The following is a 56380-nucleotide window of genomic DNA, read 5'->3' as shown; positions in this document are numbered from 1 at the left end:
GCCCCCGCGCCACAACCGCAGCGCGAGCACGAGCACGGCCAGCAGTACGTCGTCCACCCCCGCGCGGTACGCGGCGGGCAGGGCGGTGAGCAAGGCGGCGGTCGTATCGGCCGAGGCCACGTCGGTGGTCTCGATGGCCGTGGCCACGGTGTCGAGGCGCTGGTCCAGCCCGCGCCCGCCGAGGTGCGCCTGGCGCAGCGCGGTCCGCCAGTGCGGCAGCTCGCCGCGCCGGGTGCCCGCCGTGCCCTGTTCGGCCAGCCGTAGCGCGTGGGCCCGCCACGAGGTGGTGACCCGGGTCGGCGGCTCACCTGCGCACGCCGTGCGAAGGTCCGGCAGCAGCACCCGCCACGAGACGCCGTCGATCGCCAGGTGGTGCACCACGACCAGCAATCGGCCGCGCAGCCTGGCCACCCGGACCAGGTCGCCCGCGACCGGGTCGAGCTCGCCCGCCAGCCGGCGCGCGACGACGTCCGCCGGTTCGCCGGCCGAGGCGGCCTCGGTGACGACCGCGGCGACGGAGCCGGGCGGCGGCACGGTCAGTGGGTCGATCCGCAGGCGAAGCGCGTCATGGTGGTCGAGCAGGGTCTGCACGGCCGCGCGAAGCCGGTCCAGCGGCACGTCCTGGTCCGGCTCGACCACGGTCCACTGCGCGTACCCGGCGATGGCCGCGCGGTCCGGGTTGCCGTCCAGCAGCGCCCGCACGATCGGCGGTGCCGGGACGTCGCCGAGCGGCTCGTCGGGCTCGCCGGTCCCCTGGCCGGCGCGCAGCGGCCGGACCATGGCCGCGAGGGACGCGAAGTCGCGGCGGGCCAGCAGGTCGCGCGGGCGCAGGTCGAAGCCGTGTTCGCGCAGCCTGCCGCTCACCCCGATCGCGGTGATGCTGTCGCCGCCGAGGACGAAGAAGTCGTCGTCCACGCCGACCTCGGGCACGTCCAGCACCTCGCCGATCACCGCGCACAGCACTTTCTCCGGCTCCGTGGCCGGTGACCGGCCGCTGCCGGTGCGGGAAGGCTCGGGCAACGCCCCGCGGTCCAGCTTGCCGTTCGGGGTGACGGGCAGCGACGCCAGCACCGCCACCGCCGAGGGCACCAGGTGCTCGGGCAACCGCTCGGCGAGCCATGACCTCGCCGCGTCGCCGTCGACGTCGCCGACCACGTAACCGACCAACCGGGTGCCGCGCACCGCCGCCGCGGCCGCGCGGGCACCGGGGACCGCGCCGAGTGCCGCCTCCACCTCGCCCAGCTCGATCCGGTGGCCGCGCACCTTCACCTGGTCGTCGCGCCTGCCGAGGTATTCCAGTTCCCGCTGCCAGCGGACCAGGTCGCCGGTGCGGTACATGCGGTCGCCTGGGGCGCCGAACGGGTCCGCGACGAACCGCTCCGCGGTGAGGCCGGTCCGGCCGAGGTAGCCGAGCGCCAGGTGCGGTCCGGCCAGGTAGAGTTCGCCGGTCGCGCCCGGCGGCACCGGGCGCAACGCGTCGTCCAGCACGTAGGCACGGGTGCCGGGCACCGCGGTCCCGATCACCGGCGCCGGTCCCGTGACCGGTGCGCTCGCGGCGTCCACCGTGGCCTCGGTCGGGCCGTACATGTTGACGGCGGGCACCCCCGAGTCGCGCACCCGCCGCCACAGCGCGGGCGGGGTCGCCTCGCCGCCGAGGACCAGCAGGACCGGGCGCCGTGCGCCGTCGAGGAGGCCGCGGTCCGCCAGCGGAGCGGCCATGGACGGCGTGGTGTCCACGACGTCGATGCGGTCCCGCGCGAACGCGGCCAGCAGGGCGTCGGCGTCACGTGCGGTGTCGCTGTCGTAGAGGTGCAGTTCGTGCCCGCACAGCAGCCATGTGAGCTGGTCGAGCGCGGAGTCGAAGGCGAACGGGTACGTGTGCGCGACACGCAGCCGCCGGCCGGCCGCGCGCTCGGCTCCGGCGATCGTGGTCGCCCGCTGCCGGTGGACCAGTTCGGCGAGCGCGTGCGCGGGGACCAGCACCCCTTTGGGCCGCCCGGTCGACCCGGACGTGAAGATCAGGTAACCGCCGTCGCCCGGCCGTCGATCCGGGACGGGTTCCGGAGCCGATCCGGGGCGGTCCTCGGCGAGGTCGTCGGGGGTCAGGACGAGCGCGGCGCCGGACTCGGCCACCAGCTCGCGGGTCCGCCGCGCCGGCTGGACCACGTCCAAGGGCAGGAACACCGCCCCGGCGTCGAGCACCGCGAGCAGCGCCACCACGAACTCCACCGAACGCGGCAGCTCCAGCGCGACCACGTCGCTCGCGCCGACTCCCCGCGCGCGCAGACGCCGCGCCAGCCGATGCACCCGGTCGGCGAGCTCCCCCGCGGTGACCCGCCGCTCCCCGTGCACCAGCACCGTCCGTCCGCCGGGCAGGGCGTCGAGCAGGTCCGGTACCGGAGCCGGCCGCCCGGGGACCGCCGGGGTCGTCCAGCTGCCGAGCAGCGCAGCCCGCGCGTCGGCGGGCACCAGGTCCGCGGTGCCGACGGTCGGCTCGTCCGGCCCGGTCAGCGCGTCGAGCAGCGTCAGCAACCCGGTGAGCCGCGCGTCGACCCCCGCCTGGTCGTGGGTCCGGGCGTCCACCTCGAACCCCAGGGAGAGTCCTCCGCCCGCGGTCGGGAGCACGCTCAGCCCCAGGTCCTCCGGCGGGCCACCGGCGATGTTGCGCATGTCGCCGGAGCTTCCGGCGAAGTCCAGCGTGAGGTCGAACGCCTTCAGGTTGACGCCCCGGCCGTGCAGCAACGCCCCGGCGCCCGGCACCGCGAGGTCCCGCGGCAGGTTCTCGCCCCGGTAGCGCTGGTGCGCCCGCATTTCCCGCAACGCCTCGGCCACCCGCGTGGTCAGCTCCGGGAGCGTGTCGGTCTTGTGCACTCGCACCCGCAGCGGCAGCACGTTCACTGTCATGGCCGGGGTGCGCAGTGCCCTGCCGAACCGGCACATCAACGGCATCGCGAGCACCATGTCGTCGTGGCCGAGCACCCGGTGCAGGAACGCGGTGTAACCCGCGATCAGCACTTCACCCCAGGTCGACCCGATCCGCTCGGCGTAGGTCTTCAGCTCGGCCAGCCGCTCCGCGGGCAGCACCGTGCCGGCCGCCACGGTCCGCTCCGGTGTGCCCGAGGCGTGGCCGGTGTCGCCGAGGTCGGGCAGCGGAGTGAACCGGTCCGTCCAGTACGCCCGGTCCTCGGTGAGCTGGTCGCTCACCTGGTAGTCGGCGTCCGCGGCGACTAAGTCGGCGAACGCGGCGAACGGGCACGGCGGCACCGGTTCACCGCGTACCAGGGCCGTGTAGTGCGCGGCGATACGGCGGTTCAGCATGGCCGCGGTGTAGCCGTCGATCACCAGGTGGTGGCTGAGCTGGACGTACCAGACCTCTGTGTCGGACAGGCGGAGCACGGTGTGGCCGGACAGCCGCCGGTCCACCATCCCCCGGCACTCGTCGGCCGCCTGCCAGCGCAACTCGTCGATGCGCGCCCGCGCCGCGGCGGGTGGGTCCGCCTCGGCGCGCAGGTCCATCACCCGGGGCGCGGGCACCGGATCGGCGGACACCGTCTGGCGCGGACCGTCCGGGGTGTCGCGGACCCGCAGCCGCAGGCTCTCCGCCTCCTCGGTGGTCGCCCGGATCGCCTCGGTCAGCGCGGCCACGTGGACGGGCCCGCGGCCGGTGATCTCCACCACGTCACCGACCACGTAGTACGGCGAGTCCGGTTCCAGCCGCTGAGCGTGCCAGATGCCCAGCTGCGCGCCGGTCAGGGGCAGGTCGGTCATGCGTTGCTCCCTCGATCCACGGTGGGAACGACCATCGGCGTGCCGGTCACCGGGTCCGGCACGACCAGGCACGGCAGGTCGAACACCTCTTTGATCAGCGCGGCGTCCACGATGTCGGCGGGTGCGCCCTCGGCGACCACCGCGCCGTTCCTCATGGCGATCACGTGGTCGGCGAACCGGCACGCCTGGTTGACGTCGTGCAGCACCGCGATCACCGTGCGGCCCTCGTCGCGCAGCCGGCTCAGGAGCGCCAGCAGCTGGTACTGGTGCGTGATGTCCAGGAACGAGGTCGGTTCGTCCAGCAGCAGGTACGGGGTCCGTTGGGCGAGCACCATGGCCACCCAGACGCGCTGCCGCTGCCCACCGGACAGCTCTTGCACGAGCCGCTCGGCGAGGTCGGTGATCCCGGCCGCGGCCATCGCCCCGGTCACCGCCTCCTGGTCCGCCTCGGACCACCCGCTGAACAGCGACTGGTGCGGGAACCGGCCCCGCGCGACGAGCTGGCGCACCCGGATGTCCTCGGGCGCCGAGGGCTCCTGCGGCAGGAACGCCACCGACCGGGCGAACCGCTTGGCCGCGATGGTGCCGATGTCGGTGCCGTCGAAGGTCACCGTGCCCTCCGCGGGCCGCAGCAGCCGCACGAGCGCGCGCAGCATGGTCGACTTTCCGCACGCGTTCGGGCCGACGACCGCGGTGAGCGCGCCGTCCGGGACGTCGACCGAGAGCCGGGTGGACACCACCCGGTCGCCGTAGCGGAGGGCCAGGTCCCGTGCGGTGAGGCGGCTGGTCATCCGCTCCGCACCTCCTTGCTGAGAAGCCAGATCAGATAGCACCCGCCGATGGCGGTGGTGACGACGCCGACCGGCAGTGATACCGGCGAGAGCAGCAGCTGGGCGATCAGGTCGGCCGACTGCAGCAGCACCGCCCCGGTCAGCGCCGCCGGCAGCAGGCCGATGCCGGAGGTGCGGGCGAGGCGCCGCCCGATCTGCGGCGCGGCCAGCGCGACGAACACGATCGGCCCGGCGGCGGCGGTCACGGTGGCCGTGCAGCCGACCCCGATCACCACCAGCTGCACCTGCAGCGACTCCGTCCGCACCCCCGTTCCGACCGCGACCTCGGTGCCCAGCGCCGCCTGGTGCAGCGCCGGCGCCCGGGTCACCAGCGCGGCGAGGAGCACCGCGATGACGCAGAACGGGATGCGCACCTGCTCCCAGCCGAGCCCGTTGAGCGAGCCCGCGCTCCAGCCGACGGCGGCGATCGCCACCTCGAGTTCGGCGCGCAGCACGATCCACGAGTTGACCGCGGTGAGCATGGCGTTGACCGCGATGCCGATCACGATCAGCCGCAGCCCGGAGACCCCGCCGCGCATCGCGAGCAGGTACACCAGGGCCGCGGCGGCGAGGCCGCCCAGCACGGAACCGGCGGTCAGCCGGGCGGGCGTGCCGGACAGGACGGTGATGGCGACCAGCGCGCCCGTGTAGGCGCCCGCGTCGAGGCCGATCACGTCCGGGCTGCCCAGCGGGTTGCGGGTGACGTTCTGGAAGACGGCGCCCGCGGTGCCGAGCGCCGCGCCGAACACCACGGAGGCGAGCACCCTCGGCAGCTGCCACTCGCGGATCATCACGTTCGGGCCGCCGCGCTGCCCGCCCAGCGCGGCGAACACCCGCGCGGGACTGGTCCAGCCGTCGCCGTAGCACAGCGCGGTGAACCCGAGCGCGAGCAGCAGCACCAGCATCACGGCCGTGAACACCAGCGTCCGGCGTTCCACCAGGGCTGAGAAGCGGCCCCGGCGCAGCACCAGGGCGGTTCCGGTCGCGCTCACGGTCGTGCCACCCCATACCGCCGTACCGCCCAGATCAGGGCGGGTCCGCCGAGGAAGGCCGTGATGATGGCCACCGGCACCTCACCGGTGGTCAGCAGCACCCGGGCGGCGGTGTCGGCGGCCAGCAGCAGGACCGGGCCGAGGACGGCGGCGAACCCGATCAGCCACGGCACCGAGCCGTCCGCGGCCCGGCGCACCAGGTGCGGCACGATCAGGCCGACGAACAGGATGGGACCGGCGATCGCGGTCGCCGCCCCCGCCAAGGCGGTGATCAGCACCAACGTGACCAGCCGGACCCGCGTCACGTTCACGCCGAGGGTGTGCGCCACCTCCTCGCCCAGTGCGACGGCGGCCAGCTGACGGCTCAGCAGCAGCGCCGCGGCCACCGCGACCGCGATCACCAGCAGCGGCAACGTGTTCGGCGCCTGCTCCCGGCCGGCCAGCGAACCGATCGACCAGAACCGGTACTTGTCGAACACGGTCGGCGAGATCAGCCGCATGCCCAGCGTGAGACCGGTCAGCACGGAGCTGAGAGCCATTCCGGCCAGCAGCATGCGCAGCGGTGAACCCCGGCCCACCGCGGCGACCACCGCGGCCGCCGCCACCGCGCCGGCCACGGCCGCCAGCAGTTCGCCGAGCGCGTTCACGGTGAGCCCGAGGCCGGACCCGAGGCTGATCGCGAACCCGGCGCCCGAGGTGACGCCCAGCACCCCCGGTTCGCCGAGCGGGTTGCGCGACAGCACCTGCACCAGCACCCCGGACACGGCGAGCGCGGCACCGACCCCGATGGCCAGCACCCCTCTCGGCAGCCGGATGTCGCGGACCAGGGCGACGTCGTTCGGGTCCCCGCTCCCGGACAGCGCGTGCAGTGCCGTGGCCGGCCCGATGAAGCGCGCGCCCACTCCCACGCTGACCACCATGACCGTGGCCAGCGCGACGAGCCCGGCGAGCAGCAGAAGCGGCCGCCGCGCACCCCACGTTGACCCGGTGCTGTCGGCAGCAGTCGCCGTGGCGGTCATTTCAGCAGGGGCGCGAAGGCCTTGTCGGCGGCGTCGAGCGTCATCTCCGCCTCCCTGTAGGTCGCGGCTTCGGTGTATCGCAGCGGGAAGACCTTGCCCGCCTTGACCGCGGGCAGGTTCTTCCACAGCGGCGAGTCCAGGACGGACTGCACCGGGGGCGGCACCGAGCCGTCCGCCTTGAGCGAATAGGTGATCGCGTCGGCCTCCGCGAAAGCGTCGGGCAGCTCCTCGATCGACGGGTACTCGCTGACGGACCTGGAGCCCTTGCCCTCGACCTTGACCGCGCCGTAGTAGCTGGCGCCCATGTCCTGCGCCACGTTGGTGCCCCACGAACCGTGGAACTCGCGCTGGAAGGTGCCCTTGGCGACCTCACCGTAGGCGCCGACGTGCCCGAGCTTCAGCCTGGGCAGTACGGACTTGTACTTCTCGGCCAGCTGCTTGGCCTTCAGCTCGTACGCGGTCCGGGTGGCGTCGAAGCCCTTGAGCGCGCCCGCCGCGTCGGCCTGCCTGCGGGACAGTTCCCGCCACGCCTTGGGCACCGACGGGCCGAGCGTCACCACCGGTGCGATGGACTCCAGGCGCTTCATGTTGATGTCGACGAGCGCCGGCTTCGGCACCCCGATGACGATCAGATCAGGGTCCGCCTTCGCGATCGCGTTGTAGTTGGTCTCCGCGGCGGACTCACCGGCGACCTTGGAGATCTCGTCGTACCGCTCGCGTTCCGCGGCGCCCATCATCGGCAGGCCGCGTTGCCAGGTGGAGATGCCCACCAGCGGGGCGCCCGAGTCGAGCAGCGCGGGCACCGCGTAACCGGTGGCCACCACCCGCTTCGGCTTCGCCGGGATGGTGACGGTGCCGTTGTCGGCGACGAACTTCCTGGTGGGTCCGGCGTCGCCGCCGGTGCCGGCGTCACTGGAGCCGCAACCGGCGGCCAGCGCGGCCGCGAGCGCCAGGGTGCCGACGATACGGAACCGGGCGGAGGGGCTCCGGGTGGAGACGGGCATGGTTTTTCCTTGGTAGTGGGGGGCGGGGTCAATGGCGGGGTTCGTGCTCATGGGTCCTCGTCGAAGTCGGCGACGCCGCGCTTCCAGTAGCCCGTGATGTCGTAGTCGGCCCCGGCCAGCCGCAGTTCGTCGCGGACCCAGCGGCGCAGCGGCTTGAGCACCCCGGCTTCACCGGCGAGCCACACGTACACCCGTTCGCCCGGCGGGACCTCGACCCGCCGCACCGCGTCGGCGAGCAGGCCGGTGGTGCCGGGCGCGGCGGCGCCGCGATGCAGCCAGCACACCTCGACCCCTTCCGGCGGGTCCAGCCCGATCTCCTCCCGGGCGTCGGCGACCTCGATGAACGCCCAGCCGCGGGCCGTACGGGGCAGTTCCTCCACCCGCCGCGCGATCGCGGGCAGCGCGGTGATGTCGCCGCCGAGCAGGTAGCGGTCGTAGGGCGGCACGATCAGGCCGCCGGGCGGGCCCGCGACGTGGATGATCTCACCCGGGCGCACCGACCGCGCCCACGCGGCGCCGAGCCCTCCGGCGCCGTGCAGCGCGATGTCGATGTCGAGTTCCCGGTTGACCGGGTCGTAGCGGCGCACCGTGTACTCGCGCGACGTCGGCACCGGCCGCGGCCAGCGCAGCAGGTCGCCGTCGGGCTCGGGCAGCCGCAGGCTGCCGTCGTCCTCGGGGAAGATCAGCTTGACGTGCTCGTCCGGCGCGTGCGACTCGAACCCGTCGACGCCCGGCCCGCCCAGCGTGACCCGCACCAGGCCCGCACCGACCACGCCGGTGCGAAGCACCTCGGCCGCGCGGACGCGGATCGGGTAGCGGACCTTCGCGGGCACGGCGCCGGCCCGCACCTCGGCGATCCTGGCCAGGTGCCCGGTCACTGCTCCGCCCCCGTCCGGGCGGGTACGGACAGCGCGGAGAGCGCGTCGGCGGTGGTGGTGACCACGCCGCAGCGCTGCGCCACGTACTCGCAGGCCCTGTCGTGCCAGGCGCGGGAGAAGTCGGCGACCGCGTCGGCGACGAAGAAGGGGCGTATGTCGCGCATGAACGCCTCGACGGCCGTGGCCTGGCAGCCGATGTGCGCGTACACGCCGGTGATCAGCAGCTGATCGCACCCCCGCGCGGTGAGCGCTTCGTGGAACGTGCTGCGCTGGAACGCGCTGTAGCGCCACTTCACCAGCACCGTGTCCACGGGTTCCGGTACGAGGTCGGTCACGATGTCGGCGGCGCGCGGGTCGTCGTCGATGACGGCGCCGATGCCCGGTCCCCAGAACTCGGTGAGCAGCCCGCGGTCGGCGTCGGCCTGGCGGCCCGGCTGCGCGGTGTAGAACACCGGCACCCCGGCCGTGCGCGCCGCGGCGAGCAGCAGTGCGGTATTGGCCGTCAGTTCGGGGATCGGCGACCCGGCATAGGGGGCGAGGAAGTAGCGCTGGGCGTCGTGGACCAGTAGAGCCGCCCGCGCCGGTTCAAGTGGCCAGCGCACCCGGCCGTCGGGCAGTTCGGCCGCCGCCGGCAGCGGGTACGGCGCGATCTTCGGCAAGGACATCGGTCACCCTTCCTTCTCCTGGGCGGCCAGCGCCGCCCGCAGTTCCCGCTTGCTGGTCTTGCCGACCCCGGTGACCGGGAACGCGTCCACCACGCGCACCAGGTCGGGCACCTTGAACGCGGCCACCCCGCGCTCGCGCACGAACCTGCGCAGCTGAACCCCGGTCGGCGCCGCACCGTCCGCAGGCACCACGTAGGCGCAGGTGCGCTCACCGAGGTAGGCGTCGGGGACCGCGACGACGGCCGCGTCGAGCACGTCCGGATGCGCCATCAGGTGGTTCTCCACCTCTTCGGCGGCGACCTTCTCACCGCCCCGGTTGATCTGCTCCTTGACCCGGCCGACCACTTCCAGGTGCCCGGTCGCGGTGCGCCGCACCAGGTCCCCGGTGCGGTAGAAGCCGTCCGGGGTGAACGCGACCTCGTTGTGCCCGCCCGCGCGGTAGTAGCCGCGGATGGTGTAGGGGCCCCTGGTGAGCAGCGCGCCGACCGCGCCGTCGGGCACCACGTCGGTGGACGCGGCCAGCGGGTCGTCCGGGTCGACCACGCGGATCTCGTCGTCCGGCGATATCGGCCGGCCCTGGGTGCCCAGCACGATCTCGTCCGGGTCGTCCAGGCGGGTGTAGCAGACCAGCCCTTCGGCCATGCCGAACACCTGCTGCAACCGGCAGCCCAGCGCGGGCCCGATCCGTTCGGCCAGCTCCCGCCCGCACTTGGCGCCGCCGACCAGCAGCACGTCCAAGGAGGACAGGTCGCGGCCGGTGCGTCCCGCCGCCTGCACCCAGGCCGCGGCCAGCGGCGGCACCACGCCGGTGATCGTCACCCGTTCCGCCTCGATCAACGGGAACACGGTGTCGGCGTCCGGACGCGGTGCCAGCACGACCTTGGCGCCGGCGTGCAGCGCGCCGAGCACCCCCGGCGAGCTGAGCGGGTAGTTGTGCGCGGCCGGCAACGCGGCGAGGTACACGCTGTCCGGGGCCAGCGCGCAGATCCGCATGCTTTCCCGCACGCTGTAGAGGTAGTCGTCGTGAGTGCGCGGGATCAGCTTCGGCAGGCCGGTGGTGCCCCCGGACAGTTGCAGGAACGCCACTCCGGCCGGGTCCGGGTCGGGCAGCTCGCGGGGCCGCGCGGCGGACAGGTCGCCGAACTCCGCCGAGCCGACCACGTGAACCGCCCGCAACGACGGCACCGCTCCGGCCACCGCGCGCGCGGTGGCCGCGTGGTCGTGCCGCTCGTGCTCGCCGACCGTGATCATCGCGACCGCCTCCGCCTGTCCGGCGATGTGCCGCAGTTCGCTGTCGCGGTGCGCGGGTAACGCGAACACCGGCCATGCGCCCAGCCGCCACAGCCCGAACACCACGGGCAGGAATTCCGGCACATTCGGCAGTTGCACCAGGACGCGGTCCCCTGCCCGGACCCCGGACTCGGCGAGGCCGGCGGCGATGCGGTGTGCGCGTTCGTCCAGTTCGGCGTAGGTCCACCGGGTCTCGCCGCCGACCACCGCCGTCCGCTCGGCATGGGCCGCCGCCAGCGCGGTGAGCAGCGCTCCGAAGGTCTGGCCGCGCCAGTGGCCGGCCGCGCGGTAGCGGGCGGCGGTCTCCGGAGGCCACGCGACGACGTCCGCGCTCACGACCGCGTCCCCTCTCCGAGCGCCCGCAGCAGGGTCTGGAACTTCGCCGTCGTCTCGTCGAGCTCCCTTTCCGGGTCGGAGCCGGAGACGATGCCCGCGCCCGCGTGCAGCCGCACGATCCGCTCGGACACCTCGGCGCTGCGGATGGTGACGACCCACTCCCCGTCCCCGGAGACGTCGGTCCAGCCGGCCAGTCCCGCGTAGTAGCCGCGGTCCGCCGGTTCCAGCGCCGCGATGGCGTCCCGCGCCGCGGCCGGCGGCACCCCGCAGACCGCGGGGGTCGGATGCAGCGCCTCGGCCAGGCCCAGCGCGGAGGAGGTGGGGGCGGCGGGGGCCGCGAGCGTACCGGTGATCTTCGTGGACAGATGCCACATGGTCGGTGTCCCGATGACCGACGGCTCGGCGGGCACGTCCAGGTCCACGCAGAACCGGCCGAGCACGTCGGCGACCCCGGCCGCCGTGTGCGCGTGTTCCGCTCTTTCCTTCTCGGACGCCAGCAGGGCGGCGACGCGGCGCCGGTTCTCCGCGTCGTCGGCGCACCGGGGCAGCGACCCGGCGAGCGGGTTGGCCACGACCTGGTCACCGCGACGGGACACCAGCAGTTCGGGGCTCGCGCCGACCAGGGTGCGCGGCGCGGGGTCGCCGGGTGCGCTGACGTCGATGGCGAACGCGTGCGCGGCGGGGTCCGCGCGCACCAGGCGGGTCAGCAGCGCGGGCACCGAGACCGGTCCGTCCGCGGCCAGTTCGAGGCCGCGGGCCAGCACCACCTTGCTCAGCTCGCCGCCGTCTATCAACGCCAGCGCACGGCGCACGGCGTCGGTGTAGCAGCCGGGCTCCGGCCGGGGCTTGATCGACCAGCGCCGCGCGGGCGCGTCGGGCACCGGAGCGTCGACGGGCGCGCCCGCGCGCCGGACCACTGACGGGACGACCAGTGTGGCCGACGCCTCCGGGCGGAACCCGAGCGCGCCGATCACCACCGGACCCGCCGCCCCGCCGGCGGTCGCCACCTCGGCGAGCGCCGCCGCGGCCGCGGTCGCCCGGTTCCCGGGGGTGCCGCCGACCACGGCGTCCACCCCGTCGGCGAGCAGGGTGCCACGAGTCGAGGAGAAGTAGTACGAGCCGGGCAGATACGCGGCCAGCAGGTCGGCGGCGCGGTACACGGGGCGGGGGCGCGTCAGCGCGGGTACTGACACAGGAGGTTCCTTTCCGTTAATTTCAGGTTGGCTGACCTGAAATCGACGATTGGCGGGGATTCCGGTCACGCCCGCAGAGTGGCGCCACCGTCGACGTAGATGTTCTGCATGGTGATGTGCCGGGCGTGGTCGGAGGCCAGGAACAGCACCGCGTCCGCGATGTCCGCCGGTTCGGCGACCCGACCGAGCGGGATGCCCACCCGGAAACTGTCCGGGTCGCCGTGCAGCACCCGGCTCTCCGCGTCCTCGTCCGTCCACAGCAGGCGCAGCATGGCGGTGTCGGTGGATCCTGGGGAGACCGCGTTGCAGCGCACACCCGCACCCGCCACTTCGAGCCCCAGGCACCGGGTCAGCATGGTCGCCGCCGCCTTGGACGCGGCGTAGGCGGCCATCCCGGTACGGGGTACGCCCGCCGCGTTGGAGCCGACGGTGACCAGCGCGCCGCGCCGTCGCCCGGTCATCCGCCGGGCCAGTTCCCGCAGCACCGTGAACACGCCGGTGACGTTCACCGCGAAGGTCGCCGCCCAGTCCTCGTCAGAGGTCTCGCAGACCGTTGCCGGGCGCAGGATCCCGGCGACCGACACACCGATGTCCACCGGGCCCAGCCGATCCTCGGCCGCTGCGATCGTCGCGTCGACCGCCGCCACATCCGTTACGTCGGCGGGGAACGGCATCACCCGATCGGCGCACCGGGCGGCCAGCCGGGTCAAGCCCTCGGTGTCGACGTCGACGGCGGCCACGGTGGCACCCGCGTCGGCTAACGCACTTGCCACGGCCGCGCCGATGCCACGGCCCGCACCCGTGACCAGCGCGTTCTTCCCGGCCACGCCTGGCCAGCTCTCCGGCAGCGCCACTCGATTCTCCTCTAGATTAGGTTAGGCTCGCCTAAGGTAGCGAGACCTCAAGCGGGCGTACAGACCTAATTGGGCCCAATCGAGCGATGTGCCCCAAACCGCACCATGTTCGCCCTGATGCGAAGGCGGCCACGGTGGATGGGCGCAGTGGCGCCCGAGTTGGGAGTCATCAGAGCTCAGCCAGTTCGGGGAGCCGGCGCCCAGATCGAGGCCTTCGCTGCCGAGATCATGCGGATCGCCCTAGTCGACAGAACGGCAAGGGCGGTGACCACTTTGCCCTCTTGATAGAAAGGTTAGGCTAACCTAACATCATCTCATGTCACAGCTCGCCACCAAATCGGCATAGATGGCAAATCCGTTGCCGTGCACGCGTCGAAGACGACTGAAGAGATGGCATCAAGGCACCGAGCCGATGATGAACCCGGCCGAGCACGTGAAATCGGAGAAACCCGGCATGGGCTCGGACATGTTCGTCGAGCGCTCCGCCGCACACGGCTTTCGCGGTCGGCGGTAGAGCACCGGCCGCCGCATTGTCCACATCAGACTGATTGGGAGGCCGGCATGGCCGAGGAGAAGGCAGGATCGGCATTGGACGCGGATCGGCTGCGCGCAGACGTCGCGAAACTGCTCGGCGAAGCGCCCGAGAACATCGATTCCTCGGCCAACCTGCTGGACCACGGCCTGGACTCGATCCGCATCATGAGCCTGGTCGAGCGGTGGCGTGAAGAGGGCGCCGAGATCACGCCCCTGGAGCTCGCCGAAGCGCCGACGCTGGCCAGCTGGATCGAGCTGATCGGGCGGAATTCGGCGGCGGGATGAGTGCCCAGACCATGGCGTGGTGGTCGTCGGCGGAGGTCCAGGCGGCTCGACCACGGCCACGCGGGCCGCTTGCCGAGGCCACCGGGTGGTGCTGCTCGTAACCGGGTGGTGCTGCTCGTTAAGGAGACCTACGACGGCGCACTGCAAGACCCGTGCGATATGGCCAAAGCTGAATTGCCTGAATCCTGATCCCCAGCGAGGATGTACCAGCCGTCCCGCCACCGCCGCGGTCAGACCTCCGTCGCCTAGGCTCTCAATTCATTTGTTCAGGTCGATGCCAAGGGCGTGCAGCATGGTGGGGAACTTGGCGGAGGTCTCCGCGAGCTCGCCGTCCGCGGTGGAGTCGGCGACGACATCGGCTCCGGCGTAGATGCGGATCGCCGATGGCGTGACCTCGGCACACCTGAATGTGATGGCCCATTCGCCGTCGCCTGAGACATCGCACCAGCCGACGGCTCCGCTGTAGAAGCCGCGGTTGAGCTTCTCGATCCGCCCTATCAGAGCGTGGGCCTCCGTTGTCGGAGTGCCGCAGACGGCCGGGCTCGGATGCAGCGCAGCGAACAGGTGCAAGGAGGAGATCTCGGGGGAGGCGAGCCTTCCGGTTATCTGTGTGCCGAGGTGCCACCTCGTGGCGGTCTTCACCAATGCAGGCCTGTCCTGAATCGTCAGCTCCGCGCAGTAGGGACTCAGCTCGCCCGCGACCGCATCGACCACTCCGGCGTGTTCGCGCAGATCCTTGTGTGAGACGAGCAGTGCCTGGCCGGACTCGGTGTCCCGGACCGGATCCGAATGGCGGGGCGCCCATCCCGCAAGCGGGCGAGCCGAGACCACCGCGCCGGACCGCCGGACGAGCAGTTCGGGGCCGCCCCCGATCAGCACCCGCCCGGCCGGTAGGTCCACGGCGAAGACATAGGCGTCGGGATCGTTGTGCGCTAGATGCCGCAGTAGCGTTCCGGGGTCAGCGCCGATCACGTTGTTCAGCCGTACCGAGCGTGCCAGCATCACCTTTTCCAGGTGCCCGCTGCGCAGTTCTTCCAAGGCTGCGGTAACAGCCTGCTTGTATTCGTGGGGTGAAGGAATCTGGTCGATGTTGGAGAAGGACGGTGTCACCGGGCGGGTGACCGGCGACACGCTGCCCGATCGCGTCCACTGGACCGCGGAGGGAACGGTCAGCCGTGCCGGGACGTCTGCGCGGAAGGGGATCGCGCCCACCAGAATCGGTCGCGGGTGGTCGTCGGCCACCCGATCCAGCGTGGTGCGCATCCGCATCAGCATGGTTGCGGGGTCGCGGGCGTTGCAGGTCGGTAGTGTCTCCAGCACGCCCTGAGCGAGCAGAGTGTGCCGGGGCGAGCGAAAGTAGAACGAATGGCCCGGCCGGTACCCGTCCAGCGGGTCGATGTCATGAGACGCCTGCGTCACGCTGCTCAAATGCTCGTCCGTTCCGTGAGCGAGTCGGGGTCGCAACGCCGCTGCTGTCGAGACGATCGTGCTTGGCTGCGGCTGGCTATGGCAGCCTGTCAGTTCCACTCTCGACAGTGGGACAGGGCGAGTGCGATGAGGGTCCGGGTGGTGGTGGCGACCTCGGAGAGGGCCACGCACTCGTCGGGGGTGTGCATGCGGGCGATGTCACCTGGGCCGTACTGGACTGTTGCAATACGGCCGAGACCGGTGAGAAGGCGTAGGTCGCTGCCGTATGGGGCGCCCCAGACGGCCGGGGCGGCGCCGGTGACGGTGGCGTGTGCCTCGGTGAGCCGGTTCAGCAGGTCGCCGTCCGCAGCGGGAAGGCGCCCGGAGGCGAACCGGCCGCCCCACCACTCGACCTCCACAGGATGGCGACGCAGCCATTCGTCGGAGGCGCAGACGTTGGCCACCGTTTGCTCCAGCGCTCGCCGTGCGGCCTGCTCGGGCTCGTCCAGGGCGACGCCGATGCGGCCCTCGGCGACCAGGTCCCCGGGGACCGTGGACGACCAGTCGCCCGCGTGGACGGTTCCGATCTCGATCGCGTACGGGAGGTCCCACCGTTCCATCAGAGCGTCGACGCTCGTGTTTCGGCGGCGTTCCAGCGCTCGCAGCGCGGCGAAGACCGGCAAGAATTTCTCTATTGCGCTTACCCCGTCGTAACGCCGGGCGGCGTGGGCTGCGCGACCGCGTATCCGGAGGCGGAACGTCAGCGAGCCCGCGTTGGCGGGGACGACGTCCAGCCCGGTGGGCTCAGGGATGACACAGGCGTCAGCCCGCCAGCCACGCTTGAGGAGGGCATAGGTCCCCATGCCACCGTCCTCCTCACCGGGCACACAGGCGATGAGGACGTCTCCGCGTAGCCGCCGACGGCGCAGCGCGCGCATCGCGAACAGCGAGGCGACCAGGCCACCCTTCATGTCGCAGGCGCCGCGTCCGTACAGCAGGTCGCCGTTGACACGGCCGCTGAAGGGGTCGTCGCTCCAGGCGGACGGGTCACCGGCCGGGACGACATCGACGTGGCAGTTCAGCATGAGGGAGGGGCCGCCACCGGTGCCGGGCAGGCGGCCGACGAGCCCCCAGGCCTGGGTTCTCGCGACCTCCATGCCGGGGAAGTCGGTCTCGGCGGTGACCTGGTTCAGGGGGATGGGCCAGTGGTCGACTTCCAGGCCCTCGGCCCGCAGCCACGTGGCGAGTCGGTCCTGGATCTGTGCTTCGGCGGCTGAGCCGCCGATGCTGGGGATGCGGACCAACTCTGCGAGAAGTTCGGCCATGCCCGCGGCATCATCTCGCGTGACGCCGGTGGCGATGGTCACGGGCGGTCAGTGAGGTAGCCGCCCATGGTCTGGAAGAACTCGGTGGCGGGCAGGTCGATGTCGTCGTCGGTGCGGACTCTCTCGATGACGAGGCCGTGGTTGCGTCCGCGGTGAGCGTCCGCTCCGGCGACGATCACCACGCCGTCGCCTTCGCGAATGAAGACACGTCCCGGCGTGCCTCCGTAGACGCCCTTGGAGACCGATGCCTTCAGCACTCGGACGCGCTGCCCCTTGTAGTGGGTGAAGGCGTTGGGGTAGGGGTCGGACTGCGCGCGGACCAGGCGTTCGGTGTCTTCGGCGGGCCAGGCCCAGTCGATGCGGCTGTCCTCGATCGAGCGTTTGTGGAAGAAGCTGGCCCTGGTTCGGTCCTGCGGGGTGAAGTCGGTACGACCGGAGGCGAGCAGGTCGAGCGCTTCGGTGACGATCGGGCCGAGCAGGTCGACGGTGCGGTGGAACAGGTCGGTGGCGGTGTCGGCGGGGCCGACCGGGACCGCGCGCTGGACGACGATGTCGCCGGCGTCCAGTTCGTCGTTCATCATGTGCGCTGTGACCCCGACCTGCTTCTCGCCGTTGATGAGCGCCCAGACGATCGGGGAGAAGCCTGCATAGGCGGGGAGCAGCGAGTCGTGGATGTTGAGGGTCCCGCGCGCTGGAAGGTTGAAGATCTGCGGCGGGATCCAGGTCCGCCAGTTGTTGGCGACGATGAGGTCGGGGGCGGCGGCTTTGAGCCGGCCCATCAGTTCTTCGTCGTCGGGACGGTTGCGCAGCAGTGTCGGCACGCCGTGCTCGGCGGCCAGGTCGGCGACCGAGTCGTCCCAGATCTTCTCGTAGGCGTGGTCGCTCTTCGGGTGCGTCACGACAAGTAAGACCTCGTGTCCGGACTCCAGCAGCGCCTGGAGCGTCCGGTGTCCCCATGTCTGGTAGCCGAACATCACGACCCGCATGCGGCCTCCTTGTGCGGACATTCCGAGGAGGTTAGTCTCACCTCCGTTAGGTGAGCCTAACCTAATCGAAATGTAGCACTGTGGGAAGCCTGTAGATGTGCGCGATGGGCCCAGGACGCGTCGCTTATACCGGTCTCGCCCTGCCCGGAACCCATGACTCCCGAAAAGCTGTCCGCCCCCTGGAAAGGCTCTTCCATGCCCCCCTCGGACATGCACGTTTACGATCTCATCGGCATCGGCTTCGGACCGTCCAACCTCGCCCTGGCCATCGCGCTGCGGGAACGGCGGGCGCAGACCGGCGATGCGGTGGACGCGGTGTTCCTCGAGAAGCAACCGGCGTTCGGCTGGCACCGCGGAATGCTCATCGAGGGCACGACCATGCAGGTGTCCTTCCTGAAGGATCTGGTCACGATGCGCAACCCAGCGAGTGGCTTCGGTTTTCTCAGCTACCTGCACGACCGTGGTCGGATGGCCGACTTCATCAACCACAAGACGATGTTCCCCTCGCGGGCGGAGTTCCACGATTACCTGGAATGGGCCGCGGTCGCGTTCGACGAGCAGGTCGAGTACGGCTCGGAGGTCGTCGGCGTGACCCCGGTCGTCGTCGACGGCGTCGTCGAGTACGTCGACGTCGTGGTGCGGCAGGGCGGCTGCTCCGACGAGCTGACCACGCGGCGCGCTCGGAACCTGGTGATCGCCGCGGGGCTGGAGCCGGTCCTGCCCGACGGGATCGCCGAGAGCGAGCGGATCTGGCACACCGAGGAACTGCTCGACCGCGTGACCGGCCTGCGCGACCCGCGGCGGCTGCTGGTGGTGGGTGCCGGTCAGAGCGCCGCCGAGGCCACCGACTACCTGCACCGCACTTACACCGACGCCGAGGTCTGCGCGGTCTTCACCAAGTACGGCTACACGCCCGCCGACGACAGCTCGTTCGCCAACCGTGTCTTCGACCCGGAGGCGGTCGACCACTTCTACACGGCGTCCGACGAGGTAAAACGGATGCTGATGGACTACCACCGATCCACCAACTACTCGGTGGTCGATCTGGAGCTCATCGACGAGCTCTACCGGCGGCACTACCAGGAGAAGGTGGCGGGCGAGGAGCGGCTGCGCATCCTCAACGCCTCGCGCATCGTCGACGTCGCGTCCGATGGCGCGGGGGTGCGGTCCACGGTGGAGTTCCTGCCGACCGGCGAACGCACCACGCTGGACGCCGACGTCCTCGTCTACGCGACCGGCTACCGGCCGTGCAACCCGCTGAACCTTCTCGGCGGGGTGGGAGAGTACTGCTTGCGGCACACCGACGGCGCCGTGCGCGTGGAGCGTGACTACCGCATCGCCACCAGCGGGGCGATGAGCTGCGGCATCTACCTTCAGGGCGCCACCGAGCACACGCACGGCATCGGCTCCACGCTGCTGTCCAACACCGCCGTCCGCGCCGGTGAGATCGCCGATTCGATCGGCGAACGCCTCGGTTCCCTCGACCGGAACCCGTACGCCGTCCGCTGACCTGTCGGCGAACCTCCGCCGTCCGGGCCAGGCGTTTTTCCTGCAGAGCCCGGCCCCGCGCCGGGCTTCGCGGCGCGGGGCGGTGCGGCGGGATGCCCCGGGGTTAAGGGGCGGTGCCTTTGTCGTGCGGCCGTCCGTGGTGGCGTCCCGGGGCCCCTCGGCCACGATCGCGCCCGACTTCATCACGATGACGTGGTCGGCGTACCAGCACGCCTGGTTCACGGTTCAATCGCCGCCCACGCAGCCTCGGTCAACTCACCACGACCGACCACACACCCCATCAAAACAAAACACCGCCGCACAGCGGCGGTGTTTTGTCAGACACGGCCTAGCCCTCCTTCCCCGGGCCGCCGCGCGGGGTGAGCGGGGCGTTCGGCAGCAGCAGCGCCGCCGCGAGGCCCACCGAGAGGACGGGCAGCCCGGTGAGGAACAGGTCGGAGAAGGCGGCCGCGAAGGCCTCGGCTACCCCGTCCCGCACCGGCCCGGGGAGGGTGCCGAGGACGTCGGGACGGACGGCGTCGCCGAACGCGGGGACGTGCCCGTCCGGGACGCGCCGCCCGACCTCCTCGGCGAACCGGCTCGACACGATCGCGCCGAACACCGCCATCCCGGCGGCGGTGCCGAGCATCCGGGTCGCGAACACGCCTGAGCTGGCCGCGCCGAGGTCGCGGCGCGGCGCGGCGTTCTGCGCGATGAGCATGACGACCTGCTGGGACAGCCCGGCGCCGAACCCGAGGACCGCCATGTAGCAGCAGGCGGCGACCAGGCCGGTGCCGGTGTCCATGGTCGCCAGCAGCGCGACGCCGAGCGCGCTGACCGCCATGCTCGCGGCGGGCAGCCGGTGGTAGCGGCCGGTGCGGGCGATGTACCGTCCGGCGCCCATGGACGCGACGAGCAGGCCGAGCATCATCGGCAGCAGCAACAGCCCCGATTCCGTGGCCCCCGCTCCCCCGACGACCTGGAAGAACATCGGCAGGTAGACGGCGAGCCCGAACCCGGTCGCGCCGCCCACGGCCGCGACGGCGCAGGCCACGGCGAACGACCGGTCGCGGAACAGCCGAGGCGGGATCACCGGTTCGGCGGCCGTCCGCTCGGCGAGGAGCCACACCGCGAACAGCGCCGCCGAGCCCGCGGCCAGCGCGAGGACGACGGGCGAGTCCCAGGCGTGGCGCGTCCCGGCCCAGCTGGTGAACAGCGTGAAGCAGGTGACCGCCGCGCCGAGCAGGACGATCCCGAGGTAGTCGACCCGCGGCCTGCCCTCCGGCTTCGGCAGCCGCAGGAACAGCGCCGTGGTGGCGACGGCGGCGAGGCCGAGCGGCAGGTTGACGTAGAACACCCACCGCCAGGACGCGTGGTCGGTGAGGAACCCGCCGAGCAGCGGCCCGGCGACGCTGGACACCGCGAAGATCAGCGCCGAGTAGCCCTGGTACTTCGCGCGCTCCCGCGGCTCGAACAGGTCGCCGGTCAGCGCGAACATCGAGCTCATCAGGCAGCCGGCGGCGGCGCCCTGCACGACGCGGAACGCGATCAGCCAGTCCATGGACGGCGCCGCCCCGCACGCCGCCGACCCGGCCAGGAACCCGGCGAGCCCGATCAGCAGGATCGGGCGGCGGCCGAACAGGTCGCCGAGGCGTCCCGACAGCGGCACGGTGACGCTGGAGGCCAGCACGTACGCGGTGGACACCCAGGCCAGCCGGTCGAGCCCGCCGAGGTCCCCGACAATCGTCGGCAGCGCGGTGCCGAGCACCGTCGCGTCCAGGGAGGACATGAGCCCGGCGAGCATCAGCCCCCCGAACACCAGCAGCCGGTGCCGGCGGCTCATCTCCGTCATCGTCGCAACCATGTGCACCTCTCATTCGTATGCTTTAAGCAACTAGATGCTATTCACACGCATATGAGCTGCGCAACCTAGCTAGACTGGGCCGCATGAGCGAGGAGGCACTGGACGCCGTCGAGCGGAGCATGGTCAAGCTGCGGCGCGGCATGTCGCGGCAGCGGCTGGGCAGGGCCGCGATCCGGGAGCACAACCTCCCCGTGGACGTCCAGGTCCTGCACGTCGTGGACGCCGTCGACGAGGGCCCCGACCACCCGGGCGAGGAGATGAGCGTCGGCCTGGTCGCCGCCCGCCTCGGCGTCGACGCCTCGCGCGGCAGCCGCATCGTCGCCGAGGCCGTCAAGTCCGGCTACGTCCGCCGCGTCGCGTCCCAGGAGGACGGCCGCCGCATCCACCTGGAGCTGACCCCCGAGGGCCGGAAGGTCGTCGACGCCACCCGCCGCACCCGCCAGGAGCACTTCGCCAAGGCCATGGGCGACTGGACCGGCGAGGAGCGCGCCGAGTTCGCCCGCCTCCTCGCCCGCTTCGTCAACGGCTACGACGGCTGACTCCGCCGCCCGGCGCGGCCGCCGCGACCGGCTAGGCTCCGTGTGTGGACGAGTCCGAGCTCCTGACCAGGGCACGCGCCGGCGACACGGCCGCGTTCGACGGCCTGGTGGCCCGCTACCGGGGCGAGCTGAAGGCGCACTGCTACCGCATGCTCGGCTCCCCGCAGGACGCCGAGGACGGGCTGCAGGAGACGCTGCTCGCCGCCTGGCGCGGCCTCCCCGGCTTCGAGGGACGCAGTTCCCTGCGGACCTGGCTCTACCGGATCAGCACCAACGCCTGCCTGCGGCTCGCGTCGAAGCGTCCGCGGCGCGTGCTGTCCCCCGACCACGGGCCGCCGCGCGGCGACGTCCACGACCTCGGCGACTGGGTCCGGGGCCCGGTCTTCCTGGAGCCGTGGCCGGACGACGCCGCCGCCGGCCCCTCCGCGAGCGAGGCCGACCCGGCCGCGTCGTTCGCCCGCCGCGAGAACGTGGAGCTGGCGTTCGTCGCCGCGCTGCAGCACCTGCCCGCGACGCAGCGCGCGGTGCTGATCCTGCGGGAGGTGCTGGAGTTCTCCGCCGCCGAGGTGGCCTCGTTCCTGGACCTCACACCGGTCGCCGTGAACAGCGCCCTGCAGCGCGCGCGGAAGGCCGTCCAGGAGCGCGTGCCGCCGGCCACCCAGCAGACCGAGCTCTCGGCCCTGGGCCCGGACGGCCGGCGCGACCTGATCGACGCCTTCGTCGCCGCCTGGGAACGGTCCGACGTGGACGCCCTGGTCACGCTCCTCGCCGACGACGTCCGGTTCACCATGCCGCCGCTGCCCGCCTGGTTCGACGGCCGCGACGACGTCGTCCGGTTCCTCACCAAGCGGGTCTTCCAGACGCCGTGGCGGCTCAGGCCCGTCCAGGCCAACGGGCAGCCCGCGTTCGCCTGCTACCAGCGGAACCCCGACGGGCGCTTCCTGATCGGCTCGATCACCGTGCTCAGCGTCCGCGACGGCCGGATCACCCGGCTGTCCTCGTTCCTCGACCCCGCGCTGTACCCGCTGTTCGGCCTGCCGGAGGAATTCCCGCCTGACCGATGAGTCGGCGGCCCGCCGTGTCTCTCCCCCTGTGAACCGCGAAAACACGAGGAGAAACCGATGCGCAAGCTGATCGTCGCCAACATCATTTCGCTGGACGGCTACTACGAGGGCCCCGGCAACGACGTCATGGCCCTTCCGTACCACGACGCGTTCGACGATTACAACGCCGGACGCCTCCGCGCCGCCGGCACCCTCCTGCTGGGACGCGGCACCTACGAGCTCTTCCAGGGCTACTGGCCGTCCATCGCCGACGACCCGTCCAAGGCGCCCGTCGAGCGCGAGATCTCCCGGCTCCTCAACGCCATCGACAAGGTCGTCGTGTCCGACACGCTCACCCAGGCCCGGACGGCGCCCTGGCCCAACACCGAGATCGTCAGCCGGGCCGACGCCCACGCCCGCGTCGCCAAGCTCAAGGACGCCCCGGGCAAGGAGATCCTGACGTTCGGCAGCCGCACGCTGTGGCACGATCTGCTGTCCGCCGGGCTGGTCGACGAGCTGCACCTCATGATCGGCCCGGCCTTCCTCGCCGGCGGGACCCCGGTGTCCGCGGACGGGTCGCCCGTCCGGCTCCGGCTTCTGGAGTCGCGTCCGCTGCCCGGCCGGCATCTCGTCCTCACCCGCTACGCCCCGGCCTGATCGCCGGGACGGCCCGCCGACCGCCCGGGGACGAGAGCGCCGGCGGCGATCGCGGCGACGCCCAGCACCGCGAAGACCGTGAACCCGAGCGTGTAGCCGGACTCGTCCGGCAGCGGGCCGCCCGCGGGCGTCCGCGCCTCCAGCAGGACGGCCGCGAGCTGCGCGCCGATCGCCGCGGCCACGGTGCGCACGATCGTGTTGATCCCGGTGGCGACGCCGGTCTGGTGCGCCGGGGCGCTCTGCACGATGAGGAGGCCCATCGCGGCGAACGCCAGGCCGTACCCGGCGCCGATCAGCAGCCCGACGAGGTAGAAGTTCACCAGGTGGCCGTGGGCGGCGGCGAGGACGGCGAGGGACACGGCGGCGCACACCGCCCCGGCCAGCAGCGGCGTGCGCCCGCCCCGCCGGTCCCCGAGCCGCGCCGCCGCCGGGCCGGCGACCAGCATGACCAGCGCCATCGGCAGCATGATGAGCCCGGCCTCCGACGGCGAGGAGCCGAACCCGTAGCCGGCGGCGGGCGCCTGCACGAACCGCGGGACGAGCGTGATCGCCCCGAACATCGCCATGGCGACGACGAACGTGGCGAGGTTGGTGGTCGCCTGCCCCCGGCGGCCCATCAGGCGCAGGTCGACCAGCGGGTCGGCGATCCGCGACTCCAGGACGCCGAACGCGGCCAGCAGGACGGCCCCGCCCGCGAACAGCCCGGCGACGGCGGCCGAGCCCCACCCCCAGGGCCTGCCCTGGCTGATCGCCAGCAGCAGGCACACCAGCGCCCCGGACAGCAGGACGGCCCCGCCCAGGTCGAGCCGCCCGCCCCGGGACGGCCGGACGCGGGGCAGCGCGGGCACGGCGGCGAGCGCGGCCCCGCCGAGGACGAGCGTGCCCCAGAACAGCGAGGACGTTCCGAGGACGTCCACGAGCGGCCCCGCCACCACCATCCCGGCCGAGCCGCCGATCCCGAACATGGCGCTGAGCAGCGCGATGATCCCGGGGAGCCGGGCGGGCGGGACGGCGGTCCGCGCGATGCCGAAGGACAGCGGGAACACGCCTCCGGCGACGCCCTGCAGCGCCCGTCCGGCGATCAGCACGCCCAGGGAGCCGCCCGCCAGCGCGCAGACGAGGCTGCCGGCGGTGAAGCAGCACAGGCACCCGACGAGGACCCGGCGGTAGCCGGCGAGGTCGCCCAGCCGTCCGGCGATCGGCGTCGCCACCGCGCTGGACAGCATGAACGCCGTCAGTACCCAGGTCACCTCGGTCGTGGACGCGTCCAGCCCGGCGGCGAACCGCGGCAGCACGGCGAGCACGATCGTCTGCGCGAGGCTGGCTGCCAGCACCGCCATGACCAGCGCGACGACCACCGGTCCCGGCGTCCGGCCCGCGGGCCGCGCCCGCGCCGCCATGAGTCGCTCCTGCGAAGCCACGAAGGCCCCCTCCCACGTCATCGAATTGAGGTTAGGCAAACCTAAGTCTTGCGGACATACGTCCGCAAGTGGGTGGGCTACGGTTTCCCCCTGTGAGCACTTCTTCCGGCCGGACGTCCCGCCGCGCGTGGGGCACCCTCAGCCGCGCGCGGATCGTGGACGCCGCGCTGCGGATCGCCCGCGACGAGGGGATGCGGGCGCTCACGATCCGGCGGCTCGCGTCCGACCTGGGCGCGTCCCGCATGGCGCTGTACCGGCACGTCGCCGACAAGGACGAGCTGGTCGCCCTCGTCCTGGACGCCATCGCCGAGCACGAGGTGGTGCCCCCCGGCATCGGCGAGGGCCCCTGGGACCGGCGGCTGCGCCTCCTCGCGGCCACCATCCGCCGGGAGCTCGCGGCCTTCCCCGGCCTGGCGGAGATCGTCACGACCCGCACCCACCACGGGCCCGGCGCGCTGCGCACGGTCGAGCTGATCCTGGAGGCCCTCGCCGAGGCGGGCCTGGACGACCGCCAGACCGCCCGGTACTACCTGGTCTTCCTCGACCTCGTCCTAGGACGCGTCCAGCGCGAGCTGCACGGCGACGTCGCCGGCATCCACCGGGACGCCAGCCTGGACGCGACCGACCGCCAACCCGGCGACCACCCCCGGCTGGACGCCGCCGAGCCACACCTCCGCGCGATCACCGCCGACGAGATCTTCGACACCGAACTCGACATGCTCGTCCACGCCATAGCCCACGCCGCCCACCGCTGACCCGCCCCTACCCGCCGCGACCAGCGGCGACCAGCGCCTGCCGGACGATCAGCCGAGGCGGGCCCGCAGCAGGCAGAACTCGTTGCCCTCGGGGTCGGCGAGGACGTACCAGCTCTCCTCGCCGGTCTGGCCGACGTCGGCGTGCCGCGCGCCCAGGGCCAGGAGGCGTTCCAGCTCGGCGTCCTGGTCCCGGTCGGTGGCGTTGACGTCGAAGTGCAGCGGCAGCTTGCCGGGCCTGGGATCGTCGCTGCGGCTGAGGACCAGCGTCGGCTGGAGGCCGCCGAAGCCGTCCCGGGGGCCGATCTCGACGTCGCCGTCCTCCCGGACCAGCACCACGAACCCGAGCACCTCGCACCAGAACTCCGCCAGCGCCTCCGGGTCGCGGCAGTCCAGCACCAGCTCACTGATCCGACACGCCACCGCGGGCCTCCCGCTCCGTCACGCAAGATCGACTGTACGGCGCACGCTAACACGCGACGGGATCGTCGGTGGCGGCGTCTAGGGTCGTGATCCATGGATCTTGAGCTTGGAGGGCGGAAGGCGCTGGTCACGGCGAGCAGCGGCGGCATAGGCGCGGCGGTGGCCGCACGGCTGGCCGCCGAGGGCTGCGCGGTGCTGGTGCACGGCCGGGACGCGGAGCGCGCGGGCGCGGTCGCCGCACAGGTGCGGTCGGCGGGCGGCACGGCGGAGGTCGTCCTCGGCGACCTCACCGACGACGACGCGGCCGCCGAGGTCGCCGGGCGAGCCGCCGCGTGGGGCGTGGACGTCCTGGTCAACAACGCGGGACCGGTCGCCGAGCACGACTGGGACGACGCCGGCCCCGACGCGTGGCTGACGGCGATGGACGGCAACGTCCTGTCGGCCGTCCGCGTGATCCGGGCCGTGCTGCCGGGCATGCGCGAGCGCGGCTGGGGCCGGGTGATCAACCTGGGCAGCCGGGCCGCGACCACTCCCCTGCCCAACCTGGTCGAGTACTCGGCGGCCAAGGCGGCGGTCGTCAACCTGACCACGAGCCTGGCCCGGCACCTCGCGGGCACCGGCGTCACCGCCAACACGGTCAGCCCCGGCGTGATCGTCACCACGGGGATGCGCAAGCTGTTCGAGGACGGCGCGGCCCGGCGCGGCTGGCCCCAGGACTGGAAGGACCTGGAGCCCCTGGTGGCGGCCGAGTACGCGCCCAACCCGACCGGCCGCCTCGGCACGCCCGGCGACATCGCCGCCACGGTGGCCTTCCTGGCCAGCCCGCTGGCCGGCTACATCAACGGGATCGACCTGCGCGTGGACGGCGGGCTCGTCCCCGTCCCCTGAACCGGCCGAGTGGGCACTTGCCCACTATGGTGGGCGCATGCCCACCACACCATCGCAGCACGCGCCCGAAAACGAGCCCCACCGGCACCGGCAGGTCGCGGAGTCGTTCGGCGCGGACGCCGAGCGCTACGACCGCGCCCGCCCCCGCTACCCCGCCGAGCTGATCGAGCGGATCGTCGCCGCCGCCCCCGGCCGGGACGTCCTCGACGTCGGCTGCGGCACCGGGATCGCCGCCCGCCAGCTCCGGGACGCCGGGGCCGCGGTGCTCGGCGTGGAGCCCGACGCGCGGATGGCCGGCCTGGCACGCCGCCACGGGGTCGAGGTCGAGGTGGCGACGTTCGAGGACTGGGACCCGGCGGGCCGGGCGTTCGACGCCGCCGTCGCCGCCCAGGCCTGGCACTGGATCGATCCGGTCGCCGGGGCGGCCAAGGCGGCGCGGGTCCTGCGGCCCGGCGGCCCGCTGTCGGTGTTCTGGAACGCGCACCAGCTCCCGTCCGAGATCGCGGAGGCCCTCGGCGCGGCCTGCCGGCGGGTGATCCCCGACTCGCCGATCGACTTCGGCGCGTTCACGAAGTCCGCTGTGGACGTCTACACCCCCGGCCTGGACAAGGCCGCAGACGGGATGCGCCAGGCGGGCGCCTTCGGCGAACCGGACCGATGGCGCTTCGACTGGGACCGGACCTACACCCGCGACGCGTGGCTCGACCAGCTGCCCACCTTCGGCGTCCTCACCCGGCTCACCCCGGACGAGCTGGCCGAGGTGACGGACATCGTCGGCCCCGCCATCGACCGGCTGGGCGGCGCCTTCACGATGACCTACACCACCCTGGCGATCACCGCGCCCCGGCGCCGTCGAACGTGATCGAGTTCCCCGTCGCGAGCGTCCGCTCCCGGCCGCGCGGCCTGCGCTAGAGGACGCTGCAGAGGGCGTCCAGTGCGGGCCGGTAGGCGGCGGCCAGGGGGGTGCTGTAGCCGATGACGAAGCCCTGAGGACGTCCGGACGGGTTCTGCCAGTGGTCGCGGAGCGGCATCAGGGCGAGGCCGCGGGTCGCGGCGCGTTCCAGGATCGCGGCCTCGCCTGGGCCGCCGTCCGGCAGGAGGACGAGGGCGTGCAGCCCGGCGGCGATGCCCTGCACGCGGACGTGCGGGACGCGGTCGCGCAGCGTCCCGGCCAGGAGGTCGCGGCGGCGGCGGTAGCGGAGCCGGGACGCGCGGACGTGCCGGTCGTAGGCGTGGGTGCCGATGAGGTCGGCGAGGACGAGCTGTCCGAGCGACTGGGTGTGGGCGTCGGCGAGGCGTTTGGCCTCCGCGACGGGTTCGACCAGGTGCGCGGGCAGGACCAGCCAGGCGAGGCGCAGCGCCGGGGCGAGCGTCTTGGACGCGGTCCCGGCGTAGACGACGTGGCCGGGCGCCGTGCCCTGGAGGGCGCCGACCGGGTGGCGGTCGTAGCGGAACTCGCCGTCGTAGTCGTCCTCGATGATCGTCGCGCCGGTGGCGCGGGCCCGGGCGGTGAGGGCGCGGCGGCGGTCCGGGTGGAGGGTCGCGCCGGTCGGGTACTGGTGCGCCGGGGTGAGGACGGCCGCGCCCGCCCGGCCGAGCGGCCCGGCGCGGGCGCCGAGGTCGTCCACGGGCAGCGGGACGATCTTCAGGCAGTGGCGGCGGACGACCTCCCGGTGGAACGGGTGGCCCGGTTCCTCCATCGCGATCGCCGTCGTCCCGGAGCCGGCGAGGACTTCGGCGAGCAGGCCGAGGGACTGCGCGTACCCGGAGGTGATGACGATCCGGTCCGGGTCGGCGTGGACGCCGCGGGCCCGTCCGAGATAGCCGGCCAGCGCCGCGCGCAGTTCGGGACGGCCGCGCGGGTCGCCGAGCGCGTACGCCTCGGGCGGCGCGGCGGCCAGGACGCGGCGGGTGGAGCGCAGCCACGCCCGTGCGGGGAAGGCGCTCAGGTCGGGCCGTCCGGGCAGGAGGTCGTGGACGGGTTCGCCGGTGCCCGGCGGGCTGGGCGGGCCGGTGGGCGCGGGCTGGGCGGTCTCCGCGACGCGCGTGCCCGAGCCGGGGACGGTCGTGAGGTAGCCCTCGGCCGCCAGCTGGTCGTAGGCGGCGGTGACCGTGCCGCGCGAGAGGCGGAGCTGGGCGGCCAGGGCGCGCGTCGAGGGGACGGTGTCGCCGGGGGCGAGCCGTCCGGTCCGGATGGCGGCGCGGAGGGCGCGTTCGAGGCCCGTCCGGCGGCCACCGGCCGTGTCGGGGTCCAGGTGCAGGTCGACTCCGGAACCGGACCAGTCTTTCGGCATGAAACCGGATCTTAACCGTGGTCCGGTGACGGGCTAGATTCGCGGCATGCTCGTTTTCGCCCAGCTCAGCGACACGCATCTGGACGGCGGCAACCGCGCCTTCGAACGGGCGGCGCGGGTGATGGAGCGCGTGAACGCCGTGCCGCTCGACGCCGTCCTCGTCACCGGTGACATCGCCGACCACGGCGCGCCCGCCGAGTACGGGCAGGCGCGCGAGGTGCTGCGATCCCCGCATCCGGTGCTGATGTGCCCTGGCAACCACGACGTACGGGGCCCGTACAGGGACGTCCTCCTGGACGAGCCGCCGACCGACGGGCCGATCAACCGGATGCACAAGGTGGGGGACGCGGTGTTCGCGATGTGCGACTCCACCGTTCCCGGCAAGGACCACGGATTCCTTGACGACGAGACGATCGACTGGCTCGATCGGCGGCTCGCAGCGGAGCCCGACGCTCCGGCGTTCGTCTGCTTCCACCATCCGCCCGTGACGCTGGGCGTCCCGGCCGTGGACGGCATCAGGCAGTTCGGCGAGGAGCGGCTGGCCGAGGTCGTCGCGCGGCGTCCGCAGGTCGTGGCCCTGCTGTGCGGGCACGCGCACACGGCGGCGGCCACGACGTTCGCGGGACGGCCGCTGCTCGTCGCGCCGGGCGTCGTGTCCACGCTGAGGCTGCCGGGCGAGGAGGGCGGCGACGCCGACCACGACGCTCCCCCGGGTCTGGCGTTCCACGTCCTGGACGACGAGGGGCGCCTGAGCACGCACTACCGCACCGTCTAGACGTGCTCCATGAGGAAGATCGCGGACGTGCCGGGCGCCAGGGCCTCGAACACGTGGGGCGCGTCGCCGGGGTAGGTGACGTAGTCGCCGGGGGCGAGTTCGGCCGGGTCGTCCGGCGGGCCGACGAGCGCGCGGCCGGTGGCGAGGACGGCGTGCTCGACGGTGCCCGGCGGATGCGGCTCGGAGACGCGGGGCGGGCCGGGCCCGGCGGTGACGCGGTAGAGGTCGCGGCGGGCGTTCGGCGGGCAGGACGCGAGCAGCGTGGTCGTGTAGTCGGCCAGGTCGGAGCGGGCGGCCGGGCCCTCGCCCGCGCGGATCACCCGGACGCTCGCGCGCGGCGGGTCGACGAGGCGGCTGAACGGGACGTCCAGGGCCGTGCCGAGCGCCCACAGCGTCTCGACGCTCGGGTTGCCCGCGCCCGCCTCCAGCTGCGAGAGCGTCGACTTGGCGAGCCCGGCGCGGCGGGCCAGCTCCGTCTGCGACAGCCCGGCGCGCTCCCGCTCCCGCCGGAGGGACGCGGCGATCAGCCCTTTCAGGTCGGCCTTCCCCATGTGTTCGCTCCAGACGTCCGGGTGTTCGGCTTGACGAACAACCTCCTGCTTGTTCATGCTAATGGACGAATGTTCGCCACACCGAACGGACCGGAGCATGAAGCACCTCGGCATCCTCGCCCACAGCGTGGAAGGCGCCGCGCTGTGCCTGCGCGCCTTCTGCCAGGAGGGTTTCCGCGAACTCGGCCCCGACGACCACCCGGACGTGACGCTCGACCTCATCGCGATGGCGCGGAGCATGCCCGCGTGGGACGCCGGAGATCACGACGCGATCCGGGCGACGCTGGGCGAGAGCGTCCGGCGGCTCGCGGCGGCGGGCGCCGACTTCTTCGCCTGCCCGGACAACACGGCGCACCTGGCGCTCGAACGTCCCGGCGGCGACCTGCCGCTGCCCGGCCTGCACATCGCGCAGGTCGTCGCGGAACAGGCCGCCCGGGACGGACGCGGACGCGTCGGCGTCCTCGGCACCGGCTACACCATGGACGGCCCCGTCTACCCGCGTGAGCTGGCGGCGCGCGGCATCGCCGCCGAGCTCCCGGACGCCGCCGACCGGGAGACCGTGCACAGGATCATCTTCGACGAGCTGGTCAACGGCGTCTTCACCGAGGACTCGCGGCGCGCGTACGCCGGCGTCATCGCGCGGCTCGCCGAACGCGGCTGCGACGCCGTCGCGCTGGTCTGCACCGAGATCCCGCTCCTGGTCACGCCCGAGGCGTCGCCGCTGCCGACGCTCGACTCCACCCGCCTGCTCGCCCGCGCCGCCTTCGAGGTGGCCGTCGGCCGCCGCCCGCTCCCGGCATGGCGCGGCGGCCCCGCGCACACCTCCCCCGGGCCCGCGCACACTTCGCCCGGCCCTTCGAACGCTTCGTCCGGCGGCGAAGCGAACCGATCCTAGATTCGGGGTGGGGAGAGCCCGCCCGGATCGTTTCGATCCCGACCGGCGGGAACGTCCCCACCTGACGTTCGGGAGGAGGTCCGCCGGTGAGCTTCCACGATCTGCACCACGGTGATCGTCCGCTGCTGCTGCCGAACGCGTGGGACTTCGCGAGCGGCGCGGCGCTGGTCAAGGCCGGGTTCCCCGCGATCGGGACGACGAGCCTCGGCGTCGCCGCCGCGGCCGGGAAGACCGACGCGGCGGGCGACACCCGCGACGAGACCATCGCGCTCGCCAGCGTCCTCGCCCGCCTTCCCGTGCCGGTCACCGTCGACATCGAGGGCGGCTTCTCCGCCCGGTCCACCGACGTCGCCGAACTCGTCACCGAGCTGGCCTCGTTCGGGATCGCCGGGATCAACCTGGAGGACGGCCGCGCCGACGGGACGCTCGCGCCGCTCGACCACCAGACCGCCGTCATCGCCGCGGTGAAGCAGGCCGCGCCGCACATGTTCCTCAACGCCCGCACCGACACGTTCTGGCTGGGCGACCCCGACCGGGACGAGACCCTGCGGCGGGCGGGCGCGTACGCGGCGGCGGGCGCGGACGGGATCTTCGTGCCCGGGATCGTGGACGACGCCGACATCCGCGCCGTCCTCGACGTCGCCGACCTGCCGCTGAACGTGCTGTTCATGCCGGGCAAGACCGAATACGAGCGCCTGGCCCGCCTCGGCGTGCACCGGGTGAGCACGGGTTCGCTGCTGTTCCGCAAGGCGCTGCAGGCCGCGGTGTCAGCCGCCCTCGGCGTCACTGGAGACGACCGCGACCATCCCGCGCTGTCGTACGGGGACGTCCAGGAACTCGTCCGGGGCTAGCGCGGCCCTACGGGACGGCGTCGACGATGCGGCGGGACCCGATCCAGCGGGAGCGGTCCGCGGCGTAGTAGGCGGCGCCGTCGGGCCCGGCGGGACCGTCCGGACGGCGGCGCATCCCGAGCTGGAGCGCGATCTCCGCCGACGCGGGATTCGCCATGTCGATCTCGGCCGTGACCCGGTGCACGCCGACCACCCCGAACGCGTAGTCGAGCACCGCGCGGGACGCCTCGGCTGCGAGGCCCTGCCCCCACCGGTCCGGTTCCAGGCTGTAGAGGATCTCCACGTCCACGCCGTGGCCGAGCGGTCCGTCGTGGTGGCTGAGCCCGGCCACGCCGATCAGCGGGTCCCCGGGCGCCGCCTCCGCGCCGCCCATCCCGTCGATCCCGTCGATCCCGCCGGACCAGCGGGCGGGGCGCAGCGCCCACAGCCCGTAGCCCTCGGTGGCGAAGTCCCGCTCGCTGGAGTCGATGATCTCCGAGACCTGGACGGCGGAGATCAGCCGGTCGTGGAAGAGGTGGCGCCGGACGAGCGGGCCCGTCCAGTGCGTCAGCAGCGCGCCGTGGTCGCTCATCGACACCGGGTGCAGGACGAGCCGCACCGTCCGCAGGACCTCACTCATGGCCCGTCCCCCCGGACGGATCGCCACCGGCGGGCCATTCGGGCGCGGGCTCGCCGTCCGGGACGCCGACCCGGAACACGCGCAGCTGCAGCGCCAGCGTCCGGTAGTACCCGACGAGCGTGACCAGCTCGACGAGGGCGGCGCGGCCGAGCGTGGTCGCCGCCTCGGTGAACACGGCGTCGGCGAGGTCGTCCTCGGCGACGAGCTGCCGGGTCGCCTCGTACACGACGCGTTCGCGGACGTCGGCGAGCATCGGCGCGCGGCCAACGCGGAGCGCGTCCGTCTCGCCGTCGGAGAGCCCGGCGCGGCGGCCGAGCCGCTCGTGCGCGTACCACTCGAAGTCGGACCGCAGGTGCGCGGCGACGACCAGCGTCGCGATCTCCCGCTCCCGCTTGGTGAACGCGGTCCGGAACCGCAGCGCGGCGCCGAGATCCTGCAGCGGCAGCCCCACGGACGGGCTGTACAGCATCGCGTTGAACGGCCCGAGGAGGCGTCCGGACTCGTCGACCAGCTCGAACGGCGGGTTCCGGCCGGAGTCGCGCGGGCCGCCGGTCACCGCCTCGTAGACGGTCAGCTGCTCGTCGCTGAGCGAGCCGGGCAGCAGCAGCGGCAGCCGGGTCGTGGACGGACCGCGCGCAGGTCGGTCGTTGACGTGCTCACCGCTCACGGGGTCGATCACTTACCGCACGCTAGGCGGTCGGACCTGGCGGCTCAAGTCCCGTCCGGAATGTGAAACCCCTGCCGCACGATGACATGGCCGTCGCGTGACACCGCGCCGGTACCGGCCGTCCGGGCTGGCAGGATGGCCGGGTGAGCGGCATCTACGACGACCCGTGGGCGTACGAGCTGGCGTGCTCGTTCCGCGACGTTCCCGCCGAGGTGGACGCGCTGCTCGGCTGGTGCGCCGAGCGCGGCGCGAAGCCCGCGTCCGTGCTGGAGCTGGCGGCCGGTCCCGCCGAGCACGCGCGGGAGTTCGCCCGCCGCGGCGTCGCCGCCACGGCGCTCGATCTGAACGCGGAGATGTGCGCCTACGCGGCCCGCGCGGCCGCGCGCGAGGGCGTCGAGGTGACGGTCGTCCACGACGACATGACCCGGTTCGAGCTGGGCCGCCGGTTCGACCTGATCGTGACCATGCTCGACTCGACGTCCCACCTGATGACCCTCGACGCGCTGGTCGCGCACCTGCGCCGGGTCGCCGCGCACCTGTCCCCCGGCGGCCTGTACATCGTGGAGATGTCGCATCCGCGCGACCGCCTCTCCGACGACCCGACCGTCAGCACGGGCTGGACGGTCGAGCGCGGCGGCGTCCGCGCCGGCGTGCGGTGGGGCGAGCCCGGCGACCGGCTCGACCCCGTCACCCAGATCGCCGACGACCACGTCACGATGACCATCACCGGGGACGGCGGCACGCGGGTGCTGCGCGACGTCGTCCCCTACCGCTTCTGGACGGCCACCGAGCTCGACGCCGCGATCCGCCTCGCCGCCGGCCTGGACGTGCTCGCCCAGTACGGCGACTTCGGGGCCGGTCAGGACGCGGTCGCCCTCACCGACCCCGCCGCCTGGCGCATGATCACGATCCTCCGCCGCGCTTAGGCGGCTACGGCGCGGACGTCCAGCCGGGCATCGGGTAGGACGCGAGCAGCTCGCGGATCTGCCCCGCGACCCGCTCCACGACGCTCTCGTCCTGCTTGGACGCGGCCTGCACGACCTCGTCCATCCAGGCCGCGACCTGCGGCATCCGTTCCTCGCCGAGCCCGCGGGTGGTGATCGCGGCGGTGCCGACGCGCAGCCCGGACGGGTCGAACGGCTTGCGCGGGTCGAACGGGACGGCGTTGTAGTTCAGCTCGATCCCGGCGCGGTCGAGGGCCTGCGCGGCGGGCTTGCCGCCGATGCCCTTGTTCGTCAGGTCGATCAGGATGAGGTGGTTGTCGGTGCCGCCGGACGTCAGGTCGTAGCCGCGGTCCAGCAGCGCGGCGGCGAGGGCCTTGGCGTTCGCGACGACCTGCCGCGCGTACACCGCGAACCCGGGCTGCGACGCCTCCTTCAGCGCGACGGCGATGGCCGCGGTCGTGTGGTTGTGCGGGCCGCCCTGCAGCCCGGGGAACACGGCCTTGTCGACCGCCTTCGCGTGCTCCGCCGTCGACATGATCATCGCGCCGCGGGGGCCGCGCAGCGTCTTGTGCGTGGTCGTGGTGATCACGTCGGCGTGCCCGACCGGCGACGGGTGCGCGCCGCCCGCGATCAGGCCCGCGATGTGCGCGATGTCGGCGGCCAGCACCGCGCCCGCCTCGCGGGCGATCTCGGCGAACGCCGGGAAGTCGATCGTCCGCGGGATCGCGGTCCCGCCGCACCAGATCAGCTTCGGCCGCTCCTTCAGCGCCAGGTCGCGCACCTGGTCCAGGTCGACGCGCCCGGTGTCGGCGCGCACCTCGTACCGGACGGGCCGGAACCACTTGCCGGTCGCCGACACCGACCAGCCGTGCGTGAGGTGCCCGCCCATCGGCAGCGACAGCCCCATCACCGGGTCGCCAGGCTCCAGGAACGCCATGTAGACGGCCAGGTTCGCGGGCGACCCCGAATACGGCTGGACGTTGGCGTGCTCGACGCCGAACAGCTCCTTCGCCCGGTCGGCGGCGAGCGTCTCGATCGGGTCGACGAACTGCTGGCCCTCGTAGTACCGCCTGCCCGCGTACCCCTCGGAGTACTTGTTGGTGAGGACGGTCCCGGCGGCCTCCAGGACGGCGGGCGACACGTAGTTCTCCGAGGCGATGAGCCGCAGCTTCTCGTACTGGCGGCGCGCCTCGTCCTCGACCAGCCCGGCGAGCTCCGGGTCCTCGGCGTGCAGGTGGGGAACGGACGGTTCGTGCATGGGATGCCTCCGCGCTGTCCGCGCCGGGGCTCGGGCGCCCCGGCGGATGGGGACCCGTACACCCAGGCGCGCGGTGTGCGGACTACTTTCGCTCCCCGGTGGTCATCTCCACCTTGACTGCGCCAGTCGCGTGCGCGCCATCATACCGAGCCGCGTCCCGGCCGCGCGGCGACCGCGCCGGGACGGACACGACGAACAGCCCGCCGAGCAGCAGCAGCGACCCGGCCGCGACGGGCACGGACATGCGCTCGCCGAGCACGAGGATCGCGAGCGCCGCCGCGACGAGCGGCTCGACGAGGCTGAGCGTCCCCGCGGCCGCCGCCGTCACCCGCCGCAGGCCGGTGACGAAGAACATGTACGCGGCGGCCGTCGCGGCGATCCCGAGCCAGCCGACGAGCAGCGCCGGCCGCGGCGCGGCGAGGGCCGGGAGCCCCGCCAGCGTCCACGGCAGCAGGGCCGACCCGCCGGCGAGGAGGGTCACCGACACGGCCGCGGCCATGCCCACGTCCCGGCCGGACAGGATCTTGGCCGAGACGGTGTAGACGCCGAAGCACGTCCCGCCGAGGAGGCTCAGCGCGATCCCGGCCGGGTCGACGTGGACGGCGGAGCCGAGCACCATCAGCAGCGCGACGCCGCCGATCGCGCAGGCGGTGCCCGTCCACCAGCGGCGGCTCAGCCGGGACCCCAGGACGATCCGCTCGCACAGCCCCGTGGAGACCGGGGCGAGACCGAACACGACGGCGGTCGCGACGGCGGCGCCGGTGAGGTCCACCGCGCTGAAGAACGACGCCTGGAACGTCCCGGTGGCGGCCGACGCCGCCAGCAGCGGCGGCCACGCCCGCCGCGACAGCGTGCCGTAGGCCCGCCGGTTCGTCACCAGCACCAGCGCCGCGAGGAGCACGCCGCCGAAGAGGATCCGGGCGCCGCCGATCGCCACCGGGCTCGCGGACGACCCGGCCAGCACCTGCGCCGGGCCGACCGTCCCCCACAGGACGCCCGCGGCGAGGATCAGCAGCGTCCCGGATGAGTTGTTTCGTCGGTCCATGCGTCCGACGCTAGGAGAAAGCGCGGATTTTCGACCGGTTAGCCGCAGTTCGTTCGGACGGGCTCGCCCAGCCCGTCAATCGTTCGCCGCCACGGCACCGGCCCGGCGATCAGCTGTAGGACGTTCGCTTCTCGCGCCGTTCGGACGACGGAAGTTCGGCCTGCTCCACCGGCTGGACGTAGTCGAACACGACGAGGGTGCGGACGTCCACGAACTCCTTGCGGCGCGCCACCCGGTCCAGGACGAAGTCGCGCAGGTAGGCGGTACTTGGCACGGCCACGTGGACGAACAGGTCCTCGTTGCCCGTCACCACGAAGACCCCCACGGACTCGGGCATCGCGGCCATGCTGTCGCGCGCCGACTCGATCGCCTCGCGGGACTGCGGCCGGATCCGGATCGAGATCAGCGCCTGCACGCCGCGGTCGAGCCGCTCCAGGTCGACCGCCGCGTGGAACCCGGTGATGACGCCGCGGGACCGCAGCGCCCGCGTCCGCTCCAGCGCCGTGGACGGGGCGATCCCGACCGCGTCCGCCAGCTCCCGGTTCGTCTGCCGCCCGTCCCGCTGCAACCGCCGCAGGATCGCCTGATCGACCGCGTCCATGCGCACCCCTCCCGAACCGTCCCCGGACCCGGACGCCGAACTCCCGCGCCCGAAACGCGGCCGCACGCCCGATTCCCCGAAGGATATTCGACCGTGCCCGGAACGGCGCATGCCCGTGCCCCTCGCGGGGCCGGGCCATGCGATGGCGTGCGGGCGCGCTCGATCAGCGCGCGGCAGACTCCAGAGCCTGCTTCACCGCGGCGCGCTTCTGGCGGAGCTTGGCCAGCGCCTCTTCGAGGATGGCCTCGCCGTCCTCGTCGCTGCGGCGCTCCTTCACGTACGCCAGGTGCGTCTTGTACGGCTCGGTCTTCGGCGGTGCCGGCGGGTTCTCCGAGTCCTGCCCGGCGGGGAACCCGCAGCGCGGACAATCCCAGGTCTCGGGGACCGCGACGTCCGTCGCGAAGCTGGGGCGGGTCTCGTGCCGGTTGGCGCAGTAGAAGGTCACCCACACGCGGGGGGCGGCGTCACCGCGTTCCGCCTCTCCCATCGGACCGGCCCCGACACGGCTGCCCCGAATCGCGTTGCCACTACCCACGGAGTACTCCTCGCTTGGTCTTCCGGCGCCGCCCGTGACCTCCTGGGGCGGCGCGGCGCTCGCTTTGGTCGGAACGGGATGCTCAGGCGTCGCCCTTGAACAGGAGCCCCAGGGCCACGATCGAGGCGAACCACAGGACGCCGACGGCGATCGTCAGCCGGTCGAGGTTGCGCTCCACCACGGACGACCCGCCCAGGGACGACGAGATGCCGCCGCCGAACATGTCGGACAGTCCGCCGCCCTTGCCCTTGTGCATGAGGACGAGGACGACCATCAGCAGGCTCGTGACGATGAGCACGATGGACGATGCGATGATCACGATTCTTCAGCGCCTTGTCTGTAGTTCAGGACGGTCTGTAGTTCAGACGTAGGGTCCGGCCGGGCGGTTTACCCGTCAGCTACGAAGGGTACGACGAACATCCCGCTGGTTCGGCAAGAACCCCCAGTTCACGCGGAATTGATCAGTTTTCATCAGACGGGGAGATCCCGGTACCGGCAGATTTTGACGAACTCTCCCGGGTCCAGGCTGGCACCACCGACCAAGGCGCCGTCCACGTCGGCCTGCGCCATGAGCTTGGCGATGTTGCCGCCCTTCACCGAACCGCCGTACAGGATACGCACCTCGTCGGCCACTCCGCCGTCGTACAGCTCGGCGAGCCGCGTCCGGATCGCCGCGCAGACCTCCTGCGCGTCCTGCGGGGTGGCGACCTCGCCGGTGCCGATCGCCCACACGGGCTCGTAGGCGATCACGGTGCGCCGCACCTGGTCGGCGGGGATCTTCTCCAGGCCGCCGTCCAGCTGCTCGACGACGTGCGGGACGTGCCCGCCCGCCTTGCGGATCTCCAGGCCCTCCCCGACGCACATGATCGGGGCGAGGTCGGCGGAGAGCGCGGCCTTGGCCTTGGCGTTGACGAGAGCGTCGTCCTCGCCGTGGTACTGGCGGCGCTCGGAGTGCCCGACGAGCGCGTACGTGCAGCGCAGCCTGGCGAGCATCGCCGCGGAGATGTCGCCGGTGTACGCGCCTGAGGCGTGCGGCGAGACGTCCTGCGCGCCGTACTGGATCGGGTACTTGTCGGCGTCGACGAGGGTCTGCACCGAGCGGATCGCGGTGAACGGCGGGATCACGGCGACGTCGACGGCGTCGTAGTCGGCGTCCTTGAGCGCGAACGCCATCTTCTGGACGAGCGCGATCGCCTCAAGGTGGTTGTTGTTCATCTTCCAGTTGCCCGCCATCAGCGGCTTGCGGGCGTCGTGCTTGCCGGAAGAGGGTGTCGCGGGGGCCATCGTCAGTCCTCCAGGGCCTGCAGGCCGGGCAGCGCCTTGCCTTCGAGGTATTCGAGGCTGGCGCCGCCGCCGGTCGAGATGTGCGAGAAGGCGGCCTCGTCGAAGCCGAGCCGCCGGACGGCCGCGGCGGAGTCGCCGCCGCCGACCACGGTGAACGCGCCGGAGTCGATGAGGCCCTGCGCGACGGCGCGGGTGCCGTTCGCGTAGGGCTCCATCTCGAACACGCCCATGGGGCCGTTCCAGAAGATCGTGCGGGCGTCGGCGAGGCGCGCGGCGAACAGCTTGCCGGACTCCGGGCCGATGTCCAGGCCGATCCGGTCGGACGGGATCGCGTCGGCGGCCACCGCATCGTGGTCGGCGTCGGCGGCGAACGCGGTGGCGGCGACGATGTCGACCGGGAGCACGAACTCCACACCGGCCTCCTCGGCGCGCCGCAGATACTCGCGGACGGTCCCCAGCTGGTCCTCTTCGAGGAGGCTCGCGCCGACCTCGTGGCCCTGGGCCCTGAGGAACGTGAAGACCATGCCGCCGCCGATCAGGATGCGGTCGGCCTTGCCGAGCAGGTTGTCGATCACGCCGAGCTTGTCGGACACCTTGGAGCCGCCGAGGGCCACCGCGTAGGGGCGCTCGACGTCCTCGGTGAGCCGCTTCAGCACCTCGACCTCGGCGGCGATCAGCCCGCCCGCGGCGTGCGGGAGCCGCTTCGGCACGTCGTACACGGACGCGTGCCTGCGGTGCACGGCGCCGAACCCGTCGCCGACGTAGAGCTCGGCGAGGGCGGCGAGGCGGTCGGCGAACGCGCCGCGCTCGGCGTCGTCCTTGCTGGTCTCGCCCGGCTCGAAGCGCAGGTTCTCCAGCAGCGCTACGCCGCCGTCCGCGAGGCCGTCGACGGTGGCGCGGGCGGAGTCGCCGACGACGTCGGACGCGAACGCCACGTCCGCGCCGAGCAGCCCGCCGAGCCGCGCCGCGACGGGGGCCAGCGAGAACTCCGGCTTGACCTCGCCCTTGGGACGGCCGAGGTGGGCGCAGACGACGACCTTGGCGCCCCTCGTCCGCAGCGCCTCGATCGTCGGCAGGCTCGCCCGGATCCGCCCGTCGTCGGTGATCGCGCGCGTCACTGTGGAGGGGCGACCTCCCGGCTCGCCGGGGTCCTCCAGCGGGACGTTCAGGTCGGCCCGGACGAGGACGCGGCGGCCCGCGACGTCGAGGTCGTCAATGGTGCGCATCGGGTGCGATGTCCTTCCCTGCATGACCGCGCCGTGGCCGCACGGTCCGTCGTGCGCGGCCACGGCGCGAAGGGCCCGGGTTACAGCTGCGAGCCGACGAGCTTGACGAGGTCGACGAGCCGGTTGGAGTAGCCCCACTCGTTGTCGTACCAGCCGACGACCTTGACCTGGTCGCCGATGACCTTGGTCAGCCCGGAGTCGAAGATGCAGGACGCCGGGTCGGTGACGATGTCGCTGGACACGATCGGGTCGGCGGTGTAGGTGAGGTAGCCCTTCAGCGGGCCGTCCGCGGCGGCCTTGAACGCCTCGTTGACCTCCTCCACCGTGACCTCGCGGGACAGCGTGACGGTCAGGTCGGTGGCGGAGCCGGTCGGCACCGGGACGCGCAGGGCGTAGCCGTCCAGCCTGCCCTTCAGCTCGGGCAGCACCAGGCCGATGGCCTTGGCGGCGCCGGTCGAGGTCGGGACGACGTTCAGCGCGGCGGCGCGGGCGCGGCGCAGGTCCTTGTGGGGGGCGTCCTGGAGGTTCTGGTCCTGCGTGTAGGCGTGGATCGTCGTCATCAGGCCCTTCTCGATGACGAAGGCGTCGTGCAGGACCTTGGCCAGCGGGGCCAGGCAGTTGGTGGTGCAGGACGCGTTGGAGATCACCGTGTGGTTCGCCGGGTCGTACGCGTCGTCGTTCACGCCGAGCACGAGGGTGACGTCCTCGTTCTTCGCCGGCGCGGAGATGATCACCTTCTTGGCGCCGTTGTCGGCGTGCACCTTGGCCTTGGTGGCGTCGGTGAAGAAGCCGGTCGACTCGACCACGACGTCGGCGCCGACGTCGCTCCACTTCAGGTTCGCCGGGTCGCGCTCCTCGAACGCCTTGATGGCCTTGCCGCCCACGACGATCTCGTTCTCGGTGGCGCGCACCTCCTCGGGGAGGCGGCCGAGGATGCTGTCGTACTTGAGCAACTGGGCGAGCGTGGCGTTGTCGGTCAGGTCGTTGACCGCCACGATCTCGATGTCGGCCCCGGACGCCTTCACGGCCCGGTAGAAGTTCCGGCCGATCCGGCCGAACCCGTTGATGCCTACTCGGATGGTCACGGAACGGCTCCTCGCACATCGAATCGCCCGGAGTCAGCCGGGCTGTCAGCTACGTCGATCCGGGGTTCTCCCCCAGCCCCGACCCTATCCAATGACCCGCGGGTATCCGGACACCGGTCGCGTGGCGGATCGACGGGCGGATCGACGGGCGGATCGACGGGCGGACCGGCGGAACGGGCGCGCTACTCGGTGCTGAACGGGAGGCGTTCGAGCACCTTCCCTTCCGTGTCGAGGACGGTGAACTCACCGTGGACCGGGGCTCCGGCCTTGGGCGGGGTGTACATGCGCGGCTTGGTCGTGAACACCGTGACGCGGCCTTCGACCGTGGCGCGCCGCACGCAGCCGGCCGTCTCGCCGCCGCAGGCGAACCGCATCCGGGTGCCGTCCCTGTAGCGGGCCTCGAAGGCGGCGGCCCCGGGCGCCGTGACGCCGGTCCAGGAGACCTCTCCGCGGCCGCGCTCCCCGCCGTAGTCGACGAACCTCCGGCCGCCGCCCGGGGCGGCCGTGTTCGCCCGGCAGACGAGCCGTCCCTCGACGACCGTGACGGCGACGAGGCGCACGCCGCCCGCGCCGTCGCCGACGGCGACGAGCCAGCCCCCGCCGCCGAACGTCGGCAGCGCACCGGCGCGCGGCAGCAGTCCCAGACGCTCGCGGACGGGCCGGTCTCGGGCGCACAGGCGCGGGAGGGTCTCCGCGACCTGGGCGTCGCCTGGCTCCGCCGTCGCCGCGGCCGCCGCGGCCCGGGGGCGGGCGTCGTCGCCGGTGAACAGGCCGGGGGCCAGGAAGGACGCGGCGATGCCGATCGCCGCTGCCGCCGCGGCAACGGGCACGGCGGCGATGCGCACGGCCCGGCGGCGCGCTCGCCGGGCGGCGGCGCGGGATTGGACGCGGGCCCAGGCGTCCGGGCTCACCGGGTACGCCTCGCCCCGCGCGCGCAGGGCGTCCCGCAGGGCCTTCTCGGTCTCGGTCATTCCGGTGCACCTCCCAGGGCGCGCTGCAGGGCGATCAGGCCGCGCCGGATGTGGGTCTTGGCCGAGCCGGGCGCGATGCCCATCGCCTCGGCCACCTCATGGTCGGACAGGTCGAGCCAGTACCGCAGGACGATCGCCTCGCGCTGGCGGCGGGACAGCCCGTCCAGCGCGGCGATCAGCTCGTGGTCGCCCTCCCGGTCGAGGACGACCGTCTCGGCGGCGCTGGCCGGCTCGGGCGGCGGCGGCTGCCGGAGCCGGACGATCCGCAGGTGGCGGCGCCGGTTCCGGACGAGGTTGCAGACGGTGGCGCGCAGGTAGGCCGCGGCGGTCTCGGGGCGCCGCAGCGTCCTGCCGCGGTCCTGCAGCCGGGCGAACGCCTCCTGGGCGATGTCCTCGGGGTCGTCCGAGCCCAGCAGGCCGGCGAGCCCGACCAGCCGCCGGTAGTGCGCGGCGAACAGGCCCTCCAGGACGTCGCCGGCGAGCGCCGGGGGCTCGCGCGAGCCGAGTTCTTCGACGGAGATCACGTCGTTTAGACACTCGCGGGGCGTTTTCGATGACATCGGGCGGGCCGCTCGCCCCGTCGTCGCCCAGTGTTCACCGTCCCGTCACCCGGGGCCGTCAGCCGGAACGGCGCGTGGCGTGTCTCTGAATACGTGATCACTCGATCTTGGAAAGGCGCCCGCCGGGCGGGGAGCGCAGTCCTGGTGCTGTCGCTGGCGGCGGGCTGCGAGCGGGCCGCCGCGCCGGCCGAGCCGCCGACGGTCCAGCTGACGGCGAAGGCGGCCGCGGACAGGTCCGTCTGCCTCGGCTACAACGGGCTCGACAGGCTGAACCCGGCGGCGGAGGTCCGCGCGGGCCGGTTCAGGGTGCCGGGCGCCGCCCCGGTGCACGTCGCCACCGGGACGGACGTCGACTGGGGCCTCGACCCCTACGACAACCGGACCTGGGAGCTCTGGCTCCACTCCCTCGAATGGCTCGGCGGCCCGATCAAGGAGTACGCGCGGACGGGCGACCGCGCCGCGCTCGGCACGGCCGCCGGGATCGCCCGCGACTGGCTCGCCGACAACGACGATCCCGGGCGGTTCGGCGACCACCGGCGGGAGGCGATCGCCGAAGGCACCAAGTTCCGCCTCGCCACCCTGGTCTGCCTGCGGCAGCACCAGACCGGACGCTGGCTGGACGACGCGATCGCCGAGCACGCGCGGTGGCTCGCCGACCCGAAGCACTACTCGGGGCCCTGGAACCACGGCACCGACGAGTCGATGATCCTGATGACGGCGGGCTGCGGCATCGGCCGCGACGACCTCGCCGAACTCGGCCACCGGCGGCTGCGCGACGCGATCCTCGACCCGCCCGGCGGCGCGCGGCCCGCCATCGACGCCGAAGGCGCCGACAACGAGCAGTCGACGTACTACTCCGTCTACAACCGGAGCCGGTGGCGGCTCGCGTTCGACGTGATGCGCAAATGCGGGCGTCCCGTCCCTGCCGAGTTCGTCCGGCGGCACCGGCTGATGGACGAGTTCATCGCGTTCCAGACGACGCCCGGCGGGGACCTCGTCCAGATCGGCGAGTCGCAGGCGGCCAGGACGTCCGAGATCGGCTCCGCCGGGAACGGCCCGGTCAGGTACGTGGCGACGCGGGGCCGCCAGGGCGCGCCGCCCGCGCGGCGGGCCCGCGTCTACCAGGCCGGATACGTGCTGGGACGCTCCGGATGGGGCCGCGACGGCCGCGCGTTCGCCGCCGAGACGTCCTACACGGCGCGCTTCGGGCCGTCCCGGTTCGCGCACGGCCAGAACGACCACATGGCGCTGACGTTCCACGCGCTCGGCCGCGACGTCCTCGTCCCGAGCGGCCACATCGGCTACAGCGACGACGACTGGCAGGCGTGGCTGCGCTCGCCCGACGCCCACAACACGGTCGTGGTGCGGGGCGTCCCGTTCCGCCAGGGCGCGGCGACGGCGCTGACCGGGCACCGGTTCAGCCCGGGCGCGGACACGTTCCGGTTCACCGACTCCGCCTTCGCCGGGACGACCCGGTCGCGTTCGGTGCTCGCCGCGTCCGATCCCGACGCCCTCGTGGTGCTGGACGACGTGCGCTCGCCCGTCCCGCGTCTCGTGGAGCAGCTCTGGCACCTGCCCGCCGCGTTCAGCGCCGTCCCGCAGGGGACGGGCGCCGTCGCCGGCGCCGGGCGGGTCCGCGTCCACTTCCTGCGGATTCCGCTGCCCGGCGTCGCGGCGTCACCGGCCCGTGTCGTCCGCGGGTCGCTGAACCCACGGCAGGGGTGGATCGCGCCAGGTCATCGCAGGAAGACGCCCGCGCCGGTCGTCTCGCTCCCGGCCCGGGGTTCGCAGGTGCGGACGCTGACGCTGATCGCCCCCGTCCGCGGCGCGGAGCGCCCCGACGTGCGCACCCGCCCGCTGCCGGGCGGCGGCGTCCGCGTGGACGCGTCGTTCTCCGGTCACCGGCTGGCGTTCGTGGCCGGGGCCGACGGCGCCCTCCGCCGCGTCCGCTGATCCGCCGCGTCCGCTGATCCGCCGGATCGCGTGGGTCCGGCGGGTCCGGCGGGAGGTCAGGGGGCGAGCATGTCGGCGGTCAGGTTGGCCTCCGTGCCGGGGATGCCCTGGTCCCCGGCGCGCTTGTCGGCCATGGCGAGCAGGCGGCGGATGCGGCCCGCGATGGCGTCCTTGGTGAGCGGCGGGTCGGCGAGCTGGCCGAGCTCCTCCAGGGACGCCTGCTTGTGCTCAAGCCGCAGCTGCCCGGCCTTGACCAGGTGCTCGGGCGCGTCGTCGCCGAGGATCTCCAGCGCGCGGGCGACGCGGGCGCCCGCGGCGACGGCGGCGCGGGCGGAGCGGCGCAGGTTCGCGTCGTCGAAGTTCGCGAACCGGCTCGCGGTGGCGCGGACCTCGCGGCGCATCCGCCGCTCCTCCCAGGACAGGACGCTGTCGTGCGCGCCGAGCCGGGTGAGCAGCGCGCTGATCGCGTCGCCGTCGCGGACGACGACCCGGTCGACGCCGCGGACCTCCCGCGCCTTCGCGTGGATCTTCAGGCGGCGGGCCGCGCCGACCAGCGCGAGCGCCGCCTCCGGGCCCGGGCACGTCACCTCCAGCGACATCGACCGGCCCGGCTCGGTCAGCGAGCCGTGCGCGAGGAACGCGCCCCGCCACGCCGACTCCGCGTCGCAGGCCGCGCCCGCGACGACGTGCCGCGGCAGGCCCCGGACGGGCCGCCCGTTGTTGTCGATCAGCCCGGTCTGCCGGGCGAGCGACTCGCCGTCCCGGAACACGCGGACGACGTAGCGGTTGCCTTTACGGAGCCCGCTGGGCGCGAGCACGACGACCTCGGAGGTGTGCCCGAACACCTCCGCGATGTCCTTGATCAGGCGCCGTGCCGCGACTCCGGTGTCGATCTCGGCCTCGATCACGATACGGCCGCTGACCAGGTGCAAGCCGCCCGCGAAGCGCAGCAGCGTCGAGACCTCGGCCTTGCGGCAGCACGGCTTCATGATCGTCAGCCGGCTCAGCTCGTCCTTGACCACACCGGTCATCGCCATGAGTTGGACCCCTCCCCCTATCGGACTCCCAGCAGTCTCGCCGATCGCGGCGGCACCGGGCGTCACTCACTGAATATCTGTACGAAGGCTTGGGCCAGACGGGCAGGTTCATGGCGCGGGGATCCGTCGTCGGCGGCGACGTCGGCGAGGACGAGCCGCCCGCCGATCTCCTGGACGGCCTTGTCGAGCGCCGCGGGATCGTCCACCACCCCGCGGTCGGCGAGGACGACGTCCACGCTCAGGCCGGGCGCGTGCGCCCGCAGGACCTCCAGGTGGGTCTGCGGGGAGAAGTCGTCGGTCTCGCCGGGCTGCGGCGCGAGGTTCAGCGCGACGGCGCGGCGGGCGCGGGAGGCGGCCAGGGCGCGGGCCAGCGCCGGGACCTTGAGGTGCGGCAGGACGCTCGTGAACCAGGAGCCGGGGCCGAACACGATCCAGTCGGCGTCGTCGACGGCGGCGAGCGCCTCCGGGCAGGCGGGCGGGTCGGCGGGGACGAGCGAGACGCCGAGCACGCTGCCCGGCGTCCTCGCGCACGCCACCTGCCCTTTGACGTGGGTGATCTCGTCGGGCCTCGACGGGTCGGCGCCGCGCACCTCCGCGACGATGTCCATCGGGACGGCCGCCATCGGCAGCACCCGGCCGTGCGCGCCGAGCAGCCGGCCGACCCAGTCGAGCCCGTCGACCGCGCCCTCCTGCCCGAGCAGCTCCCACAGCGCGACGATGAGGAGGTTGCCGACGGCGTGGCCCTGCAGGTCGCCCTCGCTGCGGAAACGGTGCTGGACGACGTCGCGCCACGTCTGCCCCCACTCGTCGTCGCCGCACAGCGCCGCGAGCGCCATCCGCAGGTCGCCGGGCGGCAGCACGCCCAGCTCGCGGCGGAGCCGCCCGCTGGACCCGCCGTCGTCGGCGACCGTCACGATCGCGGTCAGCCGGTCGGTGACGCGGCGCAGCGCCGACAGGGAGGCGTAGAGGCCGTGGCCGCCGCCGAGCGCGACGACCTTCGGGCCGTGGGACTTCACCGTGCCGTTAACCTGCTACTCCTCGTCCGGGACACCGCCGAGTGCCGGTCCGTGCCGGGGGGTGTGGGGGTCGTCCTCCCACAAGGGGCCGGACCGGGAATCCTACTCGCGGCCGAGGTCCCGATGGGCGACCTGCACGTCGATGCCCTCGTCCCGCAGCCGGGCGGCGATCTGTTCCGCCATGGCCACACTACGGTGTTTGCCGCCGGTACATCCCACGGCCAGGGTCACGTAGTGTTTCCCCTCGCGCTCGTAGCCGTCGGCGAGGAGCCGCAGCACCTCCGCGTACGCGTACAGGAACTCCTTGGCGCCCCGCTGCCCGAGGACGTAGTCGCGGACGGCGGCGTCGCGGCCCGTCTTCGGCCGCAGCTCCGGCACCCAGTGCGGGTTCGGCAGGAACCGGCAGTCGACGACGAGGTCGGCGTCGACGGGCAGCCCGTACTTGTATCCGAACGACACCACGGTCGCGCGCAGGCTCGTCTCGCCCGTGTCGTTGCCGAAGAACCCGATGATCTTGTTGCGCAGCTCGTGCACGTTGAGGCCGCTGGTGTCGATCACCAGGTCGGCCTCGGCGCGGACCTCCCGGACCAGCTCCCGCTCGCGGGCGATGCCGTCGACGAGGCGGCCGTCGTCCTGCAGCGGGTGCGGGCGCCGGACGCTCTCGAACCGGCGCACCAGGTCGTCGTCGTTCGCCTCCAGGAACACCACCCGCGGGTGGACGCCGCGCGCCTCCAGCTCGGCGATGGAGGAGTGCAGGTCCTCGGTGAAGGCGCGGCTGCGGACGTCCACGACGACGGCGATGCGGGGCACGGCGTCCTTCACCCGGCCGCCGAGGTCGGCCATCGTGGCCAGCAGGCCAGGCGGCAGGTTGTCGACCACGAACCAGTCGAGGTCCTCCAGGGACTTGGCCGCCGTGCTGCGGCCCGCCCCGGACATGCCGGTGACGATCACGATGTCCGGGATCTTCGTCTCGCTGGTCATGACCCTCTCCCCGTGTGCTCCCCGTCGTTGCCGCCCGGCGCGCCGCCGCCCGTCCCGTCGCCCCCGCGGGGGACCGCGGCGCCGTGCAGCGCCGCGACGATGCCCTCGGCGCTGCGCAGGCCGATCCCCGGTACCTCGGCGACCTGCTCGGGCGTCGCGTCCTTCAACCGTTTCAGCGAGCCGAAGTGTTTCAGGAGCGCCGCCCGCCGCGCCGGGCCCAGACCCGGAACGTTATCGAGTTCGCTCACCGTCATGGACTTGGACCGCCGCTGCCGGTGGAACGTGATGGCGAACCGGTGCGCCTCGTCGCGGACCCGCTGGACGAGGAACATGCCCTCGCTGTTGCGCGGCAGGATGACCGGGTCGTCCTCGCCCGGCAGCCAGATCTCCTCCAGCCGCTTGGCGATGCCGCAGACCGCGATGCCGTCGACGCCGAGCTCGTCCAGCGACCGCTGCGCGGCGGCGACCTGCGGCGGGCCGCCGTCGACGATGACGAGGTTGGGCGGATAGGCGAACTTGCGCGGCCTGCCCGTCTCCGGATCGAGCGGCTGGTGGGCGCCTTCCTCCACGTCATTCCGGGGAGACGCCCCCCTAGGCCCGCCAGGCCCCTCGGCGACCCCATCGTCAGGGTCGCCCAGGTGGTCGAGCTCGCCCATCTTCTCGCTCTCGGCGAGGTACCGCTTGAACCTGCGGGTGATCACCTCGTGGATGGAGCGGACGTCGTCCTGCCCCTCGACGGCCTTGATCGTGAACCGGCGGTACTCGCTCTTGCGGGCCAGGCCGTCCTCGAACACGACCATCGATGCGACCACGTTGGTGCCCTGGAGGTTGGACACGTCGTAGCACTCGATGCGCAGCGGGGCGTCGTCGAGCTCCAGCGCGTCCTGGATCTCCTGGAGCGCGCGGCTGCGGGTCGTCAGGTCGGACGCGCGGCGCGTCTTGTGCTGCTTGAGCGCCTCGTGCGCGTTGCGCGCGACCGTCTCCAGCAGGGACTTCTTGTCGCCGCGCTGCGGAACGCGCAGCCCGACGGGCCCGCCGCGCTGCTCCGACAGCAGCTCGGTCATCGCCTCCTCCTCCGGCGGCAGGGCCGGGACGAGCACCTCCCGCGGCACCGATTCGCTTTCGCTGTAGATCTGGATGAGGAAGTGCTCGACCAGGTCGGCGGTGGTGACGTCCTCGACCTTGTCGACGACCCAGCCGCGCTGCCCGCGGATCCGGCCGCCGCGCACGTAGAAGAGCTGGACGGCGGCCTCGAGCTCGTCCTCCGCGAAGGCGATCATGTCGCAGTCGGTGCGGTCGGGCAGGACGACGGCCTGCTTCTCCAGCGCGCGTTCGAGGGCGCGGACGTCGTCGCGGAGCCGCGCGGCGCGCTCGTACTCCTGGGACGCGGCGGCCTCGCGCATGTCGCGTTCGAGACGCTTGATGAACCGGGCGGTGTGCCCGGCCATGAAGTCGCAGAAGTCCTCGGCGAGGAGGCGGTGCTCGTCCGGCGTGACGCGTCCGACGCACGGCGCCGAGCACTTGCCGATGTAGCCGAGCAGGCAGGGGCGGTCGAGCTGGTGCTGCCGCTTGAACACCCCGGCGCTGCACGTCCGGACGGGGAACACGCGCAGCAGCTGGTCGACCGTCTCCCGGATCGCCCACGCGTGGGAGTACGGCCCGAAGTAGCGCACGCCCTTCCGCTTGGCACCGCGCATCACCATCACCCTCGGGAACTCCTCGTTCAGGGTGACGGCGAGGTAGGGATACGACTTGTCGTCGCGGTAACGGACGTTGAACCGCGGATCGAACTCCTTGATCCAGGAGTACTCGAGCTGGAGGGCCTCGACCTCGGTGGCGACGACCGTCCAGTCGACCTTCGCGGCGGTCCGCACCATCGTCTGCGTGCGCGGATGCAGGGCGGAGAAGTCGGCGAAGTAGGAGTTGAGCCGCTGGCGCAGGCTCTTGGCCTTGCCCACGTAGATGACCCGGCCGTGCTCGTCGCGGAATCTGTACACCCCGGGTGACTCGGGGATCGAGCCGGATGCGGGTCGGTAGGTCGCCGGGTCTGCCACGCTCAAAAGCCTAGTGGGCGGCTCCGACACGCCGTGCTCCCGCGCACGCCGTCGTCCGCGGTCGCGGCCGCGGAGGGCTCCGGGGAGTGCGCCGCGGGTGACGGAGATCTCGCCGTCCCGGTCACATGACCGCAAAACCCTGGGAAAGGGAAGGTCGGAGGATTGTGCTCCGTGCGGCGTGAGGAGGTCGGTGCGAGCGTGTCGGCGTTCTGGGCCTGGGTCGTCCTGGCGGCGGTGGTCGCCGCGTCCGTGATCGTCGTGGAGGCGGGCCGGCGGCTGCTGGCGGGACGGCTGTCGGTGCGCTGGCCGGGCGCCGGACTGGCCGCCAGGCGCGTCGCCGCGCCGTCGTTCGCGTTCGCGGCGGTCGTGGGCTGCGGCGCTGCGATGCCGTACCGGCTGCTCGGCGACCCGGCGGAGGGCGCGGTCAGGCAGGCGGTGCGGATCGCGGCGATCTGCGCGACGACGTGGCTGGTCCTGCGGATCGGGTACGCGCTGAGCGACCCGCCGCTGGAACGGCTGATGCGGATCGAGGGCGACCGCAACCGGCGGGCGCGCCGGGCCCGCACGCAGATGCTGCTGCTGCGCCGCATCGCGGCCGTGCTGATCGTGGTGCTGGCGGCGGGGGCCGCGCTGTTCACCTTCCCCGGCGTGCGGGCGGTCGGCGCCGGGCTGCTGGCCTCGGCGGGCGTCGCCGGGCTGGTCGTCGGGATCGCGGCGCGGCCGACGCTGGGCAACCTGCTCGCCGGGCTGCAGCTGGCGTTCAGCGACGCGCTGCGGCTGGACGACGTCGTCGTCGTGCAGGGCGAGTGGGGACGGGTCGAGGAGCTGACCCTGTCCTACGTGGCGCTGCGGCTCTGGGACGACCGGCGGATGATCTTCCCGGTGTCGTACTTCACCGAGCAGCCGTTCGAGAACTGGACCCGGCACTCGTCCCGGCTGCTCGGCTCGGTGGACCTGCACGTCGACTGGTCGGTGCCGATCGAGGAGCTGCGCGCCGAGCTGTACTCGGCGCTCCGCGACAACCCGCTGTGGGACCGGCGCGAATGGATCCTGCAGGCGGTGGGCGTCCAGCCGAACGGGCTGGTCACGATCCGCGCCATGATGAGCGCGGCGGACTCGGCGAGCACCTGGGACCTGCGCTGCGACGTGCGCGAGCATCTCATCTCCCACATCCGCGACCGCTACCCCGAGGCGCTCCCCCGCCTCCGCGTCGAACCGGCCGAGGCGGCCTCCGACGGCGCCCGGGCCGTGCCCGGCGGCACCGCGACCGGCGGCGGCGCGCCTGACGGCGGTGCGTCCGGCGGCGGCGCGCCCGGCGGCGGTGCGTCCGGCGGCGGCCGGGCCGTCTCCGAGGAGGGCGGCCCGGCGCGCTCGGACACGGTCAGGCGAGCGTGATCTGACCGCCCTGGACGTTGATCTTCTTCTCCTCCAGCGGCTTGTCCGCGGGCGGGCTCGCCACCGAACCGTCCGTGATCTTGAACTTGCTGCCGTGGCAGTGGCAGTTGATCGTGCCGCCGGACACCGAGCCCACGGCGCAGCCGCGGTGCGTGCAGGTGGCCGAGAACGCCTTGAACTCGCCCTGCGCCGGCTGGCAGACCACGACCTTGGCGTCCTCGAAGACCTTGCCGCCGCCGACCGGGATGTCGGCCGCCGCAGCGAGGGCCGTGCCCCCGCCGCCCCCGGCGCCGGTGCTCTGGCCGCCGCCGGAGCCGCCGCCGCCCGTGTCCGTGGAGCCGCCCGCGTCGTCGTCGCCGGAGCCGCCGCAGGCCGCCGCCAGCCCGGCGATGCCCGCGAGCCCCGCTCCGATGAGCAGTCCTCTGCGGGAGCCGCCCCCGGCCGTGCCGCCCTCGGCGGGTGTTCCGCCTGGCGCCTGCTCCGTCCCGTCCAGTCGCGTCTCGGACCCCTCTGGCATGCTCGCCCTCCGGTGACATCTCGATTCCCGTACGTCACCAGGGAGCACGTACGCGCGGCCCAGGTGGTTCAATTCCGAACCAGTTCGCCGGGCGGCCGGCGGTCAGGTGACGACGATCGCACCGCCCTTGACCTGCACCGGATACTCCTTCAGCGGCTTCTTGGCCGGGCCCCGCCGCACCGTCCCGTCCGCGATCTCGAACTCGCTGCCGTGGCAGTCGCACTTGATCAGCCCGCCGGACACCGCGCCGACGGTGCAGCCCTGGTGCGTGCACACCGCCGTGAACGCCTTGAAGACGCCCTGGGTCGGCTGCGTCACCACGACCTTGTCCGTCCCGTTGATCCTCCCGCCGCCGACCGGGACGTCGGCGGCCTTCGCGACCTCCCTGCCCTTGAGCTCCTCGGCGGACTTCCCCTCGTCGCCGCCGCACCCGGCGAGCACGGCGGCGCCCACGACTCCGGCTCCGCACAGCACCGTGCGGCGGCCGATCCCCTCTGCGTCAGTCATGCGTCCATGATCGTGGACGGCGGCGCGGGGGCCCGCGACGACCCGCCCATAGGCGTCACTCAGAGGTATTCGGTCATCGCGTCGAGGAGCCAGCGGACGAGGTAGTCGGCGTAGGACGTCCGCACCAGGATGCTGTAGGCGTCCGGGGCCGTCTGGTGGAGGACCGCCTGCGCCTGAGCCAGCACGGTCTGCGCGCAGCGGCCGGGCCCGAACGCCCTCGGGTGCAGGTCGAGCGGGCACCCGTGGGCGAGCACCGTGCGGGCGTCCGGGCCGGACAGCTCCAGGACGGTCCGCGCCGCGGAAACGTCCACGGCGGAGCCTAGGGCGGTGTCCAGGGCGTCCTCGAGCCCGGTCAGGAGGCCGCGCCCGCCGCCTGGACGGCCCATGACCAGGTACCAGCCGGGTCCCAGCCACAGGACGTACAGGTCGCCCCTGCCGGTCGCATGACCAGGTCGCGGCAGCTCGCAGCGGAGGAGGCGGCCGACGTCGGGCGAGAGCGAGTCGGCGGCTTCGTCGTCCAAGCGCAGTTCGACCTGGGCGTGCAACGGGGCCTCTCGGAGCCGCACCGCGCCGCCGGGACGGTCGGGAAGGCCGGGCGCAAGATGGACGATCGCGCTACGCGGGGCCTGTCGGTGAGCGGAAGCCGTCACGGCGGGCTCCTTCCGGGTCGTAGTGGACGGGGCTTGTCACCGTGACGGCGTGGACACGCCCGGAATCGACGGCGTAGAGGGTCTCGCTCTCCCGCGCGTCGCCGCCCTGGACGAGGGCGAGCGCGAACGACCCGACCGTGCCCCTGTAGGACGAGGTGACGTACCCGAGCATCGGCACCGGGTCCGCGGGCTCGGCGGGCGGCGGCACGGCGACGAGCTGCGCGCCCTCGGGGATGACGACCGCCTGGTCGTGCGGGCGCAGGCCGACGAGGCGCTTGCGGTCGGCCCGGGACGTGTCGGCACGCCGCAGCGACCGGCGCCCGATCCAGTCGCCGCCGGACGCGACCGCCCAGCCGAGACCGGCGTCGTGCGGAGTGACAGTGCCGTCAGTGTCCTGACCTGCGACGATGTAGCCCTTCTCGGCGCGTAGCACGTGCATGGCCTCGGTTCCGTAGGGCGCGATCCCGTGCGGTTCGCCCGCCGCCATCACCGCCTCCCAGACCGCGAGACCGTGCCAGGCGGCGACGTTGATCTCGTAGGCCAGCTCGCCGCTGTAGCTGATCCGGAAGATCCGCGCCGGGACGCCCGCGACCTCGGCCTCGCGCATCGCCATGAACGGGAACGTTCCGGCGTCCAGGCCGGGCGCGAGGGCCGACAGGACGTCCCGCGACCGCGGCCCGGCGAGCGCGACGACCGCCCACTGGTCGGTGACGGACGTGCACCGCACGCGCAGCCCGGGCCACTCCGTCTGCAGCCATTCCTCCAGCCAGTCCAGGACGCGGGCCGCGTTGCCGGTGGTCGTGGTGAGGTGGAACCGGCCGGGCCCGAGCCGCGCCGCGACGCCGTCGTCGAAGACCATGCCGTCGACGCCGCACATCACGCCGTAGCGGCAGCGTCCGGGCGCGAGCGACGAGACGGCGCCCGCGTAGATCCGGTCGAGGAACGCGGCGGCGCCGGGGCCCTGAACGTCGATCTTGCCGAGGGTGGACGCGTCCAGCGCGGCGACGGCGGAGCGGACCGTCCGGCATTCGCGCAGGACCGCGTCCTCCATCGGCTCGCCGGGACGCGGGTAGTAGCGGGGGCGTCTCCAGCCGCCGGCGTCCTCGAAGACGGCTCCGTGCTCCTCGTGCCAGCCGTGCATGGGCGTGCGGCGCACGGACGCCAGCAGGTCGCCGCGGTCGCGTCCGGCGAGCACGGCGAACGGGATCGGCTCGACGGGCGGGCGCTGCGTCGTCGTGCCGATCTCGCCCGGCGCGCGGCCGAGGATTTGCGCTAGCGCTCCCGACGCCGGGACGCCGGACGTGCGCCCCTGGTCGGCGCCGGTGCCGATGGTCGTGTACCGCTTGACGTGCTCGCCGGACGTCATCCCGGCGTCCAGCGCACCGCGCAGGTCCGCGAGGGTGGCGTCGCGGTGCAGGTCGACGAAGACCCGGTCGCCGCCGACATCGGGGACGTGCTCGGCCGCCTCGCCGCGGACGCCGCGCGCCGGGCCGGCGACGTCCATGCGGGTGCGGGGCGTCCCGTCCGGGACGAAGGCGGAGTGCTCGGCGGACCAGCGCGTCCGGCCGCCCGCCTGCGTGAACAGGTGCAGGTCCGGGTTCCAGCCGCCGGACACGGCGAGGAGGTCGCACGGCACCCGATCGTCCCCGACGACGGCCGCGGTGAGGACTCCGGCGCCGTCGGCGTCCGTGCCGGTGACGGCGCGCCCTTCGAGGACGGTCACGCCGCGCTCCCGGAGCCGCTCGCCCAGACGGCCCGCCGACGCGCGGAGGTCGGCGACGCACGCGATCTCCACGCCCGCGTCCAGGAGGTCGAGCGCGGCCCGCAGCGCCCCGTCGTGGGCGCCGAAGACGACGGCGCGGCGACCCGGCAGCACGCCGTAGCGCCCGATGTACGTCGCGGCCGCCGCGGCGAGCATGACGCCCGGCCGGTCGTTGTCCGGGAACAGGATCGGCCGTTCGAGGACGCCGGTCGCCAGGACGGCGCGGCGGGCGCGGATGTGCCAGAGCCGCCGCCGGGCCATCCGGACGGGCGCGGCGCCGCCGAGGTGATCGGTGCGGCGCTCGACGGCGACGAAGAACCCATGGTCGTAATAGCCGGTCACGATGGTGCGCGGCAGGACGGTCAACTCCCCGGACGCCTCGATCGCGATTCCGGGACGGTCGTCGGCGACGATGACGCGGTCGCCCGCCTCCGCCGCCTCGCGGGCCGCCGCGCGTCCCGACGCCCCGCCGCCGACGACGAGGACGTCGCAGTGCGCGTACGTCTTGTCGTAGCGGCTCGGGTCGGGAGCGGTCGCCAGACGCCCGCGCCCGGCGAGGGACGAGACGCGGAGCCCGTCATGCGCCTCCAGGCGCGTCGCCCGCACCATGGGCTCCCCCGGCCCGGACTCGACCTGGACGAACGCGTTCGGCTCCTCCGCCCCGGCGCTGTAGACGCCGCGCGGCCGTCCCGTGTACGGCCCGTGCGCCACGATGCGCACACCATGCGCGAGCAGCGCGGACGCCAGCGTGTCACCCGGATGCGCGGTGTAGGACGCGCCGTCGAAGGTGAACGTGACCGTGCGCGAACGGTCGATGCGCGAACCACCCAGCGCGGTGCGGAATGGTCCGGTCATGGAGCGACCTCCGGCGGAACGTCCCCAGGACGGTACGACCCCGCGATCTCGTACGTGACAGTGTGGCGGACGACGTTGAACCAGCGACGGCACCCCGCAGTGTGCACCCACCGTTCGCGGAACCAGCCCATCGGGTTGTCGCGTACGAACACGTACTCGGCCCAGGCGGCATCGTCCAGCGCCTCCGGAGCGGACGGAAACGCCACGTGCGCCTGACCGCCGTACCGGAACTCGATCTCGTCGCGGTCACCGCACCATGGGCAGGGAATGAGCAGCATGGATGTCCCCCTAGTGCGCGACGGCGGCGGCACCGTGCTCGTCGATGAGCGCGCCGGTCGTGAAGCGTTCCAGCCCGAACGGCTCGGCGAGCGGGTGCGGACGCCCGTGCGCGATGGTGTCGGCGTAGACGTGTCCCGCCCCGGGAGTGGCCTTGAAGCCGCCGGTGCCCCAGCCGCAGTTGATGAACACGTTCTCCACGGCGCTCGGGCCGATGATGGGCGAGGCGTCCGGGGTGACGTCCACGATGCCGCCCCACGTGCGCAGGACGTGCGCCCGCGCGAAGACGGGGAACAGCTCGACGGCCGCCGCGATCTGCTGCTCGACGACGTGGAACGAGCCGCGCTGCCCGTACCCGTTGAACGCGTCGATGCCCGCGCCCATGACCAGCTCGCCCTTGTGGGCCTGGCTGACGTACACGTGCACGGCGTTCGACATGACCACCGTGTCCAGGACCGGTTCCAGCAGTTCCGACACCAGCGCCTGAAGCGGATGGCTCTGCAACGGCAGCCGGATGCCGAGCATGTCGGCGAGGACCGAGGTGTGCCCGGCCGCGCACAGGGCGACCCGTCCGGCGCCGATGGGTCCGCGTGAGGTCTCCACGCCCGTCACCGCGCCGCCCGGCGCCCGCCGGAATCCGGTGACCTCGCAGTTCTGGACGAGATGGACGCCGCGCTCATGCGCCGCCCTCGCGAGGCCCCACGCCACCTGGTCGTGGCGCGCGATGCCGCCGCGCGGCTGGAACGTCCCGCCGAGGACGGGGAACCGCACGTCC

General features: G+C 73.2%; 53 protein-coding genes, 1 pseudogene and 1 riboswitch (2 of these 55 running past the window's edge). Of the genes and pseudogenes, 14 read left to right on the top strand and 40 right to left on the bottom strand.

Annotation, left to right across the window (positions count from 1 at the left end):
- The 10 genes from ACH34T_RS04555 to ACH34T_RS04510 form a co-directional block, all read right to left on the bottom strand.
- Positions 1 to 3768 carry the 5' portion of an amino acid adenylation domain-containing protein gene (locus ACH34T_RS04555; protein ID WP_395990662.1) on the bottom strand. It extends 6054 nt beyond the left edge of the window, so 3768 of the gene's 9822 nt are visible here — the first part of the coding sequence; it begins with the start codon at positions 3766 to 3768; its stop codon lies beyond the left edge, outside the window.
- Positions 3765 to 4559 (bottom strand): ABC transporter ATP-binding protein, encoded by a 795-nt coding sequence (locus tag ACH34T_RS04550; RefSeq protein WP_395990661.1) that lies wholly within the window; start codon positions 4557 to 4559, stop codon positions 3765 to 3767. The genes ACH34T_RS04555 and ACH34T_RS04550 overlap by 4 nt, the downstream gene beginning before the upstream one ends.
- Complete coding sequence (locus ACH34T_RS04545) at positions 4556 to 5590, bottom strand: FecCD family ABC transporter permease (protein WP_395990660.1); 1035 nt, start codon at positions 5588 to 5590, stop codon at positions 4556 to 4558. Before ACH34T_RS04545 ends, ACH34T_RS04550 begins: the two co-directional genes overlap by 4 nt.
- Positions 5587 to 6609, bottom strand: a complete 1023-nt coding sequence (locus ACH34T_RS04540) for a FecCD family ABC transporter permease (RefSeq protein ID WP_395990659.1) — start codon at positions 6607 to 6609, stop codon at positions 5587 to 5589. The genes ACH34T_RS04545 and ACH34T_RS04540 overlap by 4 nt, the downstream gene beginning before the upstream one ends.
- Positions 6606 to 7613 (bottom strand): ABC transporter substrate-binding protein, encoded by a 1008-nt coding sequence (locus ACH34T_RS04535; protein WP_395990658.1) that lies wholly within the window; start codon positions 7611 to 7613, stop codon positions 6606 to 6608. Before ACH34T_RS04535 ends, ACH34T_RS04540 begins: the two co-directional genes overlap by 4 nt.
- Positions 7614 to 7660: 47 nt before the next feature.
- Positions 7661 to 8491 carry a siderophore-interacting protein gene (locus ACH34T_RS04530; protein ID WP_395990657.1) on the bottom strand — a complete coding sequence of 277 codons (831 nt, stop codon included), beginning with the start codon at positions 8489 to 8491 and terminating at the stop codon, positions 7661 to 7663.
- Entirely contained in the window at positions 8488 to 9156 is a 669-nt protein-coding gene (locus ACH34T_RS04525) for an isochorismatase family protein (RefSeq protein ID WP_395990656.1), read from the bottom strand. Before ACH34T_RS04525 ends, ACH34T_RS04530 begins: the two co-directional genes overlap by 4 nt.
- Before the next feature lie 3 nt (positions 9157 to 9159).
- Positions 9160 to 10782 carry a (2,3-dihydroxybenzoyl)adenylate synthase gene (locus ACH34T_RS04520; protein ID WP_395990655.1) on the bottom strand — a complete coding sequence of 541 codons (1623 nt, stop codon included), beginning with the start codon at positions 10780 to 10782 and terminating at the stop codon, positions 9160 to 9162.
- Complete coding sequence (locus tag ACH34T_RS04515; protein ID WP_395990654.1) at positions 10779 to 11975, bottom strand: isochorismate synthase; 1197 nt, start codon at positions 11973 to 11975, stop codon at positions 10779 to 10781. The genes ACH34T_RS04520 and ACH34T_RS04515 overlap by 4 nt, the downstream gene beginning before the upstream one ends.
- 65 nt (positions 11976 to 12040) lie before the next feature.
- Positions 12041 to 12829: a 2,3-dihydro-2,3-dihydroxybenzoate dehydrogenase gene (locus ACH34T_RS04510; RefSeq protein ID WP_395990653.1), complete on the bottom strand. Its 789-nt coding sequence runs from the start codon at positions 12827 to 12829 to the stop codon at positions 12041 to 12043.
- A 561-nt stretch (positions 12830 to 13390) separates the two neighbouring features.
- Between ACH34T_RS04510 and ACH34T_RS04505 the strand changes: the two genes are divergently transcribed.
- Positions 13391 to 13648 (top strand): phosphopantetheine-binding protein, encoded by a 258-nt coding sequence (locus ACH34T_RS04505; protein WP_395990652.1) that lies wholly within the window; start codon positions 13391 to 13393, stop codon positions 13646 to 13648.
- 258 nt (positions 13649 to 13906) lie between these two features.
- Here ACH34T_RS04505 and ACH34T_RS04500 read toward each other — a convergent pair whose 3' ends face one another.
- The 3 genes from ACH34T_RS04500 to ACH34T_RS04490 form a co-directional block, all read right to left on the bottom strand.
- On the bottom strand, positions 13907 to 15067 hold the full coding sequence (locus ACH34T_RS04500) for an isochorismate synthase (protein WP_395990859.1): 1161 nt from the start codon (positions 15065 to 15067) through the stop codon (positions 13907 to 13909).
- Between the two features lie 98 nt (positions 15068 to 15165).
- Entirely contained in the window at positions 15166 to 16380 is a 1215-nt protein-coding gene (locus ACH34T_RS04495; protein ID WP_395990651.1) for an ArgE/DapE family deacylase, read from the bottom strand.
- Positions 16381 to 16418: 38 nt separating this feature from the next.
- Positions 16419 to 17366, bottom strand: a complete 948-nt coding sequence (locus tag ACH34T_RS04490; protein WP_395990650.1) for a methionyl-tRNA formyltransferase — start codon at positions 17364 to 17366, stop codon at positions 16419 to 16421.
- A gap of 210 nt (positions 17367 to 17576) precedes the next feature.
- Here ACH34T_RS04490 and ACH34T_RS04485 point away from each other — a divergent pair, with 210 nt between their 5' ends.
- Entirely contained in the window at positions 17577 to 18875 is a 1299-nt protein-coding gene (locus ACH34T_RS04485) for a lysine N(6)-hydroxylase/L-ornithine N(5)-oxygenase family protein (protein ID WP_395990649.1), read from the top strand.
- Positions 18876 to 19203: 328 nt separating this feature from the next.
- Here the strand turns inward: ACH34T_RS04485 and ACH34T_RS04480 are convergent, their stop codons facing one another.
- Complete coding sequence (locus tag ACH34T_RS04480; RefSeq protein ID WP_395990648.1) at positions 19204 to 20706, bottom strand: MDR family MFS transporter; 1503 nt, start codon at positions 20704 to 20706, stop codon at positions 19204 to 19206.
- A gap of 95 nt (positions 20707 to 20801) precedes the next feature.
- Between ACH34T_RS04480 and ACH34T_RS04475 the strand changes: the two genes are divergently transcribed.
- From ACH34T_RS04475 to ACH34T_RS04465, 3 genes are read left to right on the top strand one after another with little or no spacing between them, the layout of a single operon-like run.
- The gene (locus ACH34T_RS04475; protein ID WP_395990647.1) at positions 20802 to 21257 is read left to right on the top strand and encodes a MarR family winged helix-turn-helix transcriptional regulator; all 456 of its coding nucleotides are present in this window, start codon (positions 20802 to 20804) and stop codon (positions 21255 to 21257) included.
- A 44-nt stretch (positions 21258 to 21301) separates the two neighbouring features.
- The gene (locus ACH34T_RS04470) at positions 21302 to 22321 is read left to right on the top strand and encodes a sigma-70 family RNA polymerase sigma factor (RefSeq protein ID WP_395990646.1); all 1020 of its coding nucleotides are present in this window, start codon (positions 21302 to 21304) and stop codon (positions 22319 to 22321) included.
- 57 nt (positions 22322 to 22378) lie between these two features.
- Entirely contained in the window at positions 22379 to 22957 is a 579-nt protein-coding gene (locus ACH34T_RS04465) for a dihydrofolate reductase family protein (protein WP_395990645.1), read from the top strand.
- Here the strand turns inward: ACH34T_RS04465 and ACH34T_RS04460 are convergent.
- Positions 22942 to 24399: an MFS transporter gene (locus tag ACH34T_RS04460; RefSeq protein ID WP_395990644.1), complete on the bottom strand. Its 1458-nt coding sequence runs from the start codon at positions 24397 to 24399 to the stop codon at positions 22942 to 22944. The two genes, ACH34T_RS04465 and ACH34T_RS04460, sit on opposite strands and share 16 nt — an antisense overlap.
- Before the next feature lie 71 nt (positions 24400 to 24470).
- Here ACH34T_RS04460 and ACH34T_RS04455 point away from each other — a divergent pair, with 71 nt between their 5' ends.
- Positions 24471 to 25133 (top strand): TetR/AcrR family transcriptional regulator, encoded by a 663-nt coding sequence (locus ACH34T_RS04455; protein ID WP_395990643.1) that lies wholly within the window; start codon positions 24471 to 24473, stop codon positions 25131 to 25133.
- Between the two features lie 48 nt (positions 25134 to 25181).
- Here the strand turns inward: ACH34T_RS04455 and ACH34T_RS04450 are convergent, their stop codons facing one another.
- The gene (locus tag ACH34T_RS04450) at positions 25182 to 25553 is read right to left on the bottom strand and encodes a VOC family protein (protein ID WP_395990641.1); all 372 of its coding nucleotides are present in this window, start codon (positions 25551 to 25553) and stop codon (positions 25182 to 25184) included.
- Positions 25554 to 25646: 93 nt separating this feature from the next.
- Here ACH34T_RS04450 and ACH34T_RS04445 point away from each other — a divergent pair, with 93 nt between their 5' ends.
- Positions 25647 to 26441: an SDR family NAD(P)-dependent oxidoreductase gene (locus ACH34T_RS04445; RefSeq protein WP_395990640.1), complete on the top strand. Its 795-nt coding sequence runs from the start codon at positions 25647 to 25649 to the stop codon at positions 26439 to 26441.
- Positions 26442 to 26478: 37 nt separating this feature from the next.
- Positions 26479 to 27303, top strand: coding sequence for a class I SAM-dependent methyltransferase (locus tag ACH34T_RS04440; protein WP_395990639.1), 825 nt, complete (start codon positions 26479 to 26481; stop codon positions 27301 to 27303).
- Between the two features lie 46 nt (positions 27304 to 27349).
- Here ACH34T_RS04440 and ACH34T_RS04435 read toward each other — a convergent pair whose 3' ends face one another.
- A complete protein-coding gene (locus ACH34T_RS04435; protein ID WP_395990638.1) occupies positions 27350 to 28735 on the bottom strand; it encodes a PLP-dependent aminotransferase family protein in 1386 nt (461 codons plus the stop codon).
- Positions 28736 to 28781: 46 nt separating this feature from the next.
- Here ACH34T_RS04435 and ACH34T_RS04430 point away from each other — a divergent pair, with 46 nt between their 5' ends.
- On the top strand, positions 28782 to 29510 hold the full coding sequence (locus ACH34T_RS04430; protein WP_395990637.1) for a metallophosphoesterase: 729 nt from the start codon (positions 28782 to 28784) through the stop codon (positions 29508 to 29510).
- Here ACH34T_RS04430 and ACH34T_RS04425 read toward each other — a convergent pair.
- Positions 29507 to 30061 (bottom strand): helix-turn-helix domain-containing protein, encoded by a 555-nt coding sequence (locus tag ACH34T_RS04425; protein ID WP_395990636.1) that lies wholly within the window; start codon positions 30059 to 30061, stop codon positions 29507 to 29509. The two genes, ACH34T_RS04430 and ACH34T_RS04425, sit on opposite strands and share 4 nt — an antisense overlap.
- A gap of 97 nt (positions 30062 to 30158) precedes the next feature.
- Here ACH34T_RS04425 and ACH34T_RS04420 point away from each other — a divergent pair, with 97 nt between their 5' ends.
- Positions 30159 to 30956: an aspartate/glutamate racemase family protein gene (locus tag ACH34T_RS04420; protein ID WP_395990635.1), complete on the top strand. Its 798-nt coding sequence runs from the start codon at positions 30159 to 30161 to the stop codon at positions 30954 to 30956.
- An 86-nt stretch (positions 30957 to 31042) separates the two neighbouring features.
- The gene (locus ACH34T_RS04415) at positions 31043 to 31807 is read left to right on the top strand and encodes an isocitrate lyase/phosphoenolpyruvate mutase family protein (RefSeq protein WP_395990634.1); all 765 of its coding nucleotides are present in this window, start codon (positions 31043 to 31045) and stop codon (positions 31805 to 31807) included.
- Positions 31808 to 31814: 7 nt separating this feature from the next.
- Here the strand turns inward: ACH34T_RS04415 and ACH34T_RS04410 are convergent, their stop codons facing one another.
- Entirely contained in the window at positions 31815 to 32426 is a 612-nt protein-coding gene (locus ACH34T_RS04410) for a GNAT family N-acetyltransferase (RefSeq protein WP_395990633.1), read from the bottom strand.
- Complete coding sequence (locus tag ACH34T_RS04405) at positions 32419 to 33105, bottom strand: carboxymuconolactone decarboxylase family protein (RefSeq protein ID WP_395990632.1); 687 nt, start codon at positions 33103 to 33105, stop codon at positions 32419 to 32421. Before ACH34T_RS04405 ends, ACH34T_RS04410 begins: the two co-directional genes overlap by 8 nt.
- A 131-nt stretch (positions 33106 to 33236) precedes the next feature.
- Here ACH34T_RS04405 and ACH34T_RS04400 point away from each other — a divergent pair, with 131 nt between their 5' ends.
- Positions 33237 to 34019, top strand: coding sequence for a class I SAM-dependent methyltransferase (locus ACH34T_RS04400; RefSeq protein WP_395990631.1), 783 nt, complete (start codon positions 33237 to 33239; stop codon positions 34017 to 34019).
- Between the two features lie 4 nt (positions 34020 to 34023).
- Here the strand turns inward: ACH34T_RS04400 and glyA are convergent, their stop codons facing one another.
- The 10 genes and pseudogenes from glyA to ACH34T_RS04350 all read right to left on the bottom strand — a co-directional run bounded on the left by glyA (position 34024) and on the right by ACH34T_RS04350 (position 42566).
- Positions 34024 to 35295: a serine hydroxymethyltransferase gene (gene glyA, locus ACH34T_RS04395; protein WP_395990630.1), complete on the bottom strand. Its 1272-nt coding sequence runs from the start codon at positions 35293 to 35295 to the stop codon at positions 34024 to 34026.
- Positions 35296 to 35348: 53 nt separating this feature from the next.
- A riboswitch (ZMP/ZTP riboswitch) is annotated at positions 35349 to 35435 on the bottom strand.
- Between the two features lie 104 nt (positions 35436 to 35539).
- Positions 35540 to 36340: pseudogene (locus ACH34T_RS04390) on the bottom strand (DMT family transporter); the annotation flags it as partial.
- Positions 36341 to 36449: 109 nt separating this feature from the next.
- Positions 36450 to 36941 carry an Lrp/AsnC family transcriptional regulator gene (locus ACH34T_RS04385; protein ID WP_395990629.1) on the bottom strand — a complete coding sequence of 164 codons (492 nt, stop codon included), beginning with the start codon at positions 36939 to 36941 and terminating at the stop codon, positions 36450 to 36452.
- A 163-nt stretch (positions 36942 to 37104) separates the two neighbouring features.
- Positions 37105 to 37476 (bottom strand): RNA polymerase-binding protein RbpA, encoded by a 372-nt coding sequence (locus ACH34T_RS04380; protein ID WP_395990628.1) that lies wholly within the window; start codon positions 37474 to 37476, stop codon positions 37105 to 37107.
- 82 nt (positions 37477 to 37558) lie between these two features.
- Complete coding sequence (secG, locus tag ACH34T_RS04375) at positions 37559 to 37795, bottom strand: preprotein translocase subunit SecG (protein WP_138643046.1); 237 nt, start codon at positions 37793 to 37795, stop codon at positions 37559 to 37561.
- A 152-nt stretch (positions 37796 to 37947) separates the two neighbouring features.
- A complete protein-coding gene (gene tpiA, locus ACH34T_RS04370; protein ID WP_395990627.1) occupies positions 37948 to 38760 on the bottom strand; it encodes a triose-phosphate isomerase in 813 nt (270 codons plus the stop codon).
- Positions 38761 to 38762: 2 nt separating this feature from the next.
- Positions 38763 to 39986, bottom strand: a complete 1224-nt coding sequence (locus tag ACH34T_RS04365; RefSeq protein WP_395990626.1) for a phosphoglycerate kinase — start codon at positions 39984 to 39986, stop codon at positions 38763 to 38765.
- A gap of 80 nt (positions 39987 to 40066) precedes the next feature.
- Positions 40067 to 41071 carry a type I glyceraldehyde-3-phosphate dehydrogenase gene (gene gap, locus ACH34T_RS04360; RefSeq protein WP_395990625.1) on the bottom strand — a complete coding sequence of 335 codons (1005 nt, stop codon included), beginning with the start codon at positions 41069 to 41071 and terminating at the stop codon, positions 40067 to 40069.
- A gap of 182 nt (positions 41072 to 41253) precedes the next feature.
- A complete protein-coding gene (locus tag ACH34T_RS04355) occupies positions 41254 to 42042 on the bottom strand; it encodes a hypothetical protein (RefSeq protein WP_395990624.1) in 789 nt (262 codons plus the stop codon).
- A complete protein-coding gene (locus ACH34T_RS04350; protein WP_395990623.1) occupies positions 42039 to 42566 on the bottom strand; it encodes an RNA polymerase sigma factor in 528 nt (175 codons plus the stop codon). Before ACH34T_RS04350 ends, ACH34T_RS04355 begins: the two co-directional genes overlap by 4 nt.
- A 180-nt stretch (positions 42567 to 42746) precedes the next feature.
- On the opposite strand from ACH34T_RS04350, the gene ACH34T_RS04345 reads away from it, so the two are divergent.
- Complete coding sequence (locus ACH34T_RS04345; RefSeq protein WP_395990622.1) at positions 42747 to 44555, top strand: heparinase II/III family protein; 1809 nt, start codon at positions 42747 to 42749, stop codon at positions 44553 to 44555.
- Positions 44556 to 44611: 56 nt separating this feature from the next.
- Here the strand turns inward: ACH34T_RS04345 and whiA are convergent, their stop codons facing one another.
- The 4 genes from whiA to uvrC form a co-directional block, all read right to left on the bottom strand.
- Positions 44612 to 45592: a DNA-binding protein WhiA gene (gene whiA / locus ACH34T_RS04340; protein WP_395990621.1), complete on the bottom strand. Its 981-nt coding sequence runs from the start codon at positions 45590 to 45592 to the stop codon at positions 44612 to 44614.
- A 62-nt stretch (positions 45593 to 45654) separates the two neighbouring features.
- Positions 45655 to 46608 (bottom strand): uridine diphosphate-N-acetylglucosamine-binding protein YvcK, encoded by a 954-nt coding sequence (yvcK, locus tag ACH34T_RS04335; RefSeq protein ID WP_395990620.1) that lies wholly within the window; start codon positions 46606 to 46608, stop codon positions 45655 to 45657.
- Positions 46609 to 46710: 102 nt separating this feature from the next.
- Entirely contained in the window at positions 46711 to 47589 is an 879-nt protein-coding gene (gene rapZ / locus ACH34T_RS04330; protein ID WP_395990619.1) for an RNase adapter RapZ, read from the bottom strand.
- Positions 47586 to 49643: an excinuclease ABC subunit UvrC gene (uvrC, locus tag ACH34T_RS04325; RefSeq protein ID WP_395990618.1), complete on the bottom strand. Its 2058-nt coding sequence runs from the start codon at positions 49641 to 49643 to the stop codon at positions 47586 to 47588. The genes rapZ and uvrC overlap by 4 nt, the downstream gene beginning before the upstream one ends.
- Before the next feature lie 171 nt (positions 49644 to 49814).
- On the opposite strand from uvrC, the gene ACH34T_RS04320 reads away from it, so the two are divergent.
- The gene (locus tag ACH34T_RS04320; protein WP_395990617.1) at positions 49815 to 51038 is read left to right on the top strand and encodes a mechanosensitive ion channel family protein; all 1224 of its coding nucleotides are present in this window, start codon (positions 49815 to 49817) and stop codon (positions 51036 to 51038) included.
- Here the strand turns inward: ACH34T_RS04320 and ACH34T_RS04315 are convergent.
- From ACH34T_RS04315 to ACH34T_RS04290, 6 genes are all read right to left on the bottom strand, one after another.
- Positions 51025 to 51555, bottom strand: coding sequence for a Rieske (2Fe-2S) protein (locus tag ACH34T_RS04315; RefSeq protein WP_395990616.1), 531 nt, complete (start codon positions 51553 to 51555; stop codon positions 51025 to 51027). The genes ACH34T_RS04320 and ACH34T_RS04315 overlap by 14 nt on opposite strands.
- A gap of 102 nt (positions 51556 to 51657) precedes the next feature.
- Complete coding sequence (locus tag ACH34T_RS04310) at positions 51658 to 52062, bottom strand: Rieske (2Fe-2S) protein (protein ID WP_395990615.1); 405 nt, start codon at positions 52060 to 52062, stop codon at positions 51658 to 51660.
- A gap of 59 nt (positions 52063 to 52121) precedes the next feature.
- Positions 52122 to 52712 (bottom strand): sarcosine oxidase subunit gamma, encoded by a 591-nt coding sequence (locus ACH34T_RS04305; protein ID WP_395990614.1) that lies wholly within the window; start codon positions 52710 to 52712, stop codon positions 52122 to 52124.
- Entirely contained in the window at positions 52678 to 55329 is a 2652-nt protein-coding gene (locus ACH34T_RS04300; RefSeq protein ID WP_395990613.1) for an FAD-dependent oxidoreductase, read from the bottom strand. The genes ACH34T_RS04305 and ACH34T_RS04300 overlap by 35 nt, the downstream gene beginning before the upstream one ends.
- Entirely contained in the window at positions 55326 to 55607 is a 282-nt protein-coding gene (locus ACH34T_RS04295; RefSeq protein ID WP_395990612.1) for a sarcosine oxidase subunit delta, read from the bottom strand. Before ACH34T_RS04295 ends, ACH34T_RS04300 begins: the two co-directional genes overlap by 4 nt.
- A 10-nt stretch (positions 55608 to 55617) precedes the next feature.
- On the bottom strand, positions 55618 to 56380 hold the 3' portion of the coding sequence (locus tag ACH34T_RS04290; protein WP_395990611.1) for a sarcosine oxidase subunit beta family protein. It continues 440 nt past the right edge of the window; only the last 763 of its 1203 coding nucleotides appear in the window; its start codon lies beyond the right edge, outside the window — the gene reads right to left on this strand; the stop codon is at positions 55618 to 55620.

The sequence above is a fragment of the Actinomadura sp. 9N215 genome (assembly GCF_044326345.1).
Taxonomy (GTDB): Bacteria; Actinomycetota; Actinomycetes; order Streptosporangiales; family Streptosporangiaceae; genus Spirillospora.
This window is presented reverse-complemented; position numbering and strand designations above follow the sequence as displayed.

What these genes read in the sequence shown, in the direction of transcription:
- ACH34T_RS04550 (WP_395990661.1), bottom strand. Translation starts at nt 4,559, where the DNA reads ATGACCAGCCGCCTCACCGCACGGGACCTGGCCCTCCGCTACGGCGAC.
- ACH34T_RS04540 (WP_395990659.1), bottom strand. Translation starts at nt 6,609, where the DNA reads ATGACCGCCACGGCGACTGCTGCCGACAGCACCGGGTCAACGTGGGGT.
- ACH34T_RS04535 (WP_395990658.1), bottom strand. Translation starts at nt 7,613, where the DNA reads ATGCCCGTCTCCACCCGGAGCCCCTCCGCCCGGTTCCGTATCGTCGGC.
- ACH34T_RS04525 (WP_395990656.1), bottom strand. Translation starts at nt 9,156, where the DNA reads ATGTCCTTGCCGAAGATCGCGCCGTACCCGCTGCCGGCGGCGGCCGAA.
- ACH34T_RS04505 (WP_395990652.1), top strand. Translation starts at nt 13,391, where the DNA reads ATGGCCGAGGAGAAGGCAGGATCGGCATTGGACGCGGATCGGCTGCGC.
- ACH34T_RS04495 (WP_395990651.1), bottom strand. Translation starts at nt 16,380, where the DNA reads ATGGCCGAACTTCTCGCAGAGTTGGTCCGCATCCCCAGCATCGGCGGC.
- ACH34T_RS04490 (WP_395990650.1), bottom strand. Translation starts at nt 17,366, where the DNA reads ATGCGGGTCGTGATGTTCGGCTACCAGACATGGGGACACCGGACGCTC.
- ACH34T_RS04485 (WP_395990649.1), top strand. Translation starts at nt 17,577, where the DNA reads ATGCACGTTTACGATCTCATCGGCATCGGCTTCGGACCGTCCAACCTC.
- ACH34T_RS04480 (WP_395990648.1), bottom strand. Translation starts at nt 20,706, where the DNA reads ATGACGGAGATGAGCCGCCGGCACCGGCTGCTGGTGTTCGGGGGGCTG.
- ACH34T_RS04475 (WP_395990647.1), top strand. Translation starts at nt 20,802, where the DNA reads ATGAGCGAGGAGGCACTGGACGCCGTCGAGCGGAGCATGGTCAAGCTG.
- ACH34T_RS04465 (WP_395990645.1), top strand. Translation starts at nt 22,379, where the DNA reads ATGCGCAAGCTGATCGTCGCCAACATCATTTCGCTGGACGGCTACTAC.
- ACH34T_RS04460 (WP_395990644.1), bottom strand. Translation starts at nt 24,399, where the DNA reads ATGACGTGGGAGGGGGCCTTCGTGGCTTCGCAGGAGCGACTCATGGCG.
- ACH34T_RS04445 (WP_395990640.1), top strand. Translation starts at nt 25,647, where the DNA reads ATGGATCTTGAGCTTGGAGGGCGGAAGGCGCTGGTCACGGCGAGCAGC.
- ACH34T_RS04440 (WP_395990639.1), top strand. Translation starts at nt 26,479, where the DNA reads ATGCCCACCACACCATCGCAGCACGCGCCCGAAAACGAGCCCCACCGG.
- ACH34T_RS04435 (WP_395990638.1), bottom strand. Translation starts at nt 28,735, where the DNA reads ATGCCGAAAGACTGGTCCGGTTCCGGAGTCGACCTGCACCTGGACCCC.
- ACH34T_RS04430 (WP_395990637.1), top strand. Translation starts at nt 28,782, where the DNA reads ATGCTCGTTTTCGCCCAGCTCAGCGACACGCATCTGGACGGCGGCAAC.
- ACH34T_RS04425 (WP_395990636.1), bottom strand. Translation starts at nt 30,061, where the DNA reads ATGGGGAAGGCCGACCTGAAAGGGCTGATCGCCGCGTCCCTCCGGCGG.
- ACH34T_RS04420 (WP_395990635.1), top strand. Translation starts at nt 30,159, where the DNA reads ATGAAGCACCTCGGCATCCTCGCCCACAGCGTGGAAGGCGCCGCGCTG.
- ACH34T_RS04410 (WP_395990633.1), bottom strand. Translation starts at nt 32,426, where the DNA reads ATGAGTGAGGTCCTGCGGACGGTGCGGCTCGTCCTGCACCCGGTGTCG.
- glyA (WP_395990630.1), bottom strand. Translation starts at nt 35,295, where the DNA reads ATGCACGAACCGTCCGTTCCCCACCTGCACGCCGAGGACCCGGAGCTC.
- ACH34T_RS04385 (WP_395990629.1), bottom strand. Translation starts at nt 36,941, where the DNA reads ATGGACGCGGTCGATCAGGCGATCCTGCGGCGGTTGCAGCGGGACGGG.
- tpiA (WP_395990627.1), bottom strand. Translation starts at nt 38,760, where the DNA reads ATGGCCCCCGCGACACCCTCTTCCGGCAAGCACGACGCCCGCAAGCCG.
- ACH34T_RS04365 (WP_395990626.1), bottom strand. Translation starts at nt 39,986, where the DNA reads ATGCGCACCATTGACGACCTCGACGTCGCGGGCCGCCGCGTCCTCGTC.
- ACH34T_RS04355 (WP_395990624.1), bottom strand. Translation starts at nt 42,042, where the DNA reads ATGACCGAGACCGAGAAGGCCCTGCGGGACGCCCTGCGCGCGCGGGGC.
- whiA (WP_395990621.1), bottom strand. Translation starts at nt 45,592, where the DNA reads ATGGCGATGACCGGTGTGGTCAAGGACGAGCTGAGCCGGCTGACGATC.
- rapZ (WP_395990619.1), bottom strand. Translation starts at nt 47,589, where the DNA reads ATGACCAGCGAGACGAAGATCCCGGACATCGTGATCGTCACCGGCATG.
- ACH34T_RS04315 (WP_395990616.1), bottom strand. Translation starts at nt 51,555, where the DNA reads ATGCCAGAGGGGTCCGAGACGCGACTGGACGGGACGGAGCAGGCGCCA.
- ACH34T_RS04310 (WP_395990615.1), bottom strand. Translation starts at nt 52,062, where the DNA reads ATGACTGACGCAGAGGGGATCGGCCGCCGCACGGTGCTGTGCGGAGCC.
- ACH34T_RS04300 (WP_395990613.1), bottom strand. Translation starts at nt 55,329, where the DNA reads ATGACCGGACCATTCCGCACCGCGCTGGGTGGTTCGCGCATCGACCGT.
- ACH34T_RS04295 (WP_395990612.1), bottom strand. Translation starts at nt 55,607, where the DNA reads ATGCTGCTCATTCCCTGCCCATGGTGCGGTGACCGCGACGAGATCGAG.